Source organism: Pseudorhizobium endolithicum (assembly GCF_902153245.2).
Taxonomy (GTDB): domain Bacteria; phylum Pseudomonadota; class Alphaproteobacteria; order Rhizobiales; family Rhizobiaceae; genus Neorhizobium; species Neorhizobium endolithicum.
Genome location: NZ_CABFWF030000011.1, coordinates 2,343 through 48,067 on the forward strand (window position 1 = coordinate 2,343; position 45,725 = coordinate 48,067).

Sequence of the window (45,725 nt, forward strand, 5' to 3'; positions counted from 1 at the left end):
CCAGTCGGAGGAGCAGCGCCGCCGGACGGCCGAGCAGGAGCGCATCCGCGCCGAGGCCATGGCGCAGGCGACCACCGGACTTGCTGACGGCCTGAAGCAGCTTGCCGCCGGCAATCTCGCCGTCCAGCTCAACCAGTCCTTCGCCGAGGAGTTCGAGAGCCTGCGCGAAGACTTCAACCGGGCCGTCGTCCAGCTCAAGGACACGATGGCCTCCGTCGCCGAATCCACCAGCTCCATCGACAGCGGCTCGCGCGAGATCAGCCAGAGTGCGGAGGACCTGTCGAAGCGCACCGAGCAGCAGGCCGCTTCGCTGGAAGAGACTGCCGCAGCACTGGACCAGATCACCACCAATGTCGCCAACTCCTCCAAGCGTGCCGAAGAGGCCCGTACGGTGGCGATCCAGGCCAACGAGAGCGCCCGCCATTCCGGCGCCGTCGTCGCCAATGCCGTCGATGCCATGGGCAAGATCGAGCAGTCATCCAGCCAGATCTCCAACATCATCGGCGTGATCGACGACATCGCCTTCCAGACCAACCTGCTGGCACTGAACGCCGGCGTCGAGGCGGCGCGTGCCGGGGAAGCCGGCAAGGGCTTTGCTGTCGTCGCCCAGGAGGTGCGCGAACTCGCACAGCGGTCGGCCACGGCGGCCAAGGAGATCAAGGACCTGATCCGCAACTCCTCCGCCGAGGTCGGCAACGGCGTGAAGCTGGTCAGCGATACCGGCGAGGCGTTGAAGACGATCGAGAGCTATATCGTCACCATCAACCAGCACATGGACGCGATCGCCACGTCCGCCCGCGAACAGTCGGTCGGCTTGTCGGAGGTCAACACCGCCGTCAACCAGATGGACCAGGTGACCCAGCAGAACGCCGCCATGGTCGAGGAAGCCAATGCGGCCGGCGCGACGCTCGCCAACGAGGCAAGCCGCTTGCGGGGCCTGATCGGCCAGTTCCAACTCGGCGGCCCGGCCGCCTACCAGCCGGCACCGCAGCGGGCATCGACACAGGTCGCCAAGGCGGGCCCCAGATCCGCTCCGGTCGCCTCGCCGGCCCGCAGCATGATGGGCAAGATCGCCAACGCCTTCTCCGCCAAGGGATCGGCAGCGGTCGCGGTCAGCAACGACAGCTGGGAAGAGTTCTGAGGCAACGCGATTACACGATGACCATATTCGAAAGGCGGCGAAAGCCGCCTTTCTCGTTGCGCTGAACAGCAACGGCTCGTCGAAATCACTCGCGAGAGCGTAAGCAAAATAGCCGCCGAAACTCAGTGGGGCTCTATGCCTCCCCTCCCGAAATCGAAGAATGCCTGTCGGGCCAGATGACCCTGCTCATCCGTCACAGGCTCGATGTCGATCGCTGCGCGGCGGAAAAGACATCGGCTGCCTCATGCCTTCCGACCCGAGTTGCTTTTCAAGCGACATGGCTACCCAGCACCGATGACGCAGGTTTTTTTCAACAGGATCCCTCAATAGCAGACGTGACAGACCGGAGACCTCCCCTCACGTAGACCACCTGCGCTGCCGGTGGCGTTCATCCCGATTGCTACAGCATTCAGATTCGGCAGCACATCCCATTGACCTCCTTCTTCCCTTGGGCGAAGTAGAGTGAGCTTAGAGGGATCAGGAGCCGCCGATGGTTGGTCAGTGTCCAACGGAGACTTCCGTGACAGACAGTAGCGCAAGATTCGAAGCTATTTTTCATCAGACCATTGGTGGCATAGCTCTAACTGACCTCAGCGGCCGCTTCATTACAGTCAATCGCAAGTACTCGGAGATCGTAGGATACTCGCAGTCAGCACTCCTTCAGATGCGCATGCAGGATGTCACACATCCAGACGATCTCCCCCGCAACCTTCAACAGTTCCGTGCGATGCTTGAAGGCGGCGCAGGTTTTGAGATCGAGAAGAGATACATCCGCAGTGACGGCGTGATTGTGTGGGTTTCCAATTCTGTCTCCGCCATCAAGAACAGCTCAGGTGACATCATCCAAGCTGTAACGTTCACGACCGATGTAACGGAGCGGAAGCGTGCCCAAGATGAGGTTCGTCGTCTGGCGGCTATAATCGCCTCTTCCGATGATGCTATCATTAGCATCGACCTTGGCATGAACATCCAAAGCTGGAACCGAGGTGCCGAGAAACTCTACGGCTACCCCGCAGAAGAGGCCATAGGACGTCCGGCCACCATGATATTGCCACCAGATATCGGCGATGAAGAACATGTCATCATCGAGCGCATCAAAACCGGCGATCATGTACAGCCTCACGAGACAAGGCGGCTTCATAAAGACGGAACGGAGGTGCATGTTTCACTTCGGGTCTCGCCGATCTACGACGAAAATGGAGGAATAGTAGGAGCATCGAAGATTGCGCGAGATATTAGCGAGCGCAAGGAAGCCGAGCGGCAGCAGAACCTTCTGGTGGGGGAGCTCACGCACCGCGTCAAGAATGTTCTTGCGACGGTTAATGCCATCGTTCGCCAGACATTAGGCCCTGCTGGTCCAGACAGTCCCGCAGCTTCTCTTTTGTCCCGCCTCCAATCCCTGGCCAAGGCGCACGATCTCCTAACGGAGTCGAACTGGAAAAGTGCAAGCTTGCAAGACATCGTTCGAGAAGCGCTCTCCCCGTATCCAGAGAGCATGTTCGAGGTGGCAGGGGACGACGTCCTAGTAAATGCCCGAGCGGTACTATCACTGTCTCTGGTTCTTCATGAACTGGGAACCAATGCTGCCAAATATGGTGCTTTGTCGTCTGAAGCCGGTCGTGTCCGGATTAGCTGGAGGACCATTGAATCCACTGATCCAGATCAAACTGCGCTGAAGCTACGATGGGAGGAGCGAGGCGGCCCTCCGGTCGTGATGCCATCACACAAGGGCTTCGGGTCTCGGCTCCTTCAGACCGTCGTTACATCTGAGCTAAGGGGAGGTGTTCTTGTAGATTATGCGCCAACTGGTTTGATATACGACATCGAAATGGCATTCTCTTCGTTGACTGGCTGATCCGACCGCACAGAGCGCCTTCGACGATTTCACCCGTACAGCAGCTCCCTCTCGATCTCCCATAATGCAGGCGCTGACAGCGATCGCCGCTCATTGGTGCTCCTATCAAAACTGTGCATGCGAGAGCATGTATCGGTCATGCTAACCGGCTTGGCTGCGTTCCCTGCAGGGAGTGGTGGATGTGGGATGATCCTTCCGAACCAACGCCAGACTGGGCGGCGGCAAAGCTGCCTTGTCTCCATTAATGTAGTCGCTCAGGAACCGCAGCGCGTTTTGTATACCATTGCTCGTATACGGCTTTTCGATCGCCCCAATTGCTCCGGCGAAATCCTCTGGGATCCGCTTGAGGTTGCCGGAGACAAATGCGTAGGGGATGCCACTTGCGAATAGATGACGCCCCACATCAACGCCCGTTGGGCCATCGAGGAGCTGGATATCGACGAGCGCCAAATCCACTCTGGTTTTTTCGACAGCATTGATGGCGGCTCCTAATGATGCCGCTTGTGCTACAACCTCATGCCCTGCTGCCTCGACCTCGTACTCAAGCTCCATTGCCAGAAGCGCTTCGTCTTCAACGATAAGTACTTTCAAGGTTTACTCCTGCGGCTCGTCGACCATAAGTGTGACATGTACATCCGTCCGGTGGCCGTCAGCCTGCCGATCGATCTTAGCTCCGAGCTGGCGGGCGCTCGTTTCCAGCAACACCTTTGCGAAGGCATCGTCTTCTTCGTTAGGCGGGACTGGCGTGACGGTGTCGCAGACACGGATCAGGAAGTGACCATTCAGCCTCCTGATCTCCAGGTGAATTTCCCCACCTCCATCACTGAGACCGCGACGTATGGCATCGCCCACCAGTTCGTTAACCACCAACGCCAACGAAGAAGCCTTGGAGGCCGGAACCCAAACGGGACTAAGATCAGTGGTGATGACGATGTCATCACGACGCAGGGAACTGACCAGGTCATGCACCAACTCCCGGGCGAAGTCCGACACGTTGAAGCGGCCAACATCATCCGCGGTGAACAACTTTCGCTGTACAGTGCTGAGCGCCTCAACCCTATTCAAAACAGACATCAACGTCTTTTTCGCGGTAACGTCGTTTGTCATACGGCTTTGCAGCTTCACGATCGAAGCAATCGTCAGCAGGTTATTTTTGACCCGGTGATCGACTTCATGCACCAGAACGGTCTTCGCCTGTAGCGCCTGCTGGAGGTCTCTCGTGCGAATAGCCACTTCTTCTTCTGCCAAGTGACGGGCTTGAGCCAGTTCGGCCTCTCTGCTCTTGATGTTGGTAAAATCGAGCTGCGAGGCGAAGAAGTAGATGACCTCACCATTCTCATCGCGAACTGGACTAACGAACAAAGCATTCCAGAATTCGGATCCGTCCTTCCTGTAATTGAGAATATCGACGGAGATGTTCTCTTCGCTCGATATCGCGTTGCGGATTCTGCTAATCGTCTCGGGGCTTGTCTGCGGCCCTTGGAGGATGCGACAATTCTTCCCGATCAGTTCGTCATTGCTGAACCCGGTCAAATCATTAAATGCCTTGTTGCAGAAGATGATTGGGTTATCCGGCTGTCGCGGATCGGTTATAATCATCGGCATGCGCGTTGCCTTGAAGGCCGCAGCAAATGGGTCCTCAGATGCATGAGCATCAACAAGCCGAGTTCCGGCCGCGCGTGCATTAACTTTGCTGCTGTCTTCTGTCATTGGGTTCTAGGACGGTGATCGGCAAGGCTTGAGCGGGATTCTGGAGCAGCACAGAGAATGGCCGGAAGTCTGTTTGGTTCCGTTGATACGGTACTCTATCCGCCTCATATGTGTTCGGGAGCGGATCGCCGCCCCGACCCCTTCAAGGCCATGTTTCCGGAGAGCTTTCGTCGGAGCCGCACCAGCATGCGGAAGAGTTCGTCTATGTCTCAATGGCACCTTGGCCGTAATTGTGGACGAGGAAGAGGTCGTCTTCGAAGGAGGCGATGAGACGCAACGTGGCTCAAATGGGGAGCCATTGCCCCTCCCGAGATATTTCTTCCTCCTCCTCCCGAGACAGCAGCGGCAATGGTTTTGCCATCGCCCTGCCCATTGCATTGTTCTCCAACCCGCCGCCGGACCGACGAGCAGGATACACACGGCTTCGGGCAAGGGTCCATTAGGAGCAACGACAGTTACCCGGTGTCAACGTTACTCCGTGGAGTGGGCCCCGGACCACGACCGTTCGGTCAAGCTAGTTTTGCGACACGCGAGACCGCATTTTGAGCGGCAATCATCTGCGATCGTGTGTACATCATAGCGTGCCGCACAAGATCGTCCCCATCCTCCCATGTCTCACGCCAAATGCCGAGGATGCCCGTCAAGGGCTGCCCGACCACGCGCGACGAAAAGGACTCATAGGTGATAGGTCCATTGTAACCGATCCGAGCCAGCGCCTGAAATATGGACTTCAGATCTATTGATCCCGTTCCCATGTAGCCGCGATGGCTTTCGCCAGTGTGGAAATACCCCAGATAGTCGCCAGTCGCATGGATCGCCGCCACCGCGTCGGCCTCTTCGATGTTCATGTGGTAAACGTCAAGATGAACCTTAACGTTTGCCGCTCCTACCCGACGACAGTATTCTACAGCCTGAGCCGCGGTGTTGATCATATTGCTTTCGTATCGATTGACGACCTCCATGCCCAGCGTGATCCCGCTGGCTGCCGCTTTTTCGGCGACACGGGCCATCACCTCAATCGAAGTGGCAACGCCGGCGGATGTTGCTGGCTCGGAGTATTTTTGGAAAGCCGAGTAGAGGATGCCGCAAACATGCGTCGCGCCAAGATCACGCGCCATCGATACAACATCCAGTAGATGTGCTTCTCCTGCCCGAACACGTTCTGGATCTGCCGAGGAGATGTCCTTCTCGGCCTCGAGCCCTAGCGACATCGTGACGCCGATACCTGCCTTCTCCAACCGCTGACGCGTAAGATCAACATTCATCAGGTGGGGGGCCATCGCTGAAATCTCAATGAGATCGAACCCTGCTTCGGCGGTCTTGTCGATCGCACGGATTGCTTCTTCTTCGCTCCAACCCGCGACCCAGACATTTGCGTGCAGCCCTAACCGGTTTTTCATTCCCTTCTCCTCTATATGATGAATGGAGCGCCTATGGGCGAGCGCCTGCTACCACCACGGCGTCAGCTCAAGAGCCGCCTCAGCGGATTTCCTTCGCCAGCCTCTGCAGACGTAAAAACGCGTCGTAGCGCCGTTCGTGTAAAGCTTTGACCTCATCGCCTGCAGGGGCGTAGACCTTTCCCACGCGACTCGTTTTCGCCATTGCGGCGTGCACGTCAGGAAAAGCTCCTCCCGCAACCGCACCCAGCAATGCAGCCCCTAGAAGCACAGGCTCCTCTGCATCGGAGGCAAGCACAGGCTTGCCTATTGCATCAGCTAGAAGCTGGCGGATGAGCTCAGATTGCCCTGCGCCACCCGATATCACAACCTTCTCCACGGGCGCACCCGCATCCGACTGGCTATCGATGATCTGTCGTAGTCCGTACCCGATGCCATAGATGCCAGCTAGGTACAGTGATGCGAGGCTCTCAAGATCTCGCTCGATGCCCAACCCAGAGATGACAGCGCGGGCATGCGGGTCAGCATTAGGCGCTCGGTTGCCTAGGAATTCCGGTACAACATGAAGGCCTTCAACCCGTTGCACGAGTCCACTGAATGAAGTCACGTTTTCAGTCAGCTTCTCCGTTAGAAGCTGCACGATCGATATTCCGCGTTCCTGTGCCACCTCCCACGCCTGTTGGCTTGCAGGATGACAGGTAACGAGGTGATCGATCGCGGCTCCCGCCGCCGACTGTCCCCCTTCATTCAGCCACATCCCAGGAACCATTGCGGAAAAATACGGCCCCCAAACACCCGGGACGAAAACCGGATTGATCGTTGAGGTCATGGTGCAGGAGGATGTTCCGAACACGTACCCCATATGGGTGGCGGGATTGCCTTCAATGCCCACGGTGCCGATACCGCCCGCATGCGCATCTATCATCCCAGCTGCAACCGGAGTGCCGGGAACCAGACCTAAGTCGGCTGCCGCTGCTACCGTAAGCCCTTGGCCCACGGGTGTTCCAGGATCCACAATCTTCGTGCCGATCCTGACGAAGTTCTCATCAGCAAGTTCGCCAAGCCCGATCTGCCGGAAATAGGTCGGATCCCACCGGCGGTCATGAGCCAGGTAAGTCCATTTGCAGGTGACCGTACAGGTTGAGCGGGACAGGTCGCCCGTTGACTTCCAAGTTAGAAAATCAGCGAGATCGAAGAACTGCCACGCCCGGTTGAACACCTCCGGCCGCTCTTCCTTCAGCCAGAGGAGCTTCGGCGTCTCCATTTCTGGAGATATACGACCACCTACGTATTTTAGAACGTCGTGACCCGTTGCGTTGATGCGTTCGGCCTGTTCGATCGCGCGATGGTCCATCCAAACGATGATGTTTCGAGAAGGGTCTTCGGACGGGCCGACAGGAAGAGAACTCCCTCCCTCTCCTAACACCACAAGTGAACAGGTGGCATCGAAGCCGATGCCAGCCACCCGTTCGGGATCAACCTTGGCTTCGGCTAATGCAGCACGGACAGTACAGCAAACGGCAGCCCAAATATCGGCAGATGATTGCTCAGCGAGCGCTCCCGGCCCCCGCCACAGCGTGATGTCCTGCTTGGCAGCAGCAAGCATCTTGCCGGAGAGGTCGAACAATGCCGCCCGCGCACTCCCAGTGCCAACGTCGACCCCAAGGATTACTTGTTCACCGCGTTCTGAACTAACCACCGTCTGCCTCACACCTACAGGTCCAAGCTCGTTGGCATGATGACCAGATCGCGAACAGTTACGGTGCGCTTGCGTGTCAGCATGAAGAGGACAGCATCCGCTACCTCCTGTGGCTGCATGAGGCTGCCATTTGCCAGCGCCTCTTCCATTTTCGCTTTGGGCCAGTCGTCGAGAAGAGCGGTGACCACCGGGCCGGGCAGAACTGCACAGACCCTGATTCCGTGTGGAGCGACTTGGCGGCGCGTAGAATGGACGAAGGCCTGAACCGCGAACTTGGAGGCCGTATAGATCGGCTCCCAAACGACCGGGATGACGCCTGCTACGGACGAGGTGAACACAATGTCCCCTGACTTTTGGGCAATCATATGCGGAAGAACCGCATGAACGGAACGGAATGCTGCGTTTATGTTGAGGTTCAACATCTTGTCCCAGGCATCGGGATCGCCTTCTGCAACCGGCCCGCCGATGTAGGATCCGGCATTGGCGTAGAAGACGTCGAGACCACCGGCGATCTCGAGAATTCGTGGAAGAATGGCCGAAACGTGCACACCATCTAGAAGATCGACCACAAGCGGCAGCGCCGTCGGCCCCATCTCATTGCAAAGCTGGTTCAGCCTCTCCTCGGCTCTGTCAATCAAAACCACGGTTGCTCCCGCAGCCACCAGCGTGCGAGCAGTTTGCAACCCAATTCCCGAGGCTGCTCCCGTAATGGCAACAACCTTGCCCTTCATCTCTTCAGTCATTTTTCTTTATCTCCAGAATATGCGTCAACCGCGCCCGTGACTTGCTCGCGAACGCCGCGCAAGAGAATCCACGATGACGGCTATGGCGAGGACCCCACCAGTGATCATGTAACGTAGACTGGAAGGCAGGTTTAGGAGCGTCAGACCATTGGATATTGCCTGGATCACAATCACCCCTAGCAGGGCTGAGTAGGCGCTTCCTCGTCCCCCGAATAGGCTCGTTCCGCCAATAACCGCAGCAGCAATCGCGTTAAGATTGACATCTCCCGTGCCGGCCTGCTGGCTTGAAGACGCCAGGCGAGATGCGGACAAGATACCACCGAGGGCGGCAAGGCTCGAACACAGCACGAAGGCAGAAAGGTAGATGCGCTTGATGTTGATCCCGGCGCGCCTGGCCGCTTCGCGGTTTCCGCCTACCGCGAACATCGAGCGGCCCCATTTCGTGCGGGTCAAAGCGTAGTTCATCACAACAACCAGAAGCGCGAACAAGCCAAACATCCATGGCACGCCTCGCCCAAGGTTCAGATACCAGACTGCGAACTCCAGAGTGGCAGTCAAGGCAATGACTTTTGCAAGAAGGATGCCCATCGGCTGCGCCGTCAGCCCTACTTCCTTGCGCTCCTTGGCGACCCGCAAACCTGCATAAAGGAAGATGAGACCTGGAAGAACTGCGACTGCATGAGAAAACCAGTCAGGCATGATCCAAAGTTGGCCGAACTTAACCAGCGGTGACGCATATGGCAGGTTGATCGAACCCGTATTGCCGAGCAGGTAAAGCTGACAGCCTAAAAGCGCCAATAGGCCCGCCAAAGTGGAAATGAAGCTCGGCATCCCAATCCAATTGAACAGCGATGCGTAAATGGCACCCACCAACGCGCCCGCTGCAACGGCGATCAGGATCGCGAGCGGGATGGGCACCCCCATGTTTACCCAGAAGACGCCAAGTAGCGCGGATGCCAATCCACTCATTGATCCGACGGAAAGGTCAATCTCACCGAGCATCAAGACGCAGACGATCCCAAGCGAGATGACGCCAACCGTGGCGCAATCGAACAGGAGATTGACCAGGTTGTTGGGCGCGAGAAACAGCGGATTGAGGCTCGTAAAAACCGCAGAAATCACCACCAGTCCAACCGCAACAGGCAACATTCCCAAGTCGCCAGAGCGTACACGGTCTACGAAGGCCGAGACTGTGCCCATGATGCTATCATCATGACTGACCCGTTCGTCTGCACGATCCAAGGGCTTGTTCAATGTCTTGCTCATGCCCGCGGCCCTTCGACTTCCAGCGACTTGCGTTGATTTCGGCGCGACACTGCATTTTCGGTTGCACCTGTGATTGCCGCCACGAGCTCCTGATTGCTGGACTCTGGGTCAAAGACGCCATTGTTGCGCCCCAGACGCAGCACAACGATCCGGTCCGCGACGGCCCGTACGTCTTCCATGTTATGGCTAATCATAATGACGCCAAGGCCACGCTCACGTACCCGCTCAATCAGGTTCAGCACCTCCGCAGTCTGAGCTACACCAAGTGCTGCCGTCGGCTCGTCGAGCATGATGATCTTCGGATCCAGAAGCAGAGATCTGGCAATGGCGACTGTCTGACGCTGTCCGCCCGAAAGAGATGCTATCGGCTCACGGACTGAGGGGATCCTGGCCGCCAGTTCTTGCAGCAAGGTCCACGCCCGAACTTCCATCTGCACTTCATCCAGACGATATGGGTTGAGTTCGTGCCCGAGGAACAGGTTGGCCACCACATCAAGATTCTCACAAAGGGCAAGATCCTGGAAGACGGTCGCAATACCCAGGTTCAGAGCGGTTGCCGGGTTGCTCAGCACAACCTCTTGGCCCATGAACTTGATCGACCCAGAGGTCGGCTGGTGCACACCTGCAAGTACTTTCACCAAGGTGGATTTTCCGGCACCGTTGTCGCCGACAAGGGCAACCACCTCTCCGGCTCGCACTTCAAGATCAATCTCCGTCAAAGCAGAGACAGCGCCGAACTTTTTCGAAATTCCGGTAAGGCTGAGTATCACCTCGCCAGCGACAGGTGACCCACTTGAAAGCGTCATCATTGACCTCAACAACCTGTTCAGAGGACGGATTCAGCACCCGGCTGGAGGGAGGTACCAGCCGGATGCTACCTGTCGGCGCTTAAAGGCACAGACAGGGAGTTGCACTCTTACTTCGTTATACCGAGGGCCTTGCAACCCTCTGCGTACTCACCCGTGCACACCTCTTCAGGGGTCTGGATGCCCTTGTCAAAGATCTCCGCCTTGATGTTCTCGGCTGTGACAACGGCAGGTACAAAAAGCTCCGACGGCGTATTGTAGAGTTCGGTCTTGGCCTCCGGCGTTTCACCGTTGAGGAACTGCACGGCAACCTTGGCAGCGGCTGCCGCCACGATTTCCGACGGCTTGGAGATCGTGTTGTACTGATCTCCCGAGATGATCAATTGTAGGGCAGCAATGACGGCATCATTGCCCGTCACAGGGGGAACCGGATCAACGCCAGCTGCCTTGAATGCCGCGATCGCCCCACCTGCCGTACCATCATTGGCCGCAGCAACACCTTTGATCTCATCGCCAAAGCGCGTGATCTGGCCAGCGGCCCATTCCTGCGCCTTGCTTGGCATCCAGTCAGGTGTGTCATACTCCGCCAGCGTCTTGAAACCTGAACCTTCCAGACCACGATGAATGCCATCACGGATCAATCCTGCAGCCGCGTCAGTCGGCGACCCATTGATTTGCAGGACTCCAGAACCTTCAGGAATGCCTTCAGCCTTCATATGCTCGACTAGTGACTTCGCGATCTCATATCCGAGCCCCTCATTGTCGAATGACACATAGTAGTCTGCGGGAGTGTCCGGGATTGGTCTATCATAGGCGATCACCTTGATGTCCTGAGACTGCGCAAGGCTCACGAGAGCGGCAGCAGCAGATGAATCTACCGGATCGAGGACAATCACCTTCGCACCTTGCGTGATCGCCGAGTTGAACTGCTGTTGCTGCAGCGACATATCGGCATTGGCGTTTTGGTAGATGACCGTGCAGTCGGGGCAAAGCTTAGCCATCTCAGCCTTGAAGCCCGGATAATCATGTTCTTCGTAGCGGGTAGAGCCCTGGTCAGGCATCAGGAATGCCACGGTGCCGCTTGTCTGAGCAGTCGCTGCACTTCCAGTCATCAAGGCCGCCAGCCCGACAGCAGCGTATAACAGATGGGTTCTCATATTCTCTCTCCTCCTCGAGATTAGACGGCGGCTAAGGTGATTCCAACTTCTCCACGAACAGCCCCACGTAAGCCCGCGGGAGTGGCTGCTGTGAAGAACAAGGCAAACAACCCATTTAGCTCGTCCAGCGCGATAATCACTGCACAACCGATAGAGCTCCATTGCTCAACCGATGTAGCAGACTTGCATAAGTGATTTCGGCCTGTCAAGTTGGCAACTCTCGCAGGAGAAAGAGTTTGACGAAGTCGCAGAATGCATCCGGGAAACGGCTGACGATTTATGATGTGGCAGAGCTCGCTGGAGCCTCGCCGACCGCCGTAAGTTCAGTCCTGAATGGCACCTGGAAGAAGCGTAGGATCAGCGCAGCGCTGGCAGAACGCATCACGCGCATTGCGGACGAAAACGGCTATTCACTGAACATGCAGGCAAGCGGCCTCCGCCGTGAAAGCTCCCGCCTGATTGGGATGATTGTGCCCAAGTATGACAACCGCTACTTCGGATCCATTGTGGAGAAGTTTGAAACCAGAGCTCGCGAACGTGGCCTGTTCCCTATCGTCACCTGCACACAGCGTAATCCGGAACTGGAGGTGCAAGCTGCTCGTGCCATGATCTCCCATCAAGTGGACTGCCTTGTCGCTACGGGCGCCACTGATCCGGATCGCATCACCAGGCTCTGCGCAAAAGCACGTGTGCGATCCTTCAACCTTGATCTCCCAGGAAAGCTGGCTCCTTCAGTAATTTCCGACAATTTTGGCGGAGCCTTCGCACTGACCAAGCGGATCCTTGTTGCCTCAGCCAGTACGCGAGCTCCCAATGAACCCCTGCTTTACGTGGGCGGCCGCTCTGATCATAACACGACGGAACGAATTCGAGGCTTCACGGAAGCGCATCAAGAGGCAGGTATCTCTGTAGACCCGTCAATGATCCTGGCGACAGGGTACGCTCCCGACAAGGCAGAAGCTGCTTTGCGCGAACTGGCCGCGCGACGGGGGAAGCTTCCGGCTGCCATGTTCGTTAATTCTACGATACCGCTTGAGGGCGTGATGCGGTGGATCAAAACAAGCCGCCACTTCGGGGATCATCTTCCCCATATCGGATGCTTTGACTGGGACCCGATAGTCCCCATCCTAAACGAGTACATCGTGATGCTCCGTCAGGACGTTCCCGGCATGTTGGACGCATTATTCAAACTGATCGACGGTGAGGCGGCTACCCCACGGCTCGTGGAAGTGCCAACCCTCTTTGCATCGCTGAACACAGATTGATCAAAAGGGAGGGGCAGGAGCAGGCTACACTTCGATCAACTGCTGCAATCGTCCGACGCCGCGATAAACACCTCCAAGAGCAAGCTCGATCATGCGGCAAGGCCGGATGGTTGGACTATCGAGAAGGTCTCTTGGACTGCGAGGCTTGACAGCTAGCTGGTGCATCGGCCAGCACCGGCAGGATGCAAAGCTTCGAATGAGATCAATGCGCTGGACGTGATCTAGCAACCAAACGCCCTGGTTTCTGACCCCCGACAGCCCGTACTGCGGATGCGCGTCCTGCCCCGATCGTCCAAAGTCGACCCGAGGCGCCCCTTCTTTCTATCAAGGAGCATCCGAGTCGGACCGGGTGGAGCTTGATCAAAGGCACTCACGTTCACGCGGCCGATCTAACATCGCGTGAAGCTCAACCCGTGATATCGGCCTGGATAGGAGAAACCCTTGAAGAGCGTCGCACCCAAGCGATTGAAGAACCATTTTCTGCTCAAGGGTCTCCACACCTTCGGCTGTCGTCTGAAGGCCTTTCGCGCGGGCCATAGAGATTATCGCCTGAACGACAGCCGAACTGTCCCCGGGGCTCAAGGCGTCGATGAAGGACTTATCAATCTTGATGCGGTCGACGTGCAGGTTCTGCAGACGACCGAAAGACGAGTATCCGGCGCCGAAATCGTCGAGGGCAAAGCTTACGCCCGCCGCCCTCAAGGTAGCTATGGCCACGGCAGCTTGGCTTTTTTCTTCAAGCTGAAGGCTCTCGGTAATCTCAATCTCTAGCCTATCTGGATCGACACCAAATTTTGCCAGCGTCGATAGAACGTGCAGGGGGTAAGCGTCTGAAGATAGCTCTAGAGGTGATGCATTTATCGAAATCGTGAGATCCTGGTAAGGCCCAAGCGCCTCACACGCCTGTTCAAGCACGATGCGGCCGAGCTCACTAATGATGCCAAGCTCTTCTGCCAAGGGAACGAATACATCTGGTGAGATCACTCCCTGCTTTGGATGCCGCCACCTCGCCAGGGCTTCGACACCATTGAGAGCTCCCGTGTCGGCAGCGTAAACTGGCTGGTAGACAGTCTCGATCTGCACCTTCTTATCAATGGCGGCTCTAAGCTCTCGCTCCATCTTTCGACGCCCCTGAAGCAGGTCATCCATGTGCTTACCAAAGATTGCAAAGCGGCCACGGCCCGCAGCTTTTGCATGATAAAGAGCAATATCTGCCTTTCGACTTGCCTCCGGGAATTCCGTGGCGTCATCGCATACTGCGACCCCGACGCTCGCGCCTATTTTCACTCGATTACCTTGAAGTTCGAAAGGTTCACTGAGATCGCGGATCACCTGCTCCGCAGCACCGGCCGCCCGTTCCCCGGTGGCACCGGGCAAAAGTGCCGTGAACTCGTCGCCACCAATCCTGCCTATGACGGCGCCAGGAAGAGCATGACGCAGTCTAACGGCGACTGCGGTGATCAACTCATCCCCGACCGGATGTCCGAACGTATCATTCACCTCTTTGAAGCGATCGAGGTCAATGAACAGAATTGAGGAGGGTTCGTCCGGATTCGATGCGTCAAGCTCGGCAATCGCAGCGTCACTGAAACCGACACGGTTGAGCAGGCCTGTAAGAGGGTCATGATGCGCAAGGTGACGTAGCTGTGCGTGGCTTGCTTCCAGACGAACGGAACGGCGCTGCAGAACTAAGCTAAAAACGCCAAGAGAGACGAAGACGCCTACGATTGCGATGCCTGTTGAGGGAAGAGTCGCATAGAAGACGCTTCTACCAGGTTGAAATGGCGTCCAGAGGAAGTAGCCGATGACGTTTCCGTTGCGGGAGTGCAGTTCCGCCGCTGCATACTCTCCATCCTCCGGCGGCTGCCAAGAGAAGTGCAGGTGATCGAGTTGGTATTCCTTTGCAGTGACATCTGTGAAGCTGCCGTCGAGAAAACGAAACGCGACATGGATGTGCTCTTGGCCAGGCTCCTGCTCTATGTCGCCAGTGTCCGAAACGATTGGCTTAGCGCTTACTACTGCCGGCCGGCCTTCCAGGATGATCAGGTCACTTTCCCCAATGGTGAGAACTTGATCAGTGACCCCGGTCTCGTCGCCTGAGGTTAGTCGTTCTCTCAGTCGGGCGACTTGAGGCTGATAAGCCTGACGCAGCTTATTTAGGGACAGGCCGTCACCACCGGCAATGAAGTGATAGATCGGCTGGTTTTCCGAATCGATCACGACCAGCGCGTCATGTTGGAAGTACGAGTTCATCCAGCTACCGAGGTTGACCTCCATCCATTCATGGTCCGCTTCCCTTGTTTTAACGACGGCGTCATCCCAAACCGTTGCACTCTCCTGATCATGCGCAATGCCGATCTGGAGCTTAGACACGATTAACCTGACGAGGTTCTGTTGCCGATCTACAGCCAAAATATCATTTTCGACGGCAGACCACCGCAAGCTCACGATCACGAGGCAGGCTGCGGAAGCTGTGATGATAAGGGGAAGAGCGAAAGCGAGAAGAAATCGGGATTTGAATACTTTAACCATACCTGAGCCACATCAGCTTGAATTAGCCTACCCTAATTCAGAGAGCTTAATGCTCTCGATGCAGCCATGGTCTTCAAAGGGTTAATCTCGCTCCAGGCCTCCCGGAAGGAGCTCAAAGCTTGCGGTGGTGGTGACCTTATCCCCTGGCTGGGCTCCTGTATATCAGGGAGGTGGATGTTCTACCGGATTGGCAAAGCCGCGGTCCTGGGCGAAGCCTGATCATGACCTTGATCGATGCAGGTCGCCGCAGGCGACCTGCAGGTGTGACATCGACCATGGATCGGTTTGCACTTTCAACGCGCCGTTCTATGAGAAGCTGATTCAGGGTTGTGGAAGATGATGCCCTTCCTCAGCATCTAAGGAGCAGCCTTGAACGACAAGTGGCAAGTGATTCACTTTCGCCGAGGAGCCATGGCTCTGCTATTACCGGTTTGCTTATTATGTTCGGTGACCGGCGCACGGCACACGGGTATCTCATTTTGTTTACAGCCCTAAGCGTCAAGGTGTCGAGGGAAAGGCCTACGCCTAGCCTACCTCTGCAAAAGCCCTGAAGCCGGAGTAGATGCATCCCACAGCTTCTGTCAGTGAGAGGCTTTGCCGCGTTCCCAATACCAAGCTACGCACTGGCTCTTGCGGTCTTGGCCTCGTTCCCTGAGATAGGAGCGTATAGCACGTGCGTCGGTCTTCTCGCACGCTACCCAGGTGTAGGTTCCAGGTGTACTTGTGGCGATCGCCGACTTGACCGTGCGCTGGAACCTGTCACATTCCTCTTCGAGGTAGGTCTTACGGTGCAGCCAGCGGACCTCGATTGCAGCCTTGCTTGGTAGTGACTGCTCCTCGTCCTCGTCTTCAACCTCGATGATTGCCTTTATGCAGCATTCAGCAGGAGCTTCGGCGGCGATGCGTGCAATCGCCGGAAGAGCAGTCTCGTCACCAGCGAGAAGCAGGTTGTCGGCCTTCGGAAGGCTTCCGCCGGGCCCGATCAAAGCTATCCTGTCTCCAGGCTGTGCGTCACGAGCAAAATCAGCACCGGGAGTCCTCACTCCTGGAGCGGGATGCTGGAGGAAGTCCATCCACAATTCCCGGCGTTCGGGATCAACCGCGCGGATGGTGTACACGCGTGCCGTTATCTCGTCCTCACCCTTGGGCCATGCTATGCGCCCATCATCGCCGAGACCTGGCCAAACTGGCGATCTTCCTTTTGGCGGAACAAGGACGCGAACATGAACATCACCACCGATGAACGGTGTGATGTCCTGACAAGCGACTTTAACCCGGCGCATACGTGGCGTCACGTCTTCAGCCGAAACGACGGTAGCCTCATGCAAATTCGGCAGCCTCGAAACCTCTGCCGCATTCACCCAGGAAAGCTCGAACGGCTCCTCATTGGCAAAGTAGAAGAGGTGCTCCGCAATCATGTTGCGGGTCAGATGCAGCGCCTCCTCCGATGGGCAAGCCAACTCAATCAACAGCCGCTGATCAGCAAGCTTGATCTCGGCTGTTCCGGTGTCGTTCTTGAGGAATACTGAGTTTTCCGTTCGTTGCACGTCAGAGTGCTCCACGAAATGCTCGCAGATTTCGTCAAGCATAGACCGCGGGTCCATCGGCACGGCAACGCCGGAAAGCCTGTACGTTTGCATTGTATCCATCAGTGATTTCCTGAAGCGCCTCAAAGTAACGAGCGTCTTTGCGCTTTGTGCTAGCTGAACGTTGATCTTACAGATTCAGGTGGTGCATGAGTGTCATTCGCGGCACCCAAGCCAGGCGTCTCTCGCTTCGCTACACTCGCAATCAAAGGCACTGCGCCCAATGCCAGGGCGGCGGCTGCAGTAAAGAAGATACCGTAGCCGAACGCTTCGGCGATCTGTCCTGCTATCACACCGCCTGCAATGCTCACCGCGGCATCGGCGCACTGGAACAGCGTGAAGTCGACACCGGCCTGGCGGGGATCGGACAGGCGCATGAATTGCGCATAGAGGGCGACGAATCCGAAGGCCATTACACCGGAGCTGCTGGCAACCGCGACAGTCATGATGACTGAGACAGGGAATGCTCCTGTTATGCGGGATGCTGCAAGAAGCGCCAGCAATGACGCCTGCAGTATCAGCGCCAGGATCAGCACGGGCTTCGTACCCCATGCTCTGACGCATGCCCCTCCGATCAGCGCTGCAGCAGAACCGATTATGAGGCTTCCGGTACCATTGAGGATACCGATCGTGGCCAGATCGACACCTGCATCAACAAGGAACGGGCCGATCATCCCAAGCGAGACTTTGAGAGCGACAACGAAGATGGCGGCCGCGAAGAGACCCTGTCGCAAACGGGGCCGCCGTAGCGCGTGAAGAAGTGACGGCACGTGCTCCCGTGTCCCTTCCTTTGGTGCCCTGGCTGCGACAAGGAGAAAAGGTAGCCCGAGAAGGAAAAGAGCTGCTGCCATTGACCAGGTGGCAATCTGCCAGTCGGAAGTGCCTATCAGGTAGAGGAAAAGTCCGCCTCCTAAGGCAGAGCCCAGATACGCGCCGCCGACCTGCGCCGCGTTCGCCCAACCATGCTGGCTGGTTGCCAGACTTTGCACCGCAAATCCATCACAAGCGATATCGACTGTTGATGCCGCAAAAGCGACAACTGTAAGAATCGCGAACAGCGGCATCCACCTGGTAGGCTCAAAGGCGCCTGCAAGGATCAACCCGAAGATTGATATGAGACCACCAATCAGGACGATTGTGCCGGAGCGATTGCGACCTCTCGTCGGTAGACGGTAGCGCTCGACCATCGGCGACCAAAGGAATTTGAGAACCCAAGGCAAGGCGATGAGCGAGACCAGCCCGATCCGGTCAAGGGGAACACCAGCCTCGCGCATGACGGCAGGCAGACCCGTCCATGTAATGCCGCCGATGATGCTCTGGGCGACATAGAGGCCCGTGATGCCTGTAAGAAGCATCGCAGGACCTTCTGGTTTCGTCGCCTGCATCAGAAACGATACCGCAGGCTACCGTAAACAGTCCGGCCTTCGTCCCAGTAGCAGTTGCCCGAGGTGCAGATTGCCTCCTGTCTATTAAATACATTCTTCGCATTCACCTGCAATGAGAGGCCTTGCAAGTCGGGATTGCGATAACCGAAATCGTAGGAGACGGCGGCGTCAACAAGAGTTCTGGAGCCGCTCTTGAACGTGTTCGCGTCATCTCCATAGCTTTCGCCAACGTAGCGAACACCTGCGCCGATCCCAAGTCCTGAAAGCGGGCCGCTTTCGATGAGATAGTGGCCCCAGAGGGATGCGACATGGTTGGGCGCGCCTGAGAGTTCATTACCCACCGTCCCAGGAAGACCTTCTTCGATCGTCATCTGCATATAGGTATAGGAGGCAATCAGGCTGAAGCCATTATCGAGGGATGCATTTGCTTCCAGCTCAATGCCTCGAGAATGAAGATCGAGTTGCCGCTGAACCTGATTACCCGCAGAATCGAAAGTGCCATCGAAAACCACGCCGTCTGTCTGATCGATGTCGAAATAGGCGGCACTGACCACGAGGTTGGTATCGGGAATTTCATACCTCACCCCAACTTCGATTTGATCGGCGCTCGTTGGCTCAGCGACTGACCTGGCTCCGCTGGCGTCATAGACGAAGCCGAGGTTAGGCGAGAAGGAGGTTGCGTAGCTGGCATAGGGGTTGATCCCGTTATCGAACTCATAGGAGAGCCCTGCTCGCCACGAGAATGCTCGATCCACAGAATCTGTTGGTGTCCCGCTGGCCGGGACGCTGTCGGAGAATGCCCAGTCTTGGCGTCCGGTCAGAAAAACAGTCCAGCGATCCCATTCGATCTGGTCATGCAGGTACAGGCCATACTGGTCCATCTCCTGCTCACCTGCAGAGGCGAAAGACTGTAAGGGGACGTCCGCGATGGACGTAGTCGGTGCGCGTGATCTCGCCGAATAGTCCCACCAATTGTAATTGAAGCCGATAATGGCCGTGTGAGCCAACGGCCCCGTATCGAATTCAAACTGAGCCATGTTGTCGGCGGAGAACGCCGAGACTTTTTCTTTGTAATGGTACCAGGATGTTCCGCGATCGCTGTATTTCAGGTCTGCATCAACTTCGTGATAGCGAACGTTCTGGCGCAAGGTGACCACGTCGTTCAGCCTGTGTTCGAACTCGTATCCAATCCGGCCTTGGGTGGTGGTAAAGTCATTCCAATCAGGATCACCGGTATAGATGTCCGAAATCTCCCCGGGCGCAGGGTTGACGTAGTAGGCCGTCGCACCAACTACCGATCGTGAATACTCACTGAGGAGGGTGAAGCTCGTGTCCTCGTCTGGCTTCCAAGTGAAGGCTGGGGCTAAGTAGAAGGTATCGTCCGGATAGCCTTCTATGTGCGTATCGCTCTTACGTCCCACCGCTGTGAACCGGTAAAGCAGGCTGCCGTCCTCGTTGACCGGGCCTGAAAGATCGGCTGCAGCTTGATAACGATTGTCTTGCCCTAAGAGCAGCTCGACTTCGCGGAACGTTTCGTCTTTTGGTCGCTTGGTGACCATGTTCACAATTCCGCCGGGGCCGCTTACTCCGTAAAGTGAAGAAGCAGGGCCTTTCAGGACGGTTACACCCTCCAAGCCGTAAGGCTCCGTGCGGAACCATGCTGAAGGCCCGTTAAACTGCTTCAGTCCATCGCGGAAGGTCCCAGTATAGTAAGCAGGAAAGCCCCTTAGGTAGAAGGCATCATAGCGGCTGTCGAAACCGAAATTGTTCGGATTGGCACCCGCAGTATAGGTCAACGCTTCGTTGAGGGTCCTTGGTTTCTGATCTTCGATTTGATCCTGTGTGACTACCGACACCGATTGTGGCACTCGGATGAGAGGCGTGTCCGTCTTCGTCCCGATGCGATCACTCTTGGCAACATAACCCTCCTGAACCAAGATAGCGTCGCTCTCAGCCTCGAGGACGATAGTCTCTAGTTCCGTCTGGGAATCCTGCGCTATACCAAGTCCGGCCTGCAATGCGAGTGATGCTCCTGTCATAAGCGCAAGCTTCTGACGCCGAAGTGCGGAATTGATCGTTACCATTGGGAGCCCCGTTAAAAATCTCGGGGGCAGTTTTCAAAGATGATCCGATTAGTCAAGTAATGACGCTCCGCAATCGGCGCGTCTGACCTCAGTGTCACCAACAGGGCACAGTTTTCCATCTAACCGTGGCAGGCGAGTTCGCAAATCTCACGGCTGGGCATTGACCGCTTCTCAGCGGGCGCGACAGCAGCCTCAGAGGCCGAAATGGAGGCACGACCGGACTATCCGCTTCCGGGTCTATCCCCAAGAAAGCGGAAATTGTAGTTGCAGATCTATGCTATCCAGCCCCCTCGTGCCGTGGTAAATATTCTTGGGCGCGCAAGACGCACACGAATGCGTCCCTGACCCCCAAATCTCAGAAGACGCATGCGCTATTGGCGATGCTCGCTCTGTCTCGGCGGGGCTCGCGGTCCCGGATCTGGTTGCGCGACAAGCTCTGGAGCGACCAGTCCAATCATTCCAGATTAAGGTCGACCTATTCCGCGCAGGTGCCAAGAACGAGCGCCATCAGCCTCATATGGGTATCCATCCGCTCGAGAACCTTCACAGGAACAGCTTCTCGCTCCGGCAGTGACCACCAAAACTGATTGACGCGTTCAACGGTCTCGATCACTGCCCTGAGTACGGCCGCCTCTGGCAAGCGTGCACGATTCGCGAAGGCTTTCCATCGTTGCGCGTTCAGCGCTTTGAAGGACCGCTCGCCTGCGAGCGAAAGGGCCATAGCATCCGCCGGGATGTAGGGGATCGTCGAGAGCACATCGTAGACGGGAGCGAGCTGAGGTGTGTCGCCCGCTCCTCGGTAGATGAGTGACCAGTTCTTCAGGTGCATGTCGCCATTGCCAGTCATGGCCGCCAGAGCCAGTCGGCGGACAAATTCGAGCGCGGCGGCGGATGAGACAGCAACATTTAGCGCCGCCGCGATATCGTGATAGGCGGCCCCTTCGTACTTCCGCGACGGGTAGACCCCGAAGACCTGCGCGAAATCTTCGATATGGATCCGCTTACCGCCAGGATCGCGATCGAAGCGTTTGACGAGCAAGACTTTTCCGTCCGACAGCGTCTCGAACTCCTCCGGAATACCCTCGAACTCTGATTGCTCAACGAGTTCCCGTTCCGGCACCTCCATGCCGATCGCTTCGGCGAGAGCGAGATTGGCATATTCGTTTTCAGACACACCGGGAAACGAGGTCGATGGAAATTTGGCGATGTACGCACCCTGTTCGTCACCGAGCGGCAGGGTCAGCCCGGCACCCTTCCCCGTGTTCTTGATGACCGAGAGCTTCATCTGAACGCCAGCAAGCGAAAACCGCGCCTTCGGCTTGGAATCAGACAGATTGTCAAAACGAGCAACCGTTCCGTCACTTGGCACGACGCGGACTGCACCCGGCAGATCCGATCCCAATGTGACGAGCAGGTCGAAATCATTTCCCGCGCGAACGCTATCCGCGTGATGTTTCTCCATTGCCTCGCGCAGCTTGTCTTCGGGAAGCAGATTGGCAAAGAATGCTGGCAAGGCCCTGGCAACGGGTTTCGGGTCCTTGCGCAAGCTGCCGGTGGCTGCGCGGAAAGACAGGCTGAGCACGGGAAAGCCGCCGGTCGCGCGATAACTATCTTCGAAGCTGAAGGCGTTGAAGTCGCCGGGCGTTCGGACGATCGTACCGACCTTCACTTCGTTCAGCAGCACTTCGAGCGACGAGATTGATCTCGGATCGGGAGTGACCTCAAACATTCTCATCACCGTCCGGATGAGCAATAAAGGCGGGGAGATCGTCGAGATCGTCATGCGGCCGCAGCAGCGCGTCGACGGCCGGAACCATCGCCTGCGGTACGAACATTAACTCTAGCCCCAGTGCCCGGGCGATGTTGATCAGCGTCGTCGTGCGAGCGGCACTGCTCCCAGCTTCTATCTCGCGATAGCGAGGGCGGGATATGCCCGCCATGGCGGCAACCTGCTCCTGTGTCAGTTGCTTGCCTTTGCGAGCAGCCTTTAGCAATTGCCCGATTTCCAGCAGGGCATCTGACTCAGACCTTGCCATACTATCTACCCGACAACTCTCCGTGAAGTATGGGTGATCTATCGCAAATTTGCCGTCACCCAGTCAAGGCAAGATACGGATAGGGATCATTGGCGGCATTTTGATCTGTCTACGTATCATCAGGTTATCTAAGTGCCCACGATCACGCTCCGGCCTTCGCCGCAGACCACGAGGTCAAGAAGGTGAATAAGGATTCGGAAGGGCGCGCAGTGAAGCTCGAGTCCGCCAACCTGAAGATCGTTCCCGGCGCGGCGGCGTGACCTTCATCGATTTCGACAAGAGCACAATTGCGAAGGTGAATTGGCCGCAGCTCCAAGGGAAGCACGATCCTCTATTTGTTTCACTTGCGCATCGGTCTGATCCAGTGCGCCTTCGGCGGCCTTCGTCGAGGCGCACTGGCAGACGCCATATTGGGTGGATCTGCAATCTCGGCGCCGGAGCTTACTGAAATTTCCGACTCTTGATCCTCAGCGTATCGATATGCAGATCCGGGACGAACATATCCCTCGCCCGAACCCCCGGAGGCGCCTTTTCGCGCGAATCCGGACTTCCGGGCGAACCATGGGCGAACTCGTCGCCACGGCCGGTCGGCGGCCAGAATGCTCCATCTCGTTCGGCAAGCCCAGACAGATCGGCCGAGAGATCGAACAGCTGCTGGGCGACCAGATGAACGACCTCGCCTTCCCGCTGGATCCTGCCGTTGATCGCCATCATGCTGGCACCCAGTACCACCCGGCGTGATCGCTCGAAGAGCTTTGGCCAGACGACGACGTTGGCAATGCCAGTTTCGTCCTCGATGGTGATGAACATCACCCCCTTCGCTGATCCTGGCCGTTGACGGACCAGCACCAAGCCGGCCGCCATCAGCCACTGACCGTCTCGCGCGCTCATCGCCTCAGCACAGGTGACGATCCGGCGCATGGTGAGGTCAGCCCTCAGGAACCGCAAAGGGTGATGCCGGAGCGTCAACCCGGTGTGACTGTAATCCTCAACGACGTTGTGGCCCTCCGTCATCTGGTACAGCGCGACTTCCGGCTCCAGCTGCTCGGCGATTTCCCTTGCCTCGCGTTTCGCGGCAGCAGTGAAGAGCGGCAGCGGCTCGTCGCGTAGGGCCTTGATCGCCCAGAGCGCATCGCGCCGCTCAAGCCGCAATGACGGCAGGAAGGCATCGGCTTCGGCGAGTTCGACGAGCGAGGCGACCGGAACACCGGACCGCCGCCACACATCGTCCACCGACGTGAACGGTTCGTCAGCGCGGGCGGCGACAATGCGCGCCGCTTCAGCGGTCGCCAATCCACGCACCAGCCGCATACCGAGACGCACAGCATGACGGTTCGTGCCCTCGAGCGGCTCAAGGGTGCAGTCCCACCGCGAGCGATTGATGCAGACGGGCCGCACTTCAACACCGTGCTCGCGAGCATCCCGGACAATCTGGGCGGGCGCATAAAAACCCATGGGCTGTGAGTTGAGAAGCGCCGCACAGAAGACGTCCGGAAAATGGCATTTTACGTAATTCGAGGCATAGGCGATCAGCGCGAAGGAGGCGGCATGGCTTTCGGGGAAGCCGTAAGAGCCGAAGCCTTCGAGTTGGGAAAATGTCTTCTCGGCGAATTCCGGCGAATAGCCGTTCTTGATCATGCCGGAGACGAGCTTGTCTTTGAACTTCGATACGCCGCCAGTGAACTTGAAGGTCGCCATGGATTTCCGTAGCTGGTCGGCCTCACCGCCCGTGAACCCCGCACAGACCATCGCCACCTTCATGGCCGATTCCTGAAACAGCGGCACGCCTAGCGTCTTGTGGAGAACCGCCTCCAGTTCGGGCGTCGGATATTCGACCTTCTCCTTGCCTTCGCGGCGGCGCAAATAGGGGTGGACCATGTCACCCTGGATCGGCCCGGGGCGGACGATCGCCACCTGAATGACGAGGTCGTAGAAGGTGTTCGGCTTCATGCGCGGCAGCATCGACATCTGGGCGCGGGATTCGATCTGGAATGTCCCGAGCGTGTCGGCTTTGCGGATCATCGCATAGGTCCTCGGGTCCTCCTGCGGGATGGTGGCAAGGTCGAGATCCTGATGCTTATGTTCGCCGATCAGCGCGAAGGCCTTGGCCATGCAAGTCAGCATGCCGAGTGCCAGCACGTCGACCTTCATCATTTTAAGTGCTTCGACGTCATCCTTATCCCATTCGATCACTTGGCGGTCGGCCATTGCGGCCGGTTCGATCGGCACGAGATGATCCAACCGGTCGTGCGTCAGGACGAAGCCGCCCGGGTGCTGACCGAGATGCCGCGGCGCGCCCATCAACTGCTGAGCAAGCTTCAAGGTCAAAGCGAGACGGCGGTCCTGCGGATTGAGACCAAGATCGCGCACCTGCCGCTCCCCAACCGTCTCCGACCACGACCAGAGGCCGGAAGAGAGCGACTTGATCAGATCTTCCGGAAGACCGAGCGCCTTGCCGACATCGCGAATGGCGCCCTTTGCGCGATAGCGCGTGACGGTTGAGCATAGTGCCGCCTTGTCATGGCCATAAGTCTTGTAGATCCACTGGATCACCTCCTCGCGCCGCTCGTGTTCGAAATCGACGTCGATGTCGGGCGGCTCGTCGCGCTCCTGGGAGACGAACCGTTCGAACAACAGGTCATTGGTTTCGGGATCGATGGAGGTGATGCCGAGCACATAGCAGACAGCGGAATTGGCGGCAGATCCCCTGCCCTGGCAAAGAATGCCTCGCGATCGAGCGTAGCGGACAATTGAGAAGACCGTCAGAAAATAGGGTGCGTATTTCATCGTCTCGATCAGGTCCAGCTCGTGGCGGATGGTCTTCTCGACATGTGTCGGCAGCCCTTCCGGATAGCGCGTCTTGACACCTTCCCAGGTATAGTGCTCCAGCGACTGCTGTGCGGTCATGCAGGGAAGCAGCGCTTCCTCCGGATACTGATAGACGAGCTCTTCCAGCGAGAACCGGCAGCGCTCGACGATCTCCGTCGTGCGCGCCAGTGCCTCCCGATAGTGGGGAAAGAGACGCGCCATTTCCTTCGGTGGCTTGAGAAAGCGATCAGCGTGACGCTCGCGTTCGAAGCCGACATCATCGATGGTGGTGCCGGTGCGGATGCAGGTGAGGACGTCCTGCAGCTGCCGCCGCTCGGGCTCATGAAACAGCACGTCATTGGTGACGACGGTCTTCACTCGATGCGTTGCCGCCATGTTAGAGATCTCATGCAGCCGCAGAGGATCGTTCGGCCGCCGGCGCAGGCAGAGCGAGACATAAGCGCGATCGCCAAAGATCTCCGCCATTTTTCGGAGCTGCACCGCGCAGGTCTCGTCGGCCAAGTCCGGCACGAGGACGCCGATCAGGCCCTCTGAATAAAGCGCCAGGTCATCGAGATGCAGGATGCAATTTGCCTTCCCGCCCCTGCCCTTGCCCAAGGTCAGAAGCCGCGTCAGTCGCGAATAGGCGGCGCGATCGGTGGGATAGACGAGGATCGACATGCCGTCCTGAAGATCGAGCCGGCAGCCGACGACCAGCCGCAAGCCAGTGGCGCGCGACGCTTCAAGGGCGCGGACGATACCGGCGAGGCTGTTACGGTCGACAATACCGAGCGCCTCAATGCCCATGAGCTTAGCGGTCGCAAACAGTTCCTCGGCCGAGCTTGCGCCCCTCAGGAACGAAAAATGCGTAGTGACCTGCAGTTCCGCATAGCGCATCAGGCAAACACCCCGTGCAGGAACCATTTGTGCGATCCAGTCTCCGCGTCGACGCCGTCGCCTGACCGGAAGACCCAGAAGCGCTCGCCGGCATCATCCTCGACAACGAAGTAATCGCGAACGGCGATCCATTCGCAGCTTCGTTGCCACCATTCCCCAAAAATTCGTTCCGGTCCGTCGGCACGCTTCACCCGGCGCCGCTTGCCACGCCAGGTGAAGGAGACCGGCGGATGGTCAGGCATAAGCGCTATGACCTCGATCGCTTCCGGACGTGCCAAAAGCCGGGATGGCCTCGGCCAATGGAGTGGCCAATTGGCCCCGACTTCCTCGGCCGTTGGCGCAATCCGCTGCACGCTGCGCTCCGGAACGTCGCTGGCCACCGGTGCGACACGGAAAATGCGTTGGCCGCCACGATTGCCAAGCACGTCGATGAGCGGCGTCACATCGGTTGCCTGCTCTTCGATCAGCGATGACGCCGATTGTATGTCCACGAGTGGCTCTACGAGAGTGGCGGCCAGGCTGAGCTTTTCGATGCCGAACCCGGGTTCGATCCTCTCGATGCGATCGCGGAAGAGCTTTGTCAGCCAGACGACGTCGCGGGCGGGCTTGGCCGTCCCTGCCCTCAGCGCCTGAATGGTGTTGTCGACGCGGTGGACGATAAGGTCGGCGCGCCGGGCGCCCAGCCCACGCTTCTCGAGCTCCAGACAGAGCTTGCGTACAAGGCGGCCGACGTATTTCTCGATAGTTTCCGGTGCGCCGATCGGTTCGGCGAATAATTTTCGGACCTCGACAAGCTGCGAGGGCCGGATCGGATCGATCGGTTCGGCAAGCTGGCCGAACATCTGGTCGAGACGCCGTCCGACCTCCGGCCCGAAGCGTAGCGTCAGTGGCGCGCGCGGCGTGGTGGCAAGATCGCCGACGGTGGCAAAGCCAAGAGTGTGAAGGCTTTTAACGATGTCGGCCGGCAGGCGCAGCGACGGCAGTGGCAGCCGGCTGACGACATTCGCGGTCTCGCCGGGCGGAACGATGATCGTCTCGCAATCAATGGACCGGGCAAGCGCGTGGGCCGCACCCCAGGTGTCTGCAATCGCCGCTCGTGCGGCGAGACCCCGCCCGCGGAAACGATTGACAAGGCCGGAGAGCATCAGCGCCTCACCTCCCTGTAGATGGTCGGCGCCTTCCGTGTCCATGACAATGCCGTCGGGAGGATCCATGGCGACGACGGGAGAATATTGCGACAAAGCCCAGAGCGTCAGCCGTTGAAGTGCCGCGATGTCGGCCGAAGGATCGGCATCGATCATCACCAGCCCCTGGAACAGCGCCTGCGCTTTGGCTGCCGGCATACCGACACGAAGGCCGAGCTTGAGCGCTGCCCGATCGGCTGCCGTGATCCATCGCTTCGAGCCACTCCTGGCTATCACCACGACAGGCGTGTCAGGAGAGAGCGAAGGATCGGCTCGCCTGATCCTGTCGGTCGGCAGTGTCGGAAGAAAGACAGATACGACCCTTGCCATCACATGCTCCGATAATAAACTCTCCTCCCTCGCCTGCTCGGACCCGCATCAGTTCCGCCAGCCAGCGCGCCCGGCCGACACCGGGGACGGGAAGTGGCTCGGACGGCAGCACGGAAATTCGCCACCTGGTGGCCGCCGCCGTCGGCATACCGAAGTCGGAGGCTTCGGTTTGACGTCGCCAGCGACGGATCACCAGACCCATTGTGCCGGACTGTTCCGCCGCAAGCTGCAGCCGACGCGAGGCGGTCATCGGCAGGCGCACCAGTTCGGCGACGACCGCACCAAGGCCGCCATACCGCAGAGCTTCCTCGAAGCTCGCCAACACCGTCTCTTCCTTGTCGCACTCAACGAAGATGACGCGGTCCGGATGAAGCCCGACCTGAGCAAGTGCCGGAAAGAAGAGGTCGAAGCGGGTGAGACACCAGATCACCTTTCCAGTGGTGCGGGCAGCGATGCCGCCGATGAAGAGGGCCGCAGCCGCCCCATCGATCGCGCCATTGCCACCGCCTGCGACCTCATGCAGCGCGCCGTAGGCGAGCCCCCCTCCCGGCAGCCGCGCATCGATCTCTCCAACACCGAACGGCAGGACAGTGCGTATGCGCGAGCCTGTCCCTTCCAAGCTGGCGATTTTCTCGCGCAACTCGTTGAGGACGGTATTCGAGCTGGCTGCGGCTATAGTCATGGTCTCCTTACGGCTACCCGTTTCGGCTTGAGAAGCAGGAATATGTTCTGTATTTGTTCTCAAACCGAAACCGAGTCAATGCGCACCTGGCGCGCTCAAGTTGAGCCCGGGTGCGGCTCCGAGGATTCCGTGAAGGGATTCAAATCGATGGGTAGATAGGAATTTTTCGCAAGCCGCCGACAAAGCGGCCAACGATCTGCGGCCGTTTACGGGTTTGTAGAGGCAAGTCTTCCGAGGTCAGTGCTTGCGATCGCCCTTGTCGCCCTCGCCAGGTTTGGCGCCGTGTTTTGCCTCATGGCGCCTATCTGCCGAGAGCGAGCGCGAGACGTCGACGCTTTCCTTAAATCTGCCTTGCTTGTCGCGACGGACATAGCGTTTGTCGGTGCCGGTATCGATCAGTTCACGCTTGCTCATTGCAAAACTCCTTAGAAGTTGTTCCACCAGAAAACGCGCGCCGACGCTAAAAGATGCATGGAATCAAAAGTCTAAGCCAGACTCGCAATACGTGCAGCCGAGCCGCGCTAAGTCATTGAAAAATGATTCATTTCGACCCGGAACGATTCGCCACCGAATCACTTGAATCGCTTGAGTTGCGTCCGGAGTGTCGGTGTCATGGCGGGTCCCAGAGCCAATTGGAAGGGGTATATCAAGTTCGGAGAGGTCTCCTGTCCGGTGGCTCTCTATACGGCTGCTTCCTCGTCCGAGCGCATCGCCTTCAATACGCTCAACCGCAAGACCGGCAACCGGGTCAAGCGCGAGTTCATCGACGGCGAAACAGGCGATCCGGTGGAGCGCGATGATCAGGTAAAAGGCTACGAGGTTGAGAATGGTCAATATATCGTGCTCGAGCCGGATGAGGTCGCCGCAGCCACCCCGCAGAGCGACAAGACGCTGAGGATCGAAGCCTTCGTTCCCTGTTCGCAAATCGACACCACCTATTTCGACAAGCCCTACTATCTGGCCCCCGACAAGATGGGCACGGACGCCTTCCTGCTCCTGCGCGACGCCATGAAGAAGGAGAAGGTCGCCGCAATCGCCCGCACCGTCCTTTTCCGGCGGATGCGCACTGTCCTTATTCGGGCGCATGGCAAAGGCCTGATCGCCTCGACGCTGAACTTCGACTACGAGGTCCGCTCTTCGGAAAAGGCGTTCGAGGATATGCCGGATCTGAAGATCGAGGGAGAGATGCTTGAGCTGGCCGAACACATCATCGGCACGAAGAAGGGCAGTTTCGATGCCAGCACCTTCGACGACCGGTATGAGGCGGCCGTCGCGGAGTTGGTAAAAGCCAAGATTGAGGGCCGGGCGCTGCCGAAGAAGAAAGCTCCGGTCGCATCCAAGCCCGGCGATCTCCTGCAGGCTCTGCGAGAAAGCGCCGGCATCGGCGCCAAAGAAACAAAGCCGAAACGCACCGCCTCCAATGCCAACCGCGGCGCTGGCCGCGTGAAGGCCGCAAAACCTGCGGCCAAATCGAAGCAGGCCCCGGCGCCAGCCCGGAAAGTCGGCTGATCGGAGGTCACAGCCATGGCCCTTCGGCCCTATTGGAAAGGTTACCTCAAACTCTCGCTCGTCACCTGCCCGGTGCAGATGATGCCGGCGACCTCCGAAAGCGAAAAGGTCCGCTTCCATACGCTCAATCGCCAGACCCAGAACCGCGTCGTCAGCCACTATGTCGATTCCGTTACCGGTCAGGATGTCAGGCAAGAGGACGAGGTCAAAGGTTATCAGCGTGGCGAGGACGAATATGTCCTTCTCGAAGACGAGGAGCTTGAGAACGTGGCGCTGGAAAGCACCAAGACCATCGATATCTCTATTTTTACGCCGCGCGACAGCATCGAATGGATCTGGCTCGACACGCCCTATTACCTCTCCCCAAACGACCCGGTCGGCCAGGAAGCATTTTCCGTCATTCGCGACGCCATGGAGGCTCAGAACATGGTCGGGATATCGCAGCTGGTGATCTCGCGGCGAGAGCGCGCCGTCATGCTCGAGCCACGTGGCAAGGGGATCGTTTTATCGACGCTGCGCTATGGCGACGAAGTCCGCGACGAGGATAGCTATTTCGAGGCGATCGGCGACGAGAAAGCCGATCCCCAAATGATGCCGCTGGTCCAGCAGCTGATCAAAAAGCAGAAGACGGACTGGAGCCCGAAAATGGTCGCCGACCCGGTCCAGGAGCGGCTGCTCGACATCATCGCGGCCAAAAAGAAGACCCTGAAGAAGCCTGCGAAGGGGAAGGCCAAACCTCAGCCGTCGTCACAAGCGAGCAATGTCGTCAATATCATGGATGCCTTGAAGAAATCTGTCGCTGCCGAGAAGCGGAGCGGCAGATGAGCCCTCGCGCCAAACCGCTTCTACAGGAAGACCAGGTACTTAAGTCGCAGCCGCGCCGGCCACGCAATCCGGCGCAACCTCATCTTCCGTTCGACCCGATGCCCGACCGGATCGAGCCATGCCTGGCGCTTCTGAAGACGGTCCCTCCCAAGGGCCCGGACTGGGCATTCGAGCTGAAGTGGGACGGCTATCGCCTCGCTATCCATGTCGAGCCGAAGCGTGCTCGGATCATCACCCGCGGCGGCCACGATTGGACGCATCGCTTTCCCGCCATCGCTGAAGCAGCACGAAACTTGGGCGTGGGAACAGCCATTCTCGATGGCGAGGCCGTGGTGCTCGATAACAAGGGCCGTTCTGATTTCGGGGCGCTGCAGCGATCGCTCGGCGGACGAGGTGGCAAGCGATCATCGTCGGAAGCCATTTTCTTCGCGTTCGACCTGCTTTATTTCGACGGCCATAACTTAACCGGAACCGAACTTTCCGTCCGCCGGCACCTGCTGGAAGACTTTCTCGATGGCGCCACCGGCGCGATCCAGCTCTCGGAGGAAGTGCACGGCGATGGTGCCGAACTTCTAGCGAATGCTTGCCTGACAGGCCTTGAAGGCATTATCGCCAAACATCGGGATCGGCCTTACCGCTCCGGACGCACCGGCGATTGGCTGAAGATCAAATGCGTCCAGAGCGAGAGCTTCATGATTGTCGGCTATGAGCAGTCGACGGTGGCCCGTGGCGGCATCGGCAGCCTGCTTCTCGCTGGCCGCAAGGGGCATGACTGGGTCTATGTTGGCTCCGTCGGCACCGGGTTCAACACCAAGGACGCCGAATACCTGGGCACCACGCTCGACAAGCTGAGAACCAAGCGGCCGGCGGTGCCGCTCAAGGGCAAGAACCTGGTCTTCGTGCAGCCGACATTGATCGCCGAGATCGAGTTTCGTGGATGGACCCATGACGGCAGCTTGCGGCACGCATCCTACAAGGGGCTGCGCGAGGTTCAGGACAATGCCGCCGTTTTCGACATCACCGACAAACCAGCCGGCTGAAATGGACAGGGCGCTCGACCCATCTGGGGAGCGCCCTGTCCGACCCGGACGACCGCGGGCGGCAGCAAGGCTGCTCGGCGTGGCGATCATCAAAACGGGTGGTAGCAGATAGATGATATCGGGTTCGCCGGTATTCAAGGCTCATCGACCCGCTCGAGCTCAAAGAAATAGATCCCCGCGGTATCCTGGATTACCATCGCGCCCATAACCTTGTGTTCATCGATCCGCCGGAAATGATCGACGATGGGCTGATCGTCATAGATCATGGCAGCACTCTCGGCGCCGGCGAACACCATGTTCCTTAGCGACGCGACCGGGCCCCTCGCCCGCATGCGACGCTGAAGATAAGAAAAAAGGTTTCTCGCGACAGCCGTGCGGCCGAGCTGGTGGAAACGGAGCGCCAGGTCAAGTGGTATCCACTTCGGATCGATGGCGATCAGCCGCCGATCGCCCGAGCCAAACAGCAATGCATCGGCACGCATGTCCAGTGTGAACCGCTTGCCGAACCAGCCGAGATTTTCCAGCACGTGGTCGAACGGATGGCTGGCAGGTACGCCCCTTCCTTTCCACAGGCCGATGAGTTCGCGCGGCTCGATCGGCGGCAAGCCTTGGAATTTCTCAAGCACTGTTTGTTGTTCTCTCACCGGATGGGTCGTCCTTTTTCCTGCGCTCTTTCGACCGCCGCCTGGATTTGGCGGCGCGCCTGGCAATCCGCAACTGCGCCAGATCAGGCATCCACCAGCCGCGGTCGAGCTCGCGTTGTTCCGGCGGCGTCCGCGCCGGCCAGGTCGTCACCAGTTCTTCCAGTGAACCGGCCCGCCACGAAGCCCAGACATATTCTTCACCGGCCTCGGCGGGAAAGTAGAACGCGCTTACCGTCGCGAGATCCGCGAATTCGCCATCCGTGCCGGTGAAGAAGACGATACCAATGTGCGTGGCGATGGCGCGGTCGAAGGGCGGAGGGTCACCCGCGGGAACCGGATAGCGCTTCCGCCGGCGCTCCCTCGCCTTCGCCTTGAATGCCCTGTCTTGCTCGGTCCCCTTGATTGCTTCCCGCCGCGCCTGCCGTGCCTCAGGCTCGTTGCGGGCCGCAGCTGCCTCGATCGCAGGCCAGCGTTGGCTCAGCTCATTCAACGAACGATATGGAACGGTCCAAAGGCAGCGATCGGCGTCCCAGCGAGCATGCGGGATCGCTCGAATCTCATTAATGACAGTTCGTGAATAGGGCGTTTGAATCTCCAAGGCCGCGGGTGCCGCTTTGAGATAACGGCTCTCGATTGGCTGAAAGGCAAAAGCGTCTCTGCCCTTCTCGTCCGCGAACCGGTCTGCTTCGGCCTCCATTTCGGCCAGCCACCGGCCGATACGTCTTTCGGCGGTGCGGCCGGGCACGAACCAGGCATTGAGCCGGTCACTCCACCGGGCACGCGGAAACGCCTCCCGAAATCGCTCCACCGTTATTCGGTCGTGCGGCAGATCGGTTGTTGCCCCCTCACGCAGAGGCAGTTCGGAAGTCTCCTTTGTCTCGTCCATTCAAACAATCACTTCACTTGGCAGCCCCCTCTGGAGATCACGCTGCCCGTCTTGATTTCCCGAGCCGCTTGATGGCCTGCTCCAGCGGCCGCTCACCGTCACAATAGTCCTGCCAGGCCGAGCTTTTAGCAAGCAGTGCAGGCACCGCGCGGACGGTGAATCGCTTCGGGTCGAGATCAGATTTCACCTGCGTCCAGGTGAGCGGCATCGAAACGGTAGCGCCGGGCCGCGCGCGCGGCGATAGCGGCGCCACGGCCGTAGCCATCCGATCATTGCGCAGATAGTCGAGGAAGATCCTGCCGCCTCTCAGGCTCTTGCTCATCTTGATGAGATAAAGATCGGGGTTGTCGCGCGCCATCTGCTCGCAGACATCGTGTGCAAAGCCCTTGGCTTCGGCCCATGACAACGGTTTGCGCTTGTTGACCGCCAGCGGTGTCACGACATGCAGCCCCTTGCCCCCCGTCGTCTTGCAGAAGCTGACAAGACCAAGCTCTTCGAGACGGTCGCGCATTTCCCGGGCGGCCGCGACCACGCTTGAGAACGGAACATCAGGTCCTGGATCGAGATCAAACACCAACCGGCCAGGCACTTCCGGCTTCCCGGGCTCGCAGTTCCAGGGATGCAGTTCAACGCCACCGATCTGGGCGACGGCTGCCAGTCCCTCGATGCGATCAATCTGTAGGTAGGGCTTTTTGTCGCCGAAGACTTTCACCAATTCGAGCAGGTTGGAGGTGCCTGGCATGGCATGACGCTGGAAGAACTGCTCTCCTCCGATACCGTCGGGCGCGCGAATGATCGAGCAGGGCCGGCCCTTAATATGCTCGATCAGCCAGGTGCCGACGGCCTCATGATAGCGGGCAAGTTCTTCCTTGGTGACGGGCTCGCCATCGCCGGCATCGGGCCAGAGCGCCTTGTCCGGATTGGATAGGAGCACGCCCATGACCTCAGCCTTTGCTCCCTTGCGCCGGAAGGGTTTGGACTTGGCGGTCACGTCAGGTTCGGCAGTGTTAGTCTTGGTGGGGGAAGCCGGCTTCTCCGCCTCCACCTCCTTGGCCGGCTTGTCCTCGCGCAGGCCTTTGAAAGCGGCTTGGCGAACCAGTCCGTCCGCGGTCCATCCTTCAAATTCGATCTCGGCGACCAGCTCCGGCTTCAACCAGACAACTTCGGCCTGTTTCTTCGGTGCGCCGATCCCGGCAAACGGTGATCGCGCCGTCTCCAGCGCCTTCAGTTTCGGAAGCAGCCTTTCGAGTTTTTTGGCGCCGTAGCCGGTTCCGACCCGGCCGACATATACAAAGTGATCGCCGCGATGAACTCCGACAAGCAGAGACCGGAACTTGCCGTTCGTCTTTGCATAGCCGCCGATCACAACCTCATGGCCGGCCCGGCATTTCGACTTTGCCCAGGTGTCGGTGCGGCCTGACTGATAGGGTGCATCCATCTGCTTGGAGATCACGCCTTCCAGATGCAGCTTACAGGCGGAACGAAGCACTGCGTCACCGCCGGATTCGAAGTGTTCGACGTAGCGCAGACGAGGAGTGTCAGGCGCATCGGCGAGCAGGCTCTGCAGTCGCTCCTTTCGCTCGACCAATCGATGGGACCGCAAGTCCTCGCCACCATCGAACAACAGGTCGAACGCGTAGTAGACGAGATCTCCGCTGGTCCCCTCCGACAGCGCCGCCTGGAGTGCGGCAAAATCCGGTGCGCCGTTTTCATCAAGCGCGCAGATCTCGCCGTCGATGATGCAGTCGGGCAGTTCAGAGGCAGCACCGGCGATCTCAGGATATTTTGCGGTCCAATCCAGGCCCTTGCGGGTCTTTAGCGTTGCCGTGCCATCGGCAACCCTCATCTGGATCCTGTAACCATCGAACTTGATCTCGTGGAGCCAGTCAGCGCCCGGCGGCGGCCGGTTGACCTTCTCGCAGAGTTGGGGGGCAATGAAATCCGGCAGGTCCATCGCTGTCGACGGCGCGACATCCCTTCGAGACTTCTTCTTGCGCTGGTCGGCTGCCAAACCATGCTTGCTGTCCCAGACGGCGTCCGCCTCGACATCCGCGTTCGCCATCATGAACGGCCGCGGCTTGGGGCCCTTGCCTTCCGCGATCTGCTCCATGCTGCGGCCCGAAGCGACCGAAGTCGCATTCTCATCCAGGATCGCCCCGCCGTTTTCCTCGACGGAGTATTCGTCATGATGCTTGATCAGCAGCCAGTTGTTCCGCTTGCCGCCGTCGCGATCGCTGCGCATGCGAACCAGGACGAAGCTGCCGTGCAGGCGCTTGCCTTCGAGCGTGAACTTGAAGTCGCCCTTTCTTAAGGCTTCCTCCGGTGACTTGCGGCCTTCCGGCTCCCAGTAGCCGCGATCCCACAGCATCACCGTACCGCCGCCGTATTGTCCTTTCGGGATCGTGCCTTCGAAGTCGCCATAGTCGAGCGGGTGGTCCTCGACTTCGACAGCCAGCCGCTTGTCATGTGGGTCGAGCGATGGCCCCTTGGTCACTGCCCAGGACTTGAAGACACCATCGAGTTCCAACCTCAGATCATAGTGGAGCCGGGTGGCGTCATGCTTCTGGATCACGAACCGTCGGCGCTTGGACGGTTTGACATGCGCCTCGCCACTCGGTTCGCTGGTCTTTTGAAAGTCGCGCTTGGCGCGGTATTTCGAAAGAGTGTCAGCCATGCTCAGCGGCTCGATACATGAAGCGCGCCGGCATCCCCGAGACTGCGCTGGACGGCGGCGACCTGGCTGGATGCGACGTCCGCCGAAACTTCGATCTCGCCCTCAAGCGGTGCATCGTGTCGAGCGCCCTCATCATGAGAAGCGTCTCCGCCCGATGGTGCCGCGCCGGCTGTGTTCCGGTCGCTCGCAGATTGAACGAAGATGTCCGGCCTCGAAACTCCATGCTGCTGAACCAAATGTTCGACGGCAAGATCGGCTGCTTCGCGTGTTTCGAAAGTGGCTCGGATGGTCTTGGTGCTGTCGTCAGCCATGATGCTGTCTCCTGATTGTGATTCACAGGATGAGAACGCCTCCGACGGCTGGGAGTTTCGATTCGCCTAGCTAAGAGAATGCCGAGTCGGTTGAAAATCGAGGATAGCGCACAGGCTCTTCGGGATGTTGTCCGGTTGCAAATCCTGCTCACCACCCTACTGTACTGCGAAGGAATAGACGGGATAAGACAGTGACGCAGGCACTTCCACGGCTGAGCAGCGGCATCAGCGGATTAGACCAGGTATTGGGCGGCGGCTTCGTGGAAGGAGCTTCCTACATTATCCAGGGCCAACCAGGAGCCGGAAAGACAATCCTTTCCAATCAGGTCGCATTCGCAAGCCTGAAGAGCGGCCGAAAAGTTCTGTATGTGACGCTGCTGGCGGAAACACACGACAGGCTTTTCCAGGTTCTTGGCACACTCGATTTCTTCGACCGCAGCCAGCTTGGGGTTTCAATTTCCTATGTGAGTGTCTTTCAGACCCTTCGCGAAAGTGGGCTGCCTGCGGTGGTGGAACTGCTGCGGAAGGAAATTTCTCGCCATGGGGCGAGCTTGCTCCTGTTCGACGGTTTGCTGAACGCCAGGGATCAGGCGAACTCAGCGCTTGACGTAAAAACCTTTGTCGCGGAGGTGCAAAGTCAAGCCGCGTTCGTTGGCTGCACGGTCCTGTTCCTCACCAGCACACGCTTTAACGACGATAGTCCAGAGCACACCATGGTCGATGGAGTCGTTGAGCTTCATGAAGAAGTGCCTGGCGTTAGATCGGTCCGTCGACTTCAGGTCAAGAAGTCCCGGGGCAGTGCTGCACTTGGCGGTCTCCATCAGTTCGACATAACGTCATCAGGTCTTACCGTTTATCCTCGCCTGGAGGCGAGGTTCCGGTACCCCAGCGTCAAGGACGAGCCGCGATCTCGGTCCCTAACCTCGGGAATCAATGGTTTTGACGACCTGATCGGCGGCGGATTGCCTGAGGCTTCCGTAACGCTGCTTTTCGGTCCCTCAGGTTCCGGTAAGACCGCGTTCGGCCTTAACTTCTTGGACGAAGCTAGTGCCGATGAACCGGGCCTTTGTTTTGGCTTCTACGAGACACCAGCCCGGTTGCTGGCCAAAGCGTCCTCTCTTGGCGTGGACCTAGATGCACGTGTGAAGGCAGGCCACGTCGACATTCTCTGGAACCCCATGACGGAGAACCTTCTGGACAAGCTTGGCCACCAGCTTCTTGACGCGGTGCGAACCAAGAAAACAAAGAGGCTTGTGATCGACGGTCTAGGCGGCTTTGAACGAGCGGCTATTCACCAGCCGCGCATGAATGAGTTTTTCTCAGCCCTGATCAACGAACTTCGTGCCCTCGGCGTTACTACTATCGCCACCTGGGAACTACATGATCTCTTCGGGCCCACGGTAACGGCACCAGGCTCGGAGCTTTCCAGCTTGATCGATAACCTCGTCATGCTCCGCCATGTGGAAAAGGACGCGCAGTACAGGAAAGCGCTCTCCATCCTCAAGGTCAGAGACAGCGCATTTGACCCTCGCATTCGTGAGCTTACGTTCGGGAACAACGGCATTGAGGTCATTGTTCCGCTCGAACCAATCCTCCACTCGGCAACCGGATTAGCGGCACCGGTTTCGACATGAGGTTCTCATGGCCGGGAAAGCTAGAGCATAGAACATGGCTCTGATTGTCATAGCGGAAGATGAGTTCCTGATCGCAGAGGTGCTGAAGATCATGCTGGAGGATGCGGGCCATCAAGTGGAAGCCGCTGCGCATGGTGTCGCTGCTCTCGCCCTCGTTGAGCAGAAGCGTCCCGACCTGGTCTTAACTGACTTCATGATGCCCCTGATGACGGGCCTTGAACTTGCACAGAACATCCGTGCCAATCCCACCCTGGCAAATATCCCAATTATCCTGATGAGTGGAGCACAAGCCAGCATCGGACGAGCGCACCCAGAAGCCTTCAATGCTGTCTTGGAGAAGCCTTACAACGAGGCACGCCTCCTCAGCACCATCGAGCAAGTGTTGAAGCCGCAGACGACGTAAGCCTGCCCCACCGATCCTTCTCACAGGCGAAGTTACTTCCCCCAATGGAGGCTACCACCAGCCGAATGAGAGGCGCCCTTTATGAGATGGCGGCGATGAAGGCCGGAAACGAGATGATCCGCCTTCCCTACCCACTCTAGCGAACACCGGGATCAGCTTCGTCAGGAAGCACGCCGACCCTGTGTCTGTACGAGAGCTCACCGCCTTTCCACCCCGTGTAGAATATGAGAAGGAAGATCAGGATCGAGGCGCTCAGCCCCCATGGCAAAACCGCAGATGCATCTCCTGACCAGCGAAGGGCAAGACTGCCTATAGCCAAAAGTACGGCAACGACATTTCCGATCATGTGACGCCAGGCGTCCTTGATTGCGCGCACCCGTCTATTCCCGGCGAAGTCTGCAAAGCCAGCGACCGCCGCAAGTGCCGCGGTGCAAATTGCAACGAGAAGTGCCCAAAAGCCTGCTGTTAACCATAGGGCGTCGCGGCTCCACCAGAAAGCGAGATCGCACAAAAGTGTCGCAACGAAGAACCCGATCGGTAGCGGGACCAGAAGAGGATGAACGGGATGTCCATTCAGACGAGCCGTCGTGGAAATACCTAGCAGATCGGGATCGCTCATGGCCTCACCTCGTAATGGCGACGAGAGAACCTTTGGAGAAGCTCGCTGGTTCCAAGGGCACATCGATTGAAGCTGAGATGCCGGACATCATCCTCCTATGGCAGCGGGGTCCAGCGGACCGGCTACCTCTGATACCGGCCAACGAAAAGCTTCAATTGCTTGACGTAACTTAGATAGGAGCGGAGAAACGATGATCATTGGTTACCACGCATCGCATGAGCAATTTGCGCCGAGCGAACTGCTTGCTTACGTCACTCGCGCTGAGGATGCGGGCTTTGGTGCGGTGATGACGTCGGATCATATTGCGCCATGGAGCGTAAGGCAGGGAAATTCCGGGAACAATTGGGCCTGGCTCGGGGCAGCTATGGCCAGAACCTCTATCCCATTTGGCAGTCTCGCCATCCCGGGCGGCTGGCGCTATCACCCGGCGGTACTTGCACATCTAATCTCAACAATTGGGGAGATGTTTCCGGGTCGTCTGCAGTGGATCGCAGTCGGAAGCGGCGAGGCATTGAACGAACATATCGTAGGTAAAGGTTGGCCGGCAAAGGACGAGCGCAACGAACGGCTAAGAGAAGGAACGGACCTGATGCGCGCGCTGTTGCAGGGCGAGGAGGTGACGGCGCACCATCCTTGGGTCCAAATGGACTCGGCAAAACTGTGGTCGCCACCTCCGGATCCGCCCGCAATCTACGGCGCCGCCCTCACCGGCAGGACGACTGCCTGGATGGGATCATGGACAGATGGCCTCGTCACAGTGCGGAAGTCAAAGGAGGAACTGTCTAAGCTGGTCAAGCTCTACCAGGCGAACGGCGGTAACGGCAAACCGCTGGCGCTGCAGCTTCAGATATCATGGGCCCAAAGCAAAGAGGAAGCGAGAATGGCCGCCTGGGAGCAATGGCGCCATGCAGCACTTCCGCCGGCCCAACTCGCTGACCTGCGCCGCCCGGAAGATTTCGATTCAGTCACCAGTGATATCGCGCCTGCGGACATAGACGACGTGATCCACCTCGTGAGCGACGCGGATGAGCTGCTTGCCGCTGTCGAAGAATGTGCCTCATGCGGATTCGACGAGATCTACATTCACAATGTGTCGCGTGACCAGATCGGGTTCATGAATTTCATGAAGCGGGATTTCTTTCGGTTGTTATGATGAGGGAAAGGGGTCTTTCACGCTACGCGTCACTTCGCACTCTTTCGCCTTGCTTGCATCGAACCGGGTTGGTCATAACCCACCCGCGAAACGAAAAGGCGGCGTAAAATAGCGCCGGCTCCTGGAATCCTGCCTCCCGAAACGTTTCTTCTTCCTCCTCCGGAGACAGCAGCGGCAGTTGTTCTGCCATGGACCTGCCCGAAGCTGCCGCCTTTCCGGAAGTCAAGTTTGCGCTTCCCGCGAAAGCCGCAGACCGACTAAGCCATGTTTCTGCCTGACTACCGATCGCAGTATGATGGGCAGCAAGGAAAACACCGCCTGAATTTAGCCGAGTCCGGACTTCCTGAAGGGTTTGTAGCCTTTCGTCCCGGTTCAGGAAGTGCAAGGTGAGAAGGCAAACGGCTCCATCAAAGGGACCGGAGGGTGCGTTAACCGCCGTCCCCAGAAGGAGTTCTGTTCGCTCTGCGCAATTGGCTGTCGTTTGACGGGCAACGTCCAACATGGTGGCTGACGGATCGACACCGGTAAAGCGCCAGTAACGTCGGGCCTGTGCCATTGCCCTGATCTCCAACCCGCCGCCAGCTCCGACAACCAGGATACGTGCGGCTTCGGGCGCCCGTTCCGCCAGGAGCAACGTTGCCATCTTATGAAGGTCTACCAAGCCCGGCACTTTAAGGGGCGTGTCGCGGACGTAAGAGCTTACACAACCAGGATCCGCGAAAGGGTTGAGCATGCCGTTCATGATGCACTCGCTTATGTAGCAGATGCGGCTGCATAACACGACATAGCGACACGTAGCAACAATTGATACATGATAGCGCGGCGTCTGTAGACGCGGAGTGTTTGGACTAGATTGGCTATGAAGAGAGATACAAGACTATCGGACGTACTGCATGTGCTCCTGCACATGGCGCAATTCGAGCAGGCACTCACGTCGGAGGTGCTGGCCAGAAGCATGGGTACCAATCCCGCTGTGTTCCGAAGGACAATGGCGGGCCTTCGCCGCGCAGGCTATGTCAAATCCGACAAAGGACACGGCGGGGGATGGCGACTGGCGCGACCGCTACGCGAGATCACGCTGCTTGCGGTGTACGAAGCCCTCGACCGACCCACGCTCTTCGCAATCGGTTCTCGTAGAGCATACGCGAATTGCATGATCGAGAAGAACGTGAACGCGGCCCTCTCTGAAACCATATCTCACGCCGAGCGCCTGATCCTGGAGCGGCTTGGACAGGTGACTTTGGATCAATTAGCGCCCGCTATTACGAAGGGTTCATTCGGAGCGCACTGTCTATAAGGGGCTGAAAGCGGTGCTGATCTAACTTCCCCGAAATCCTCTTGTCGTGTTAGCTCCTGAGGCCCGGTTCAATGCGCCTGTTGCCGACGCACCGGAAATCGGCGGTCATGTACCTAAGACGGCTTACGATAGCACCTCTAAGCCCGAGCGCCTATGCGGGCTTAGCAGCACAGTCCTCCACCCAGACCGAGGTAAGTCCGTTGAGGCCAAATGGGCTGCAGGAGTAGACTCCCCCGTCTCCTATGGCACTCGCTAAGATGTACTGGCTTATCCAGTCAGGGCTAGACCTCCTTGGCGACCGATGTCGCTCGAGACTTCCCGCACCAAGCTGTCCAGGACCGAATTCCTCGACTTCCTTGCCCGCCTGATGACATAAGCCAGGGATGGGGGTGAAGGAAGGCACCCGGTCAGAATTTGCATCTCTCCTCGTATATGTCGGTCACTCAGCAAAGCAACCCCCATGGCCGCGTTGACTGCAGACACGATACCAGCGGCGCTTGAGCACTCGAACACGGTCTCCAGAAGTGCGGCTTCCTGCCCGACATCAAGCGCCCATTGGCGATAAAAGCACTGGTCGTCGAACGAAAGAAAGGGAATGACGCCATCGAATGGGATCATCAAGTCCGGATGTTTCACCCAATGAAGGCCTTCCCTGTACAGGACGATGTCAGTCGGCCGGACCTCATGTTCAAAGACTTGAACTATTGCAGCGTCAAGTTCGCCCTGTTCCAGCATCGCACGAAGAACCAGGCTCATGCGCACCTTCGTCCTGACCGTAACATTGGGATGAAGCCGCTTGAACCGGCCCAGAATGCGGGCCAGATCAGTGCATGCGGTATCTTCCGTCAACCCGAGCGCAATTCTTCCGGCCAGGGGTGTCTTCGAGAGGCTCAACAGGGCCTCGTCGTGCAGCTTGAGAATGCGATCGGCAAAATCGAGCAGTTCTTTCCCTGCAGCTGTGAACGTCGGCGAACCAGGCTCGCGCTTCAGCAAATCGCAATCCAGCGCGCTTTCAAGCCTCTTAATTTTGTGGCTGACGGCAGACTGCGAGACACCAAGTACCGCAGCTGCCTTTGTAAATCCGCCATGGTGGCGGATCGCGGACAGAGTGCGCAAGGCATCAATGTCGAGGCGGCCGCCGTTTAACCCGTTCATGGCGCATCTCCCTATAGGTCTCAATGAATCATATCACCGAATTCATGCGACATGACAGATGTCAGCCGGATGTCATGGGCCGATCGAGATTTGTCATGTGCGCAGGTGCAGCGGTTCGCCTAATGAACTTGTGAAGACCCGTCTCAGAGCATCCCATGGCTAACAGCACAATCGCCTCCACCGACGCTCAACGCCACCCCCTCCTGTGGCCCATGCTCGCCACGCTCATGATCATTGGATGGAGTTCCAGCTTCGTCGGCATTCGCTACGCCAGCGAAGAAGCGAGCGCGATGCTGCTGCTTTTCTGGCGGACCTTGGTATCCGGTCTGATCCTCCTTCCGTTTGCACTGGCGATCGGGCCGAAAATATCGCTGTGCGCGATCCGTGATCAGGCGCTGTTCGGCCTCATGGCCGTGTTCATCTATCTCGGCGGTTTCTCGCTGGCGATCGAGCAGGGGGTGCCGACGGGTCTGGTGGCGCTTATAGCCGATCTTCTGCCGCTTGCGATCGTGGCGCTTTCGCAACCGGTCCTTGGTGAGAAGCTAACAGCGAGGCAGTGGCTTGGCACCATAATCGCAGTACTGGGTGTCGTGATCGTGTCGTTCGACAGCATCGCGGTCGGAACTGCTCCCCTTTGGGCCTACGCCCTGACCGTTGTGTCCATGCTGGTCTTTGCTGTCGCTTCCGTCGTGCACAGGAAGAGACGGGCGACGAGCATGCCGGTGCATCAAAGTCTTTGCATCCATTCCCTGACAGGTTCAGTGCTTTTCGGAATATGTGCATGGAGTGCACCCCGTTTCGCCGGACATGTCGGCTAGTTTGATTTAGCCCTGATGAACTGCCGTGGGGAAGCCATCTTGAGCGCGGAGTGGGGATGGATCTCGTTGTAGATGCTATGGACGAGCCGGCCGGCTCATCCGCTTCATCGACAACGAGGAGGCCTCTGATGAACGAGAACGCCAAGTCCAGTGTGTCCGTGTATGCAGCCATTGAGTTGAGTAAATCCATATGGCTAGTTGCAGTGCTTTCCCCAAGCTCAGATCGTGTGAAGCTTCGACAGGTTCGTGGCGGCGATACTGCAGCGCTCGTCGGAATGCTGGAGCGCGAGCAAGCTTGTGCGGCACAGGTAGATGGGCGTCACCCTGAGATCACGGTTTGCTTTGAGGCCGGATATGATGGCTTTTGGTTGGCGAGGTTCTTGCGGAAGCGGGGCATACGTACGTCTGTACTCGACTCCACCAGCTTCCTGGTCAACAGGCGAAGCCGTAGGGCAAAGACCGACCGGCTAGACGCTGAGTCCATGGTCAGGATGTTCAAATCTTTCGACCAGGGTGACAGAACGGTATGCCGTGAAGTTCGTGTTCCCACGCCGGAGGAGGAAGATGCCAAACGTCTCGACAGAGAACGCTTGCAGCTCTCGGCGGAGCGGACACGCCACGTGAACCGCATTCGTGCCCTGCTCAATCTTCACGGTATCCGTGAGGTCAAGGCTCTCTGGGGAGGAGACTGGCGCAAATGGCTGCAGGTGATGAGGACAGCCGATGACGAACCACTCGGTAAATTCCTTGCAGCAGAGCTAACGAGGGAGTTCGAACGCCTGGAACTGGTTCATGCGCATATTCGTGATCTCGACCGCCAGCTCGAAGAAGGCTTGACGGATGGCACACTGGGCATTCCCAATGTCGACAAGGTTCGACGCATCGCCACCCTAAAAGGAATTGGCAAAATGAGTGCTGTACTGCTGGTGTCGGAGGTATTCCATCGACAGTTCGCCAACCGAAAGTGCTTGGCAAGCTTTCTCGGTCTGGCACCAAGTCCATATGCGAGTGGTGCTGTGAAGCATGATCAAGGGATCAGTAAAGCCGGTAACCGCTTCGCGAGGCGGCTTCTTGTTGAACTTGCGTGGTGCTGGCTCAGGTATCAGCCGACAAGCACTTTGTCCCAGTGGTATCGGAGCACGTTTGGAGCGGGTTCAGGCCGATCTCGCAAGATCGGAGTTATCGCGCTGGCTCGAAAGCTTGCGGTCGCCATCTGGCGTTTTGTTGAAGACGGCTTAGTCCCTCAGGGCGCTTCACTGAAGCCGGAAGCCCCATAACAGTTCCAAGCGCCGACGGGCGACTGGAGAGAAGAGCGGCTGCCGAGATTGAAGATGGTCTGGATAGCATCCGCCGTGTTGTAGTGTAGCGCTGCTCTTCCGCACTGCTTGGCCACCATGAATGGGATCGTGGTTGAGATCAGATTCTCGCCGAATACAAGTCGATGCGCCGAGTGCGCCAATAAGCCAATGCAGCCCGGTCAGGAATTAGAAGGAGATGCCAATGACCGCTTGACAGAACCTCCCTCATACAAGTCCTCGATCCATCCGTTGATGAGCCGGAGCGCTGTTTCGGCGTCCGGTAGAGCCGATATGCGGATGTAATCCCGCTTCAGGGTTTTCACGAACGCCTCGGACATACCATTCGACTGAGGGCTCGCGACAGGAGTGAAGCAGGGTGTCAGATTGAGCGCCTGGGCAAACAGCCTCGTGTCCCTCGCGGTGTAAGCCGAGCCATTGTCTGAGAGATGCTCGATTGCATGCGGGGCTCGGGTGGCTACGAACCGCTTCTCGACAGCCTCCAGCATCATGTCTCACACGTCGGAGCCGGAGATGCCTGCATTCGCGACCGCAGTCCAGGCGATGATCTCCCGGTCGAAGGCATCGATGATGAAGGCGAGACGAATGACCTCACCATTCCGGCAGGTGAACTCCAGCCCGTCGGAGCACCAGCGCAGGTTCGAGCGCATGACCATCACCTTGCCGTCGTGGAGGCGGCCCTTGCGAATGGCCGTATGCTTCTCCAGCAGCATGGCGTGGTTGCCCATGATGCGATGAACCCGCTTGGCGTTGACGACAGGCATATCGGCGGCTCGCCTCTCGCGATTGAGGAGCGCTGCGATCCGCCGATAGCCATAGGTTGGCCTTTGATCCACCAGCCTTCGAATGGTGGGCAGAAGCTCTGCATCCTCGGCCTT

At 58.2% G+C, this 45,725-nt stretch carries 36 protein-coding genes and 2 pseudogenes; 12 read left to right on the forward strand and 26 right to left on the reverse strand.

Annotation, left to right across the window (positions count from 1 at the left end):
• On the forward strand, nt 1-1,141 hold a 1,141-nt coding region (locus tag RTCK_RS08040), incomplete at its 5' end, for a methyl-accepting chemotaxis protein (protein ID WP_235988616.1).
• A gap of 520 nt (nt 1,142-1,661) precedes the next feature.
• Nucleotides 1,662-2,996, forward strand: a complete 1,335-nt coding sequence (locus tag RTCK_RS08045; RefSeq protein ID WP_185927953.1) for a PAS domain S-box protein — start codon at nt 1,662-1,664, stop codon at nt 2,994-2,996.
• 141 nt (nt 2,997-3,137) lie between these two features.
• Here RTCK_RS08045 and RTCK_RS08050 read toward each other — a convergent pair whose 3' ends face one another.
• The 8 genes from RTCK_RS08050 to RTCK_RS08085 all read right to left on the reverse strand — a co-directional run bounded on the left by RTCK_RS08050 (nt 3,138) and on the right by RTCK_RS08085 (nt 11,774).
• On the reverse strand, nt 3,138-3,587 hold the full coding sequence (locus tag RTCK_RS08050) for a response regulator (protein WP_142592437.1): 450 nt from the start codon (nt 3,585-3,587) through the stop codon (nt 3,138-3,140).
• 3 nt (nt 3,588-3,590) lie between these two features.
• A complete protein-coding gene (locus RTCK_RS08055; RefSeq protein ID WP_142592438.1) occupies nt 3,591-4,706 on the reverse strand; it encodes a PAS domain-containing protein in 1,116 nt (371 codons plus the stop codon).
• A gap of 509 nt (nt 4,707-5,215) precedes the next feature.
• A complete protein-coding gene (locus tag RTCK_RS08060) occupies nt 5,216-6,106 on the reverse strand; it encodes a sugar phosphate isomerase/epimerase family protein (RefSeq protein WP_142523228.1) in 891 nt (296 codons plus the stop codon).
• 79 nt (nt 6,107-6,185) lie between these two features.
• Nucleotides 6,186-7,814: an FGGY-family carbohydrate kinase gene (locus RTCK_RS08065; protein WP_142592439.1), complete on the reverse strand. Its 1,629-nt coding sequence runs from the start codon at nt 7,812-7,814 to the stop codon at nt 6,186-6,188.
• Between the two features lie 2 nt (nt 7,815-7,816).
• The gene (locus RTCK_RS08070; RefSeq protein WP_142592440.1) at nt 7,817-8,545 is read right to left on the reverse strand and encodes an SDR family oxidoreductase; all 729 of its coding nucleotides are present in this window, start codon (nt 8,543-8,545) and stop codon (nt 7,817-7,819) included.
• 24 nt (nt 8,546-8,569) lie between these two features.
• Entirely contained in the window at nt 8,570-9,811 is a 1,242-nt protein-coding gene (locus RTCK_RS08075; RefSeq protein ID WP_142523225.1) for a sugar ABC transporter permease, read from the reverse strand.
• Entirely contained in the window at nt 9,808-10,617 is an 810-nt protein-coding gene (locus RTCK_RS08080; protein ID WP_142523403.1) for an ATP-binding cassette domain-containing protein, read from the reverse strand. The genes RTCK_RS08075 and RTCK_RS08080 overlap by 4 nt, the downstream gene beginning before the upstream one ends.
• 110 nt (nt 10,618-10,727) lie before the next feature.
• Nucleotides 10,728-11,774, reverse strand: a complete 1,047-nt coding sequence (locus tag RTCK_RS08085; RefSeq protein WP_142523224.1) for an ABC transporter substrate-binding protein — start codon at nt 11,772-11,774, stop codon at nt 10,728-10,730.
• Nucleotides 11,775-12,010: 236 nt separating this feature from the next.
• Here RTCK_RS08085 and RTCK_RS08090 point away from each other — a divergent pair, with 236 nt between their 5' ends.
• Nucleotides 12,011-13,039, forward strand: coding sequence for a LacI family DNA-binding transcriptional regulator (locus tag RTCK_RS08090; protein ID WP_142592441.1), 1,029 nt, complete (start codon nt 12,011-12,013; stop codon nt 13,037-13,039).
• 360 nt (nt 13,040-13,399) lie between these two features.
• Here the strand turns inward: RTCK_RS08090 and RTCK_RS08095 are convergent, their stop codons facing one another.
• The 10 genes from RTCK_RS08095 to RTCK_RS08140 form a co-directional block, all read right to left on the reverse strand.
• A complete protein-coding gene (locus RTCK_RS08095; RefSeq protein ID WP_142592442.1) occupies nt 13,400-15,571 on the reverse strand; it encodes a putative bifunctional diguanylate cyclase/phosphodiesterase in 2,172 nt (723 codons plus the stop codon).
• 581 nt (nt 15,572-16,152) lie between these two features.
• Nucleotides 16,153-17,220, reverse strand: a complete 1,068-nt coding sequence (locus RTCK_RS08100; RefSeq protein WP_142592443.1) for a DUF2218 domain-containing protein — start codon at nt 17,218-17,220, stop codon at nt 16,153-16,155.
• Nucleotides 17,221-17,270: 50 nt separating this feature from the next.
• Nucleotides 17,271-18,512, reverse strand: a complete 1,242-nt coding sequence (locus RTCK_RS08105; protein ID WP_235988617.1) for an MFS transporter — start codon at nt 18,510-18,512, stop codon at nt 17,271-17,273.
• Between the two features lie 29 nt (nt 18,513-18,541).
• Nucleotides 18,542-20,626: a TonB-dependent siderophore receptor gene (locus RTCK_RS08110; protein WP_142592445.1), complete on the reverse strand. Its 2,085-nt coding sequence runs from the start codon at nt 20,624-20,626 to the stop codon at nt 18,542-18,544.
• Between the two features lie 475 nt (nt 20,627-21,101).
• Complete coding sequence (locus RTCK_RS08115; RefSeq protein WP_142592653.1) at nt 21,102-22,355, reverse strand: type II toxin-antitoxin system HipA family toxin; 1,254 nt, start codon at nt 22,353-22,355, stop codon at nt 21,102-21,104.
• On the reverse strand, nt 22,348-22,662 hold the full coding sequence (locus RTCK_RS08120; RefSeq protein ID WP_142523219.1) for a helix-turn-helix domain-containing protein: 315 nt from the start codon (nt 22,660-22,662) through the stop codon (nt 22,348-22,350). Before RTCK_RS08120 ends, RTCK_RS08115 begins: the two co-directional genes overlap by 8 nt.
• 441 nt (nt 22,663-23,103) lie before the next feature.
• On the reverse strand, nt 23,104-26,367 hold the full coding sequence (locus RTCK_RS08125) for an error-prone DNA polymerase (protein WP_142592654.1): 3,264 nt from the start codon (nt 26,365-26,367) through the stop codon (nt 23,104-23,106).
• Nucleotides 26,367-27,881 (reverse strand): Y-family DNA polymerase, encoded by a 1,515-nt coding sequence (locus RTCK_RS08130; RefSeq protein ID WP_142592446.1) that lies wholly within the window; start codon nt 27,879-27,881, stop codon nt 26,367-26,369. Before RTCK_RS08130 ends, RTCK_RS08125 begins: the two co-directional genes overlap by 1 nt.
• Nucleotides 27,802-28,563, reverse strand: a complete 762-nt coding sequence (locus tag RTCK_RS08135; RefSeq protein ID WP_142523216.1) for an ImuA family protein — start codon at nt 28,561-28,563, stop codon at nt 27,802-27,804. The genes RTCK_RS08130 and RTCK_RS08135 overlap by 80 nt, the downstream gene beginning before the upstream one ends.
• A gap of 237 nt (nt 28,564-28,800) precedes the next feature.
• A complete protein-coding gene (locus RTCK_RS08140) occupies nt 28,801-28,977 on the reverse strand; it encodes a hypothetical protein (protein WP_142523215.1) in 177 nt (58 codons plus the stop codon).
• Between the two features lie 198 nt (nt 28,978-29,175).
• Between RTCK_RS08140 and ku (RTCK_RS08145) the strand changes: the two genes are divergently transcribed.
• From ku (RTCK_RS08145) to ligD (RTCK_RS08155), 3 genes are read left to right on the forward strand one after another with little or no spacing between them, the layout of a single operon-like run.
• The gene (gene ku / locus RTCK_RS08145; RefSeq protein WP_142592447.1) at nt 29,176-30,072 is read left to right on the forward strand and encodes a non-homologous end joining protein Ku; all 897 of its coding nucleotides are present in this window, start codon (nt 29,176-29,178) and stop codon (nt 30,070-30,072) included.
• A 15-nt stretch (nt 30,073-30,087) separates the two neighbouring features.
• A complete protein-coding gene (gene ku / locus RTCK_RS08150; RefSeq protein ID WP_142592448.1) occupies nt 30,088-30,897 on the forward strand; it encodes a non-homologous end joining protein Ku in 810 nt (269 codons plus the stop codon).
• Nucleotides 30,894-31,937, forward strand: a complete 1,044-nt coding sequence (ligD, locus tag RTCK_RS08155) for a non-homologous end-joining DNA ligase (protein ID WP_142592449.1) — start codon at nt 30,894-30,896, stop codon at nt 31,935-31,937. The genes ku (RTCK_RS08150) and ligD (RTCK_RS08155) overlap by 4 nt, the downstream gene beginning before the upstream one ends.
• A 134-nt stretch (nt 31,938-32,071) precedes the next feature.
• On the opposite strand, the gene RTCK_RS08160 is transcribed toward ligD (RTCK_RS08155), so the two are convergent.
• Genes RTCK_RS08160 through RTCK_RS08175 form a run of 4 tightly spaced genes read right to left on the reverse strand, consistent with a single transcriptional unit; the run spans nt 32,072 to nt 36,452 of the window.
• Nucleotides 32,072-32,581, reverse strand: coding sequence for a DUF4334 domain-containing protein (locus RTCK_RS08160; protein ID WP_142592450.1), 510 nt, complete (start codon nt 32,579-32,581; stop codon nt 32,072-32,074).
• Nucleotides 32,556-33,467 (reverse strand): hypothetical protein, encoded by a 912-nt coding sequence (locus RTCK_RS08165; RefSeq protein ID WP_142592451.1) that lies wholly within the window; start codon nt 33,465-33,467, stop codon nt 32,556-32,558. Before RTCK_RS08165 ends, RTCK_RS08160 begins: the two co-directional genes overlap by 26 nt.
• A 37-nt stretch (nt 33,468-33,504) precedes the next feature.
• Nucleotides 33,505-36,141 (reverse strand): DNA ligase D, encoded by a 2,637-nt coding sequence (ligD, locus tag RTCK_RS08170; RefSeq protein ID WP_142523209.1) that lies wholly within the window; start codon nt 36,139-36,141, stop codon nt 33,505-33,507.
• Between the two features lie 2 nt (nt 36,142-36,143).
• Nucleotides 36,144-36,452: a hypothetical protein gene (locus tag RTCK_RS08175; RefSeq protein ID WP_142523208.1), complete on the reverse strand. Its 309-nt coding sequence runs from the start codon at nt 36,450-36,452 to the stop codon at nt 36,144-36,146.
• A 191-nt stretch (nt 36,453-36,643) separates the two neighbouring features.
• On the opposite strand from RTCK_RS08175, the gene RTCK_RS08180 reads away from it, so the two are divergent.
• Both RTCK_RS08180 and RTCK_RS08185 read left to right on the forward strand, forming a co-directional pair.
• Entirely contained in the window at nt 36,644-38,086 is a 1,443-nt protein-coding gene (locus tag RTCK_RS08180; protein WP_235988618.1) for an ATPase domain-containing protein, read from the forward strand.
• Between the two features lie 34 nt (nt 38,087-38,120).
• Nucleotides 38,121-38,489 carry a response regulator gene (locus RTCK_RS08185; protein ID WP_142523207.1) on the forward strand — a complete coding sequence of 123 codons (369 nt, stop codon included), beginning with the start codon at nt 38,121-38,123 and terminating at the stop codon, nt 38,487-38,489.
• 136 nt (nt 38,490-38,625) lie between these two features.
• Here the strand turns inward: RTCK_RS08185 and RTCK_RS08190 are convergent, their stop codons facing one another.
• Nucleotides 38,626-39,108 (reverse strand): DUF2231 domain-containing protein, encoded by a 483-nt coding sequence (locus RTCK_RS08190; RefSeq protein WP_142592452.1) that lies wholly within the window; start codon nt 39,106-39,108, stop codon nt 38,626-38,628.
• A gap of 190 nt (nt 39,109-39,298) precedes the next feature.
• Here RTCK_RS08190 and RTCK_RS08195 point away from each other — a divergent pair, with 190 nt between their 5' ends.
• The gene (locus RTCK_RS08195) at nt 39,299-40,261 is read left to right on the forward strand and encodes a TIGR03885 family FMN-dependent LLM class oxidoreductase (protein WP_142592453.1); all 963 of its coding nucleotides are present in this window, start codon (nt 39,299-39,301) and stop codon (nt 40,259-40,261) included.
• 22 nt (nt 40,262-40,283) lie between these two features.
• Here RTCK_RS08195 and RTCK_RS08200 read toward each other — a convergent pair whose 3' ends face one another.
• Nucleotides 40,284-41,003 carry a class I SAM-dependent methyltransferase gene (locus tag RTCK_RS08200; protein WP_142523204.1) on the reverse strand — a complete coding sequence of 240 codons (720 nt, stop codon included), beginning with the start codon at nt 41,001-41,003 and terminating at the stop codon, nt 40,284-40,286.
• 117 nt (nt 41,004-41,120) lie between these two features.
• Here RTCK_RS08200 and RTCK_RS08205 point away from each other — a divergent pair, with 117 nt between their 5' ends.
• Complete coding sequence (locus RTCK_RS08205; RefSeq protein WP_142523203.1) at nt 41,121-41,558, forward strand: Rrf2 family transcriptional regulator; 438 nt, start codon at nt 41,121-41,123, stop codon at nt 41,556-41,558.
• A gap of 267 nt (nt 41,559-41,825) precedes the next feature.
• Here RTCK_RS08205 and RTCK_RS08210 read toward each other — a convergent pair whose 3' ends face one another.
• A complete protein-coding gene (locus RTCK_RS08210) occupies nt 41,826-42,713 on the reverse strand; it encodes a LysR family transcriptional regulator (RefSeq protein ID WP_142523202.1) in 888 nt (295 codons plus the stop codon).
• Nucleotides 42,714-42,868: 155 nt separating this feature from the next.
• Here RTCK_RS08210 and RTCK_RS08215 point away from each other — a divergent pair.
• Both RTCK_RS08215 and RTCK_RS08220 read left to right on the forward strand, forming a co-directional pair.
• Nucleotides 42,869-43,495: pseudogene (locus RTCK_RS08215) on the forward strand (DMT family transporter); the annotation flags it as partial.
• Between the two features lie 164 nt (nt 43,496-43,659).
• Complete coding sequence (locus tag RTCK_RS08220) at nt 43,660-44,808, forward strand: IS110 family RNA-guided transposase (RefSeq protein WP_142592455.1); 1,149 nt, start codon at nt 43,660-43,662, stop codon at nt 44,806-44,808.
• Between the two features lie 254 nt (nt 44,809-45,062).
• Here the strand turns inward: RTCK_RS08220 and RTCK_RS08225 are convergent.
• Nucleotides 45,063-45,725: pseudogene (locus tag RTCK_RS08225) on the reverse strand (IS3 family transposase); the annotation flags it as partial.

What these genes read in the sequence shown, in the direction of transcription:
- RTCK_RS08165 (WP_142592451.1), bottom strand. Translation starts at nt 33,467, where the DNA reads ATGGACGAGACAAAGGAGACTTCCGAACTGCCTCTGCGTGAGGGGGCA.
- RTCK_RS08085 (WP_142523224.1), bottom strand. Translation starts at nt 11,774, where the DNA reads ATGAGAACCCATCTGTTATACGCTGCTGTCGGGCTGGCGGCCTTGATG.
- RTCK_RS08135 (WP_142523216.1), bottom strand. Translation starts at nt 28,563, where the DNA reads ATGACTATAGCCGCAGCCAGCTCGAATACCGTCCTCAACGAGTTGCGC.
- RTCK_RS08200 (WP_142523204.1), bottom strand. Translation starts at nt 41,003, where the DNA reads ATGAACGGCATGCTCAACCCTTTCGCGGATCCTGGTTGTGTAAGCTCT.
- RTCK_RS08070 (WP_142592440.1), bottom strand. Translation starts at nt 8,545, where the DNA reads ATGACTGAAGAGATGAAGGGCAAGGTTGTTGCCATTACGGGAGCAGCC.
- RTCK_RS08055 (WP_142592438.1), bottom strand. Translation starts at nt 4,706, where the DNA reads ATGACAGAAGACAGCAGCAAAGTTAATGCACGCGCGGCCGGAACTCGG.
- RTCK_RS08120 (WP_142523219.1), bottom strand. Translation starts at nt 22,662, where the DNA reads ATGGCAAGGTCTGAGTCAGATGCCCTGCTGGAAATCGGGCAATTGCTA.
- RTCK_RS08130 (WP_142592446.1), bottom strand. Translation starts at nt 27,881, where the DNA reads ATGGCAAGGGTCGTATCTGTCTTTCTTCCGACACTGCCGACCGACAGG.
- RTCK_RS08115 (WP_142592653.1), bottom strand. Translation starts at nt 22,355, where the DNA reads ATGTTTGAGGTCACTCCCGATCCGAGATCAATCTCGTCGCTCGAAGTG.
- RTCK_RS08060 (WP_142523228.1), bottom strand. Translation starts at nt 6,106, where the DNA reads ATGAAAAACCGGTTAGGGCTGCACGCAAATGTCTGGGTCGCGGGTTGG.
- RTCK_RS08175 (WP_142523208.1), bottom strand. Translation starts at nt 36,452, where the DNA reads ATGGCTGACGACAGCACCAAGACCATCCGAGCCACTTTCGAAACACGC.
- ligD (WP_142592449.1), top strand. Translation starts at nt 30,894, where the DNA reads ATGAGCCCTCGCGCCAAACCGCTTCTACAGGAAGACCAGGTACTTAAG.
- ku (WP_142592448.1), top strand. Translation starts at nt 30,088, where the DNA reads ATGGCCCTTCGGCCCTATTGGAAAGGTTACCTCAAACTCTCGCTCGTC.
- RTCK_RS08105 (WP_235988617.1), bottom strand. Translation starts at nt 18,512, where the DNA reads ATGCTTCTTACAGGCATCACGGGCCTCTATGTCGCCCAGAGCATCATC.
- RTCK_RS08095 (WP_142592442.1), bottom strand. Translation starts at nt 15,571, where the DNA reads ATGGTTAAAGTATTCAAATCCCGATTTCTTCTCGCTTTCGCTCTTCCC.
- RTCK_RS08210 (WP_142523202.1), bottom strand. Translation starts at nt 42,713, where the DNA reads ATGAACGGGTTAAACGGCGGCCGCCTCGACATTGATGCCTTGCGCACT.
- RTCK_RS08140 (WP_142523215.1), bottom strand. Translation starts at nt 28,977, where the DNA reads ATGAGCAAGCGTGAACTGATCGATACCGGCACCGACAAACGCTATGTC.
- ku (WP_142592447.1), top strand. Translation starts at nt 29,176, where the DNA reads ATGGCGGGTCCCAGAGCCAATTGGAAGGGGTATATCAAGTTCGGAGAG.
- RTCK_RS08125 (WP_142592654.1), bottom strand. Translation starts at nt 26,367, where the DNA reads ATGCGCTATGCGGAACTGCAGGTCACTACGCATTTTTCGTTCCTGAGG.
- RTCK_RS08195 (WP_142592453.1), top strand. Translation starts at nt 39,299, where the DNA reads ATGATCATTGGTTACCACGCATCGCATGAGCAATTTGCGCCGAGCGAA.
- RTCK_RS08190 (WP_142592452.1), bottom strand. Translation starts at nt 39,108, where the DNA reads ATGAGCGATCCCGATCTGCTAGGTATTTCCACGACGGCTCGTCTGAAT.
- RTCK_RS08205 (WP_142523203.1), top strand. Translation starts at nt 41,121, where the DNA reads ATGAAGAGAGATACAAGACTATCGGACGTACTGCATGTGCTCCTGCAC.
- RTCK_RS08220 (WP_142592455.1), top strand. Translation starts at nt 43,660, where the DNA reads ATGAACGAGAACGCCAAGTCCAGTGTGTCCGTGTATGCAGCCATTGAG.
- RTCK_RS08075 (WP_142523225.1), bottom strand. Translation starts at nt 9,811, where the DNA reads ATGAGCAAGACATTGAACAAGCCCTTGGATCGTGCAGACGAACGGGTC.
- RTCK_RS08080 (WP_142523403.1), bottom strand. Translation starts at nt 10,617, where the DNA reads ATGACGCTTTCAAGTGGGTCACCTGTCGCTGGCGAGGTGATACTCAGC.
- RTCK_RS08110 (WP_142592445.1), bottom strand. Translation starts at nt 20,626, where the DNA reads ATGGTAACGATCAATTCCGCACTTCGGCGTCAGAAGCTTGCGCTTATG.
- ligD (WP_142523209.1), bottom strand. Translation starts at nt 36,141, where the DNA reads ATGGCTGACACTCTTTCGAAATACCGCGCCAAGCGCGACTTTCAAAAG.
- RTCK_RS08100 (WP_142592443.1), bottom strand. Translation starts at nt 17,220, where the DNA reads ATGGATACAATGCAAACGTACAGGCTTTCCGGCGTTGCCGTGCCGATG.
- RTCK_RS08185 (WP_142523207.1), top strand. Translation starts at nt 38,121, where the DNA reads ATGGCTCTGATTGTCATAGCGGAAGATGAGTTCCTGATCGCAGAGGTG.